This is a genomic window from Geitlerinema calcuttense NRMC-F 0142, assembly GCF_030285425.1.
Map to the genome: position 1 here is coordinate 1 of NZ_JASVEJ010000039.1, position 49,442 is coordinate 49,442.

39 protein-coding genes, 2 tRNA genes and 5 pseudogenes are annotated in these 49,442 nt (G+C 53.9%); 25 read left to right on the top strand and 21 right to left on the bottom strand.

Annotated elements, in window-relative coordinates; translation table 11 throughout:
• The 3 genes and pseudogenes from QQ055_RS10205 to QQ055_RS10220 form a co-directional block, all read right to left on the bottom strand.
• Nucleotides 1-526: pseudogene (locus QQ055_RS10205) on the bottom strand (class II aldolase/adducin family protein); the annotation flags it as partial.
• 29 nt (nucleotides 527-555) lie between these two features.
• Nucleotides 556-2,073 carry an L-arabinose isomerase gene (gene araA, locus QQ055_RS10210; RefSeq protein ID WP_285965270.1) on the bottom strand — a complete coding sequence of 506 codons (1,518 nt, stop codon included), beginning with the start codon at nucleotides 2,071-2,073 and terminating at the stop codon, nucleotides 556-558.
• 80 nt (nucleotides 2,074-2,153) lie between these two features.
• A pseudogene (locus tag QQ055_RS10220) lies at nucleotides 2,154-3,837 on the bottom strand (ribulokinase).
• A 180-nt stretch (nucleotides 3,838-4,017) separates the two neighbouring features.
• Here QQ055_RS10220 and QQ055_RS10225 point away from each other — a divergent pair.
• From QQ055_RS10225 to QQ055_RS10245, 5 genes are all read left to right on the top strand, one after another.
• Nucleotides 4,018-4,410, top strand: coding sequence for a hypothetical protein (locus QQ055_RS10225; protein ID WP_285965267.1), 393 nt, complete (start codon nucleotides 4,018-4,020; stop codon nucleotides 4,408-4,410).
• Between the two features lie 135 nt (nucleotides 4,411-4,545).
• The gene (locus tag QQ055_RS10230; RefSeq protein WP_285965266.1) at nucleotides 4,546-6,453 is read left to right on the top strand and encodes a lipase maturation factor family protein; all 1,908 of its coding nucleotides are present in this window, start codon (nucleotides 4,546-4,548) and stop codon (nucleotides 6,451-6,453) included.
• Between the two features lie 141 nt (nucleotides 6,454-6,594).
• On the top strand, nucleotides 6,595-7,200 hold the full coding sequence (locus QQ055_RS10235; protein WP_285965265.1) for a type IV pilus modification PilV family protein: 606 nt from the start codon (nucleotides 6,595-6,597) through the stop codon (nucleotides 7,198-7,200).
• A gap of 10 nt (nucleotides 7,201-7,210) precedes the next feature.
• Complete coding sequence (locus tag QQ055_RS10240; RefSeq protein ID WP_285965264.1) at nucleotides 7,211-7,846, top strand: PilW family protein; 636 nt, start codon at nucleotides 7,211-7,213, stop codon at nucleotides 7,844-7,846.
• Between the two features lie 18 nt (nucleotides 7,847-7,864).
• Nucleotides 7,865-9,331: a DUF7305 domain-containing protein gene (locus QQ055_RS10245; protein ID WP_285965263.1), complete on the top strand. Its 1,467-nt coding sequence runs from the start codon at nucleotides 7,865-7,867 to the stop codon at nucleotides 9,329-9,331.
• On the opposite strand, the gene QQ055_RS10250 is transcribed toward QQ055_RS10245, so the two are convergent.
• Both QQ055_RS10250 and QQ055_RS10255 read right to left on the bottom strand, forming a co-directional pair.
• Nucleotides 9,332-9,988, bottom strand: a complete 657-nt coding sequence (locus QQ055_RS10250) for a response regulator (RefSeq protein ID WP_285965262.1) — start codon at nucleotides 9,986-9,988, stop codon at nucleotides 9,332-9,334.
• Nucleotides 9,989-10,006: 18 nt separating this feature from the next.
• The gene (locus QQ055_RS10255) at nucleotides 10,007-11,266 is read right to left on the bottom strand and encodes a PAS domain-containing sensor histidine kinase (RefSeq protein ID WP_286004662.1); all 1,260 of its coding nucleotides are present in this window, start codon (nucleotides 11,264-11,266) and stop codon (nucleotides 10,007-10,009) included.
• Between the two features lie 178 nt (nucleotides 11,267-11,444).
• Between QQ055_RS10255 and QQ055_RS10260 the strand changes: the two genes are divergently transcribed.
• The 3 genes from QQ055_RS10260 to QQ055_RS10270 are packed head-to-tail and all read left to right on the top strand — an operon-like array spanning nucleotide 11,445 to nucleotide 14,667.
• Nucleotides 11,445-11,936 carry a type IV pilus modification PilV family protein gene (locus QQ055_RS10260; RefSeq protein WP_284478356.1) on the top strand — a complete coding sequence of 164 codons (492 nt, stop codon included), beginning with the start codon at nucleotides 11,445-11,447 and terminating at the stop codon, nucleotides 11,934-11,936.
• On the top strand, nucleotides 11,933-12,799 hold the full coding sequence (locus QQ055_RS10265) for a type II secretion system protein (protein WP_284478355.1): 867 nt from the start codon (nucleotides 11,933-11,935) through the stop codon (nucleotides 12,797-12,799). The genes QQ055_RS10260 and QQ055_RS10265 overlap by 4 nt, the downstream gene beginning before the upstream one ends.
• Nucleotides 12,796-14,667 carry a hypothetical protein gene (locus QQ055_RS10270; RefSeq protein WP_284478354.1) on the top strand — a complete coding sequence of 624 codons (1,872 nt, stop codon included), beginning with the start codon at nucleotides 12,796-12,798 and terminating at the stop codon, nucleotides 14,665-14,667. Before QQ055_RS10265 ends, QQ055_RS10270 begins: the two co-directional genes overlap by 4 nt.
• Before the next feature lie 276 nt (nucleotides 14,668-14,943).
• Here the strand turns inward: QQ055_RS10270 and moeB are convergent, their stop codons facing one another.
• Nucleotides 14,944-16,140 carry a molybdopterin-synthase adenylyltransferase MoeB gene (moeB, locus tag QQ055_RS10275; protein ID WP_284478353.1) on the bottom strand — a complete coding sequence of 399 codons (1,197 nt, stop codon included), beginning with the start codon at nucleotides 16,138-16,140 and terminating at the stop codon, nucleotides 14,944-14,946.
• 121 nt (nucleotides 16,141-16,261) lie between these two features.
• On the opposite strand from moeB, the gene QQ055_RS10280 reads away from it, so the two are divergent.
• The 13 genes from QQ055_RS10280 to QQ055_RS10340 all read left to right on the top strand — a co-directional run bounded on the left by QQ055_RS10280 (nucleotide 16,262) and on the right by QQ055_RS10340 (nucleotide 28,516).
• Nucleotides 16,262-16,335, top strand: a tRNA-Gly gene (locus QQ055_RS10280).
• Between the two features lie 111 nt (nucleotides 16,336-16,446).
• Nucleotides 16,447-17,217: a site-specific integrase gene (locus QQ055_RS10285; protein ID WP_285965260.1), complete on the top strand. Its 771-nt coding sequence runs from the start codon at nucleotides 16,447-16,449 to the stop codon at nucleotides 17,215-17,217.
• A gap of 19 nt (nucleotides 17,218-17,236) precedes the next feature.
• On the top strand, nucleotides 17,237-23,038 hold the full coding sequence (locus QQ055_RS10290) for a MuF-C-terminal domain-containing protein (protein ID WP_286004663.1): 5,802 nt from the start codon (nucleotides 17,237-17,239) through the stop codon (nucleotides 23,036-23,038).
• 183 nt (nucleotides 23,039-23,221) lie between these two features.
• Nucleotides 23,222-23,677: a lysozyme inhibitor LprI family protein gene (locus tag QQ055_RS10295; protein ID WP_284478349.1), complete on the top strand. Its 456-nt coding sequence runs from the start codon at nucleotides 23,222-23,224 to the stop codon at nucleotides 23,675-23,677.
• Nucleotides 23,674-24,360, top strand: coding sequence for a 16S rRNA (cytidine(1402)-2'-O)-methyltransferase (gene rsmI / locus QQ055_RS10300; RefSeq protein ID WP_284478348.1), 687 nt, complete (start codon nucleotides 23,674-23,676; stop codon nucleotides 24,358-24,360). Before QQ055_RS10295 ends, rsmI begins: the two co-directional genes overlap by 4 nt.
• A 58-nt stretch (nucleotides 24,361-24,418) precedes the next feature.
• Nucleotides 24,419-24,688: a hypothetical protein gene (locus QQ055_RS10305; RefSeq protein ID WP_284478347.1), complete on the top strand. Its 270-nt coding sequence runs from the start codon at nucleotides 24,419-24,421 to the stop codon at nucleotides 24,686-24,688.
• A complete protein-coding gene (locus QQ055_RS10310; protein ID WP_284478346.1) occupies nucleotides 24,685-25,131 on the top strand; it encodes a type II toxin-antitoxin system VapC family toxin in 447 nt (148 codons plus the stop codon). Before QQ055_RS10305 ends, QQ055_RS10310 begins: the two co-directional genes overlap by 4 nt.
• 148 nt (nucleotides 25,132-25,279) lie before the next feature.
• A complete protein-coding gene (locus QQ055_RS10315) occupies nucleotides 25,280-26,050 on the top strand; it encodes an AMP-binding protein (RefSeq protein ID WP_349775345.1) in 771 nt (256 codons plus the stop codon).
• Nucleotides 26,026-26,781 carry an AMP-binding protein gene (locus QQ055_RS10850; protein WP_349775346.1) on the top strand — a complete coding sequence of 252 codons (756 nt, stop codon included), beginning with the start codon at nucleotides 26,026-26,028 and terminating at the stop codon, nucleotides 26,779-26,781. Before QQ055_RS10315 ends, QQ055_RS10850 begins: the two co-directional genes overlap by 25 nt.
• Before the next feature lie 18 nt (nucleotides 26,782-26,799).
• Nucleotides 26,800-27,108, top strand: a complete 309-nt coding sequence (locus tag QQ055_RS10325) for a Rieske (2Fe-2S) protein (protein WP_284478343.1) — start codon at nucleotides 26,800-26,802, stop codon at nucleotides 27,106-27,108.
• A 39-nt stretch (nucleotides 27,109-27,147) separates the two neighbouring features.
• A complete protein-coding gene (locus QQ055_RS10330; RefSeq protein WP_284478342.1) occupies nucleotides 27,148-27,429 on the top strand; it encodes a hypothetical protein in 282 nt (93 codons plus the stop codon).
• 140 nt (nucleotides 27,430-27,569) lie between these two features.
• Nucleotides 27,570-28,043, top strand: coding sequence for a ferritin-like domain-containing protein (locus QQ055_RS10335; RefSeq protein ID WP_285965257.1), 474 nt, complete (start codon nucleotides 27,570-27,572; stop codon nucleotides 28,041-28,043).
• Nucleotides 28,044-28,255: 212 nt separating this feature from the next.
• Nucleotides 28,256-28,516, top strand: coding sequence for a hypothetical protein (locus QQ055_RS10340; protein ID WP_284478340.1), 261 nt, complete (start codon nucleotides 28,256-28,258; stop codon nucleotides 28,514-28,516).
• Between the two features lie 43 nt (nucleotides 28,517-28,559).
• Here the strand turns inward: QQ055_RS10340 and QQ055_RS10915 are convergent, their stop codons facing one another.
• Nucleotides 28,560-31,226: a tetratricopeptide repeat protein gene (locus tag QQ055_RS10915; RefSeq protein ID WP_432806012.1), complete on the bottom strand. Its 2,667-nt coding sequence runs from the start codon at nucleotides 31,224-31,226 to the stop codon at nucleotides 28,560-28,562.
• 2,306 nt (nucleotides 31,227-33,532) lie between these two features.
• Between QQ055_RS10915 and ilvB the strand changes: the two are divergent.
• Nucleotides 33,533-35,340, top strand: a pseudogene (ilvB, locus tag QQ055_RS10855) (biosynthetic-type acetolactate synthase large subunit).
• Nucleotides 35,341-35,428: 88 nt separating this feature from the next.
• Here the strand turns inward: ilvB and QQ055_RS10360 are convergent.
• Nucleotides 35,429-36,049 carry a helix-hairpin-helix domain-containing protein gene (locus QQ055_RS10360; protein WP_285965253.1) on the bottom strand — a complete coding sequence of 207 codons (621 nt, stop codon included), beginning with the start codon at nucleotides 36,047-36,049 and terminating at the stop codon, nucleotides 35,429-35,431.
• A 183-nt stretch (nucleotides 36,050-36,232) separates the two neighbouring features.
• On the opposite strand from QQ055_RS10360, the gene mazG reads away from it, so the two are divergent.
• Nucleotides 36,233-36,970, top strand: a complete 738-nt coding sequence (gene mazG, locus QQ055_RS10365; protein WP_286004667.1) for a nucleoside triphosphate pyrophosphohydrolase — start codon at nucleotides 36,233-36,235, stop codon at nucleotides 36,968-36,970.
• 23 nt (nucleotides 36,971-36,993) lie between these two features.
• The gene (locus QQ055_RS10370; RefSeq protein WP_284478333.1) at nucleotides 36,994-39,753 is read left to right on the top strand and encodes an alpha-mannosidase; all 2,760 of its coding nucleotides are present in this window, start codon (nucleotides 36,994-36,996) and stop codon (nucleotides 39,751-39,753) included.
• Between the two features lie 16 nt (nucleotides 39,754-39,769).
• Here the strand turns inward: QQ055_RS10370 and QQ055_RS10375 are convergent, their stop codons facing one another.
• The 10 genes and pseudogenes from QQ055_RS10375 to QQ055_RS10415 all read right to left on the bottom strand — a co-directional run bounded on the left by QQ055_RS10375 (nucleotide 39,770) and on the right by QQ055_RS10415 (nucleotide 46,756).
• Nucleotides 39,770-40,261, bottom strand: a complete 492-nt coding sequence (locus QQ055_RS10375; protein WP_286004668.1) for an aspartate-alanine antiporter-like transporter — start codon at nucleotides 40,259-40,261, stop codon at nucleotides 39,770-39,772.
• A gap of 138 nt (nucleotides 40,262-40,399) precedes the next feature.
• Nucleotides 40,400-40,609 (bottom strand): annotated as a pseudogene (locus tag QQ055_RS10920) (hypothetical protein); the annotation flags it as partial.
• 20 nt (nucleotides 40,610-40,629) lie between these two features.
• Nucleotides 40,630-41,430, bottom strand: a pseudogene (locus QQ055_RS10380) (aspartate-alanine antiporter-like transporter); the annotation flags it as partial.
• A gap of 183 nt (nucleotides 41,431-41,613) precedes the next feature.
• Nucleotides 41,614-42,825: a class I SAM-dependent rRNA methyltransferase gene (locus tag QQ055_RS10385; RefSeq protein WP_285965250.1), complete on the bottom strand. Its 1,212-nt coding sequence runs from the start codon at nucleotides 42,823-42,825 to the stop codon at nucleotides 41,614-41,616.
• Between the two features lie 51 nt (nucleotides 42,826-42,876).
• Nucleotides 42,877-44,247, bottom strand: a complete 1,371-nt coding sequence (gene glmM, locus QQ055_RS10390; RefSeq protein ID WP_284478329.1) for a phosphoglucosamine mutase — start codon at nucleotides 44,245-44,247, stop codon at nucleotides 42,877-42,879.
• A gap of 52 nt (nucleotides 44,248-44,299) precedes the next feature.
• Complete coding sequence (gene folP, locus QQ055_RS10395; RefSeq protein WP_284478328.1) at nucleotides 44,300-45,139, bottom strand: dihydropteroate synthase; 840 nt, start codon at nucleotides 45,137-45,139, stop codon at nucleotides 44,300-44,302.
• Nucleotides 45,140-45,183: 44 nt separating this feature from the next.
• Nucleotides 45,184-45,267: transfer RNA gene (locus QQ055_RS10400), tRNA-Leu, on the bottom strand.
• Between the two features lie 60 nt (nucleotides 45,268-45,327).
• Nucleotides 45,328-45,627 (bottom strand): hypothetical protein, encoded by a 300-nt coding sequence (locus QQ055_RS10405; RefSeq protein WP_284478327.1) that lies wholly within the window; start codon nucleotides 45,625-45,627, stop codon nucleotides 45,328-45,330.
• Complete coding sequence (locus QQ055_RS10410; RefSeq protein WP_286004670.1) at nucleotides 45,624-46,589, bottom strand: response regulator; 966 nt, start codon at nucleotides 46,587-46,589, stop codon at nucleotides 45,624-45,626. The genes QQ055_RS10405 and QQ055_RS10410 overlap by 4 nt, the downstream gene beginning before the upstream one ends.
• On the bottom strand, nucleotides 46,574-46,756 hold the full coding sequence (locus QQ055_RS10415) for a hypothetical protein (protein WP_286004671.1): 183 nt from the start codon (nucleotides 46,754-46,756) through the stop codon (nucleotides 46,574-46,576). Before QQ055_RS10415 ends, QQ055_RS10410 begins: the two co-directional genes overlap by 16 nt.
• 187 nt (nucleotides 46,757-46,943) lie before the next feature.
• Here QQ055_RS10415 and QQ055_RS10420 point away from each other — a divergent pair, with 187 nt between their 5' ends.
• Nucleotides 46,944-47,225 carry an HU family DNA-binding protein gene (locus QQ055_RS10420; protein WP_284478325.1) on the top strand — a complete coding sequence of 94 codons (282 nt, stop codon included), beginning with the start codon at nucleotides 46,944-46,946 and terminating at the stop codon, nucleotides 47,223-47,225.
• Nucleotides 47,226-47,296: 71 nt separating this feature from the next.
• On the opposite strand, the gene QQ055_RS10425 is transcribed toward QQ055_RS10420, so the two are convergent.
• From QQ055_RS10425 to QQ055_RS10435, 3 genes are all read right to left on the bottom strand, one after another.
• Complete coding sequence (locus QQ055_RS10425) at nucleotides 47,297-48,535, bottom strand: glycosyltransferase family 4 protein (protein ID WP_284478324.1); 1,239 nt, start codon at nucleotides 48,533-48,535, stop codon at nucleotides 47,297-47,299.
• A 66-nt stretch (nucleotides 48,536-48,601) separates the two neighbouring features.
• Nucleotides 48,602-49,156: an NUDIX hydrolase gene (locus tag QQ055_RS10430; protein ID WP_284478323.1), complete on the bottom strand. Its 555-nt coding sequence runs from the start codon at nucleotides 49,154-49,156 to the stop codon at nucleotides 48,602-48,604.
• A 23-nt stretch (nucleotides 49,157-49,179) separates the two neighbouring features.
• On the bottom strand, nucleotides 49,180-49,442 hold a 263-nt coding region (locus tag QQ055_RS10435; protein WP_286004672.1), incomplete at its 5' end, for a peptidylprolyl isomerase.

The following is a 49,442-nucleotide window of genomic DNA, read 5'->3' on the forward strand; positions in this document are numbered from 1 at the left end:
CCAGACAAAGGGGGCGTGGTGGCGAACCAATACCGCGACCATGTCCTCGTGGTTCAGGTCGGAGAAACGTTCGATAATGACATTGCCGGTTTCCAGCTCATAGCCCCGCGCGATTTCCTCCGCGGTGAGCGCACGGGTCACCGGCACATCCCCGTAAAAATAATCCGCGTGGGTGGTGCCAAAACAGGGAATTGCCCCGGCCCGCCTGCGCGAATGAGGTCGCATTCCGCGAGTGGGTGTGCACCACCGCGCCAATGCCTTTGAATGCCTGATAGAGGCGCAGGTGTGTCGGGGTGTCCGAGGAGGGGCGCAAATTGCCCTCGACGGTTTTCCCCTCGTAATCGAGCACCACCATGTCGCCGGGCATCATCTGCCGGTAATCCACGCCGCTGGGTTTGATTGCAAAAACGCCTTTGGCCGGGTCAGCCACGCTGACATTGCCGAATGTCAGGTCGATCAATTTAAACTCCGGCAGGAGCAAATTGCTCTCGAAACATTCTTCCTTGAGTGAATCGTATTGGCTCATGGTGAGGGGGGAATCCTTAATGGTTGAGGTTAAGCCCGGAATCCTTTGGACAGGGCGAAATAAACCTCGTTGTGGCGGAGGGTGGTTTCAAATTCCCGGAGGCGGGTGTCCGCGTCGATGACGACGAGTTCCACTCCCGCCATTTTCGCAAAATCCTCCATGTGCTCGGTGGTCACCGAATAACTGAATCCCGTGTGGTGCGCGCCCCCGGCGTAAATCCACGCGGCGCACGCGGTTTTGAAGTCCGGCAGGCAATTCCACAGCGCCCGCGCCACGGGAAGTTTGGGCAATTGCTTCGGCGGTTTGACGACCTTGACCTCATTGACCAAAAGGCGGAAGCGATTTCCCAGATCAATGACCGAGGCATTGATCGCGCGTCCCGCCGGTGCGTCAAAGACGAGGCGAACCGGGTCTTCCTTGCCGCCGATGCCCAGCGGATGAATCTCCAGTGAGGGTTTGCCCGCCGCGATGGACTCACAAATCTCGAGCATGTGCGCCCCCAGCACGAGGTGCCCTTTCGGGTCGAGGTGATAGGTGTAATCCTCCATGAAAGAGGTTCCCCCCTTGAGATCGGCGGCGATGACTTTCATCGCGCGCAGGAGCGCGCAGGTTTTCCAGTCGCCTTCCGCGCCGAACCCGTAACCATCCGCCATCAGGCGCTGAACCGCCAACCCCGGCAATTGCTTCAGCCCGTGCAAATCCTCGAATGTCGTGGTGAACCCATTGAATCCGCCCTCCTCCAAAAAGGAGCGCAAGCCCAGTTCAATCCGCGCCCCGTCCCGCAGGGAGCCGTGGCGTGCCCCTCCTTTTTTGAGGGGTTTGGCCACTGAGTAAAGACTCTCGTATTCCTTGCAGAGATTTGTGATGGCAGAGTCGCTGACCGCATTGACATGTTTGACCAGATCGCCAATGCCATAGCCATTGACCGAATACCCGAAAGTCGCCTCCGCCGCGACTTTGTCGCCCTCAGTGACCGCCACTTGGCGCATGTTGTCGCCGAACCGGGCGAATTTCCCCCCCTGCGCGTCGTCCCAAGCGCGGGCCACGCGCATCCAGGAGCCGAGACGATCCTGCGTTTCACTGTCGCCCCAATGTCCGACGACGACCTTGCGGTTCAAGCGCAGGCGCGTGTGAATGAATCCCGCCTCGCGGTCGCCGTGCGCGGACTGGTTGAGATTCATGAAATCCATGTCAATCGTGCCCCAAGGCAGGTCGCGGTTGAACTGTGTGTGCAGGTGGACGAAAGGTTTTTTCAGCGCTGTCAGCCCCGCGATCCACATTTTCGACGGTGAGAACGTGTGCATCCAGAGGATCAGTCCCGCGCAATTTGCGCTGTGGTTGGCGTCCTGACAGAGGGCGCGGATTTCCTCCGGGGTCTTGAGCACGGGCTTGAAAACAATTTGCTCCGGGATGCGGTTGGATTGGTTCAGCGCCGCCACGATTTTTTGGGAATTCAACGCCACTTGCTTCAGGGTTTCCGGGCCGTAGAGGTGTTGACTGCCGGTGACAAACCAGAATTCGATTTTTTTCAGGGAGGATTTTTTCATGATTTTTTCAGGGGTGAGTGTGATGATTTGTTTGGGTGGGAATTTTTTTCGTGTGATGAATCGCGAGAAAAAGCGCGTTTTTAGTCCTTCGACTGGCGTTGTTTGATATTGATGAGGTTTTTCATCAACAGAGAGAAGTCAGCGGATTTGTCCACGCCGCCGAAGCTGTCGTGGAGCCTCAGATACAGATGATAGAGATCATCATAAACCCGCTGATTTTCCGGGATGGGTTTGAAGCTGACATCCTTGAGACCCGTCATGGCCGCCATCGCCGAGGGAAAATCCGCGTGACCGCCCCGGTCTTTGCCCGCCGCCACCGCCGCCGCCACCGCGCTGCCCAGCGCGCAAGTCTGAGGGGAGCGCGACACTTTCATCTCGCATCCCGTCACATCGGCGTATATCTGCATCAGCACCGCATTTTTCTCCGCGATCCCGCCGCAACAAACCACGTCCGTGACCGGAACCCCATATTCCTTGAACCGCTCCAGAATCACACGGGCACCAAAGGCCGTGGCCTCGACCAGAGCGCGGTAAATCTCCGCCTGTGAGGTGTGCAAAGTCTGACCGACCAGCAGACCCGTGAGCCGTTGATCGACCAGAACCGTGCGGTTGCCGTTATTCCAATCCAGCGCGAGCAACCCGTTCTGCCCCGGTTTGAGCGCGGCCATTTGCGCCGTGAGCTGCCCATGCAATGCGTCGTCGCCTTTGCAGACCACCTCGACGAACCATTTGAAAATGTCGCCCACCGCCCGATTGCCCCGCCTCCAGGCCGTAGAAACCCGGAAGGATCGAACCATCGACAATGCCGCAGATGCCCGGAATGTCGGCGAGTTTTTTCGAGTTGCTGACAATGCCACAGTCGCATGTGGAGGTTCCCATCGCCTTGACGACGACCCCCTCACGAATGCCCACACCGACACAACCCAGATGCACGTCGAATGCGCCAATGGCGATGACGATGCCGCTGGGAAGCCCCAGTTTTCCCGCCCATTCCGCGCAGAGGGTTCCCGCGGTGGCATTCAAATCATAAGCCTTGTCATACAACCGGCCGCGCAATTTGCCCAGACGCGGGTCGAGCATGGAGAGAAATTCCTCATCCGGCAAACCGCCCCACTCCCCGCAATACATCGCCTTGTGCCCCGCCGCGCAGACGCCGCGTTTGATGTCACGGGGATTTTTGACTCCGGCCAGAACCGCCGGGATGTAGTCGGAGAGTTCCACCCAGCTGTCCGCCGCGTCAAAGACGCCCGCGTCCACATTCAGGCAATGCCAGATTTTCGCCCAGAACCATTCGGACGAATAAATATTCCCGCATTTTGCAACATACTGGGGGCGGTGGGCGAGGGCGGTTTCAGTGATTTTCTGCGCCTCATCGACACTGGTGTGATCCTTCCACAGCCAGCAGAGGGCATTTGGATTGTCCTTGAAAGCCGGGAGCAGCGCCAGCGGTGTGCCATTTGCGTCCACCGGAATCGGGCTCGAACCCGTCGTGTCCACGCCGATGCCGATGACTTTCTCCGGGGCAAATTGCGCGTCATTTTGTGCGGCCTGTTTCAGCGCCTCGCGAATGCTCGTCTCCAGACCCGCGAGATAATCCGCCGGATGTTGCCGGGCCAGATGAGGGTCTTTGGGATCAATGATGACACCCTGATGACCGCTGGGATAACCAAAGACGTGGGTGCCGATTTCTTTGCCATTGGCGCAGTCCACCACCAGCGCGCGGACTGAGTTCGTTCCGTAATCAACTCCGATTGTGTAAGCCATGAATTTTCTTTTTTGCTCCGTGGTCGATTGAGTTTGTTTAGCCTTAAATTCTTCCGAGGATTAAAGTTGTTTCCGCCCTTTCACTCAAGAGAAAGTCGATGAGCAGGCAAATTGATCTTGGACCGACAGAGTCTCGAATTTTTCGGCCCATATTGAGTTAATCATTTAACTCATCGGAATATGGGAGATTCGGGTAAAAAAGAAAACCCCCGCCTGATTGAGGCGGGGGTTTGGAAGAAATCGAAAAATTTTCAACGCAGGTCAATTCAACCAAGGTTCGATCGCCTTGAGCGCTTTGCGAACGTAGGTGGAGTGTTTCAATCCGGCCACCGTCTGGGATTGTTTCCGACGGGCGGCCTCAGCCTCTTTTTGGCCTTGCGCGGTTTTGCACGCGGCGCAAACTCCGTCAAAAGGGGCCAAGTGGTTGAGTTCCGTCAGTCTCACGCCGCAAGATGTGCAAAAAACAAATTTCGGTTTTTGCAAAACATCGACCGCTGTGCTGGCAATGCTTGGAACAAGGATTTTGGAAGGGGAGGTGGATTTAGCCGACAGTTTTTTAACGCGATTTTTTGATTTCATAGATTTAAAAAAACGGACTGAGATTGAAATCCCATTATATCAGTGTTATATGAAATTTCAATGGTTTTAATGGTGGACATAATATTTTTCATATAAATTACTCGTCAGGAATAGATTGCATTCGATTTTATGCCGGAAAATGAGTCAAATTGTCATTCTGACACCCCAAAAACGGGAGAGCAACTGACCGGGAAAAACTTGCTCATCATTGATGGGGACTGCGGTTTTTGCCGTCGTTGGGCCATGTATTTCAGGCAAATTGCGCGGGACGGCTTCGAAATCGTGACCAGTCAGGAAGCCGGCGAATCTTTTCCACAAATTGCATCGAAGCAATTTGCGCAGTCAGTCGCATATATCGATAAAGACGGACAAATCTCCTTTGCCGCCGAGGCGTGTTTCCGGGCTTTGTCGTTGAACCCCCTTCTCGCATTTTTGCCGAAGCTGTATGTGGCATTGAGGCCATTTGCTGTGCTGACAGAGTGGGTTTATGGCTTCGTCGCATCAAACCGTTATTTTTTCTCGAAAGTGACCGCGCTCCTCTGGGGGAAGAAAATCGAAATTCCCCGTTACCAGTTGCTTCAATTCCTCTTCCTGCGGGGGCTCGGCCTGATTTATCTCGTGGCATTTTTGTCATTGGTCACGCAAATGACCGGGCTTTTCGGCAGTCAGGGAGTCATGCCGATTCAGGGTTACATGCAGATGGTCGGGCAAATTCTCGGTCAACGCGGGGACAGCCTGCTCGCGGTCTGGTATGTGCCATCGGTTTTTTGGCTCGGGCAATCGGACTTTTTCCTGATGGCCGTGGTGTGGGCGGGAGTGATCGCGTCGCTGTTTTTGATTGTGAATATCGCTCCCGCACTTGCCGCCGCGGCGTGCTTTGTTCTTTACCTGTCGATCTGTGCGGTGGGTGAACCCTTCATGAGTTTCCAATGGGACGCGCTCCTTCTCGAAGTCGGATTCCTCGCCATCTTCTTTGCACCTTGGAAATGGTGGCCGTGGGCGGGTTCCCCTGCCGCATCCCGCGTGATGGTGTGGCTCTGCCGCTGGCTGCTTTTCCGGTTCATGTTCTCATCCGGAGTCGTGAAACTCTCCAGCCAAGACCCGACCTGGGCGGATTGGACCGCGTTGAATTATCATTACTACACCCAGCCGATTCCCAACCCGCTGTCGTGGTTTGCGCATCAACTGCCCGAATGGTTCGACAAAATGTCCGTGGGCGGAATGTTTTTGATCCAGTTGATCGTGCCGTTTTTTATTTTTGCGCCGAGACGATTGAGGTTTGTCGCCGGGTTGCTTTTGGCATTCCTGCAAATCACCATCATTCTCACGGGCAACTACACGTTTTTCAATGCCCTGACGTTGCTACTGATCCTGATGTGCTGGGATGACCAGGCGTTGGAAGGGGGCATGCGTCGAATCTCCCGAAGGAATCAGGAGTGGAATCCTCCGGTGGCAGTGATTTCTGAAAACTTTTTCAAAAGACGGGTGATCGTGCCACTGGTGGCGGTTTTGGTTGTCTGGATGAGTGTCACCCCCTTCATGGGCGCCTTTCGCCGGCCCGCTCCTGAATGGGTAAGCTTTTGGAACCGTCACCTCGGGCAATTCCGGCTCGTCAATGGATACGGACTCTTTGCGGGAATGACCACGCAGCGCCGCGAGATCGTCATCGAGGGCAGTGACAACGGGGTGGATTGGCTCGCCTATGAATTCAAATACAAACCCGGCGATGTCACCCGCCTGCCAGCGCAAATTGCTCCGTTCCAGCCCCGGCTGGACTGGCAGATGTGGTTCGCCGCGCTGGGAAATTATCAGGGCAACCCCTGGCTTTTGAATCTGCAGGGCAGAATTCTCCAAGGGTCCGAACCCGTGCGCAAATTGCTCGGGACAGATCCTTTCGACGGACGCCCGCCGCGTTACATCCGGGCCGTGGTCTATGACTATCGGTTCACAAGCATCGATGAATGGCGCGAAACCGGCCACTGGTGGTCGCGCAAATTGCTCGGGCTCTACAACCCGGTGCTGGAGCGCAGGGATTAGCACGACAGGAATATCAGGGGAATCCCTGATGGATAGAGGGGGAATCAGGTTTTGCCTGAGAGACGTTAAGGCTTGGGGCTGAGTGGTTTTCAGAACCCCACCGATTTCAAAAAATGGCTCCTTGGGTTAGCTTTTGGATGTATGAAAGAAGCAATCCGCACACTCAAAAACGACAAAAGTGGCTTCTCATTGGTCGAAGTCGTCATTGCATTGGTGATTTTCATGTTTGTTTTTTCGGGCATCTACATGGTTTCCAGCCGGGCCATGCTGATGCTGGACAGTTCCCGCCAGTCCGCGCGTGCCACGGACATCACGCTGGCCAATATCGAGTATCTCCGGACACGGGCATGGGATCAGCTCGTTTATTTCACCAATACCGCTCCCGGACAGGCCATATCGGTTTCGTCGAACATGATTGTTTCCCAACTCACGCCCTACATGGTGTGCTCCTATCTCGAGCTCCATCCCGATGATCCGCTGAATATTTTCCTGACCGCACAGACCGGGCAACGCCCCTCGCGGCAGATTATCATGGAATATTTCCCCAGTGGCATTCCGGTGACTCCAGGCGGTTCGGCGACCAATCATGTCATTAAAGCCACAGTGGTGACCGCATGGCAGAATATGTCTGGAACGATGATGACCAACACGATGACGACCCTGATTTCCAAAGGGGGACTCTCAGCAAATTATCTCGGACTCAACGAGGCTGATGTTGATTTTCTGAACCAATTAACCGCGCAATGAGGACAACAATATGAAAACTCAAAACGTGACTTCCAAAAATCAGCAACGGGGATTCTCCCTGGTGGAAATGGTCGTTTCTGTGGCGATCTCAGGGATGTTCCTCTCCATGGCTTCGCTGGCCTATGTGAATTTCTACAAGGTTTTCTACATGCAGCAAGGTTACCGTGACATTCATGATGACGCGCGCAAAGCGGTGGCGATTATTGACCGCGATGTGCGCAAGGCCAACACTCTGGCCAGCATGGGTGGGTATAACATTCCCGCAAATGTTTCCGCGAATTTCAGCACAAATTTTATCGGGCTTCATATTCCCGCCTCATTGGATGGGACGCGCCCTGAGGAATACGTCCTTTACCGGCTCGTCGATGAGAAGGTTCGCGGCTTTGATGCCCCCGTGGGGCTCCTCTATCGGTTTGTTTACACCAATCTCGCCGCAGAGCCGATTGTGCAGCAAGTCACCCGTTATCCGGTGAATATTGATTTTTCATTTTACAAAGACCCCGGTCAGCGGGCCACGACAGCGTTGGCAGCGGAAACCGCCGAGGTGAGAACCTATCTGATCATTTCCAACCAAGTGACCAAAACCATCTCGACGGATCGCATCCAAGTCCGCAGCAAAATCAGGAATAAAAACATTTTCAATTAAATGAAAGGACCATCGGCCATGAAAACACACCCCATCCCCACGCACGGTTCGACAGTCATTGTCGTGCTGACCATGTCCGTCGCCTTGACGATTCTGGCGACGAGCATCCTCCAGATCATGTCCGCCACGCTCATGTCTGGTTATCGATATGTGCCATTCACTCAAGCTCTTTTCACAGCTGAGGCGGGTGCGGACTTTGCCTGGAGCGAGGTCAATAAGGCGACCAAACTCATACCGGGGGCGGGTGAACCTTTCTCTGGAACGAATTGGACAAAAACAGTCACTGGAACAGGCACTGTCTGGACATTGACGAGCAATGCCTTGACCTCTCTTTTTGCGGGGAATGAGGGGGCTTCACTTTACAATGTCACTGTTTACACCCCCAATACAGCGGCTCCGTATGATGGTGATTATGTGATTGAGGCGACCGGAATCGTCAATGCCGCCCCCAAAATGGGACAGAGCGAGGTTCGCCGCACGGTGAAACTCTATTTGGAACCGGAAGTGACTCCTGTGGTCAATCTCATCGGACTATTTGGGAAGATTGGAGTCATCAATAACGGAAATGCAGGAACAATTATGTCTTATAATTCGCAAAATGGACTGGTTCTTCCTGGGCAGACGGATGACTATCGGCACTGGGGTGATGTGGGGAGCTTGGCGAGTTTTACCAATGCCGTGAGCGCGGGAAATATGAATATCTATGGTTCGATCTCCACAGGGCCGGGGGGTACGGTGGGGACAAACAACAATTTTAACATGTATAGTGGCAGTGATCGGACTAACGGAATCTCAGATAATTTAACCGCCACAATTCCCGATGTGCATCTGCCTGATGATTATTCCGGCTCTCCGATTCTGCTGAACAACAGCGGAACCGCTGGTGCCAATGGAGGAACTGTGGACTACAAGATGGCTTCCGGCCAGAGCATTTCCACGTTGACCGTGACGGGTTCGGGGGTCGTCAGAATCTGGGCTCCCAGCGGCATCAAGATGGCGGGAGGCAGCAAAATCACAATCAGTCCCTCCACTTACATCGTGACCAACTCGACGAGCACGGTCATTACGACGAATTCCTTCAAATCCAAAGGAAAAACATACACAGAGATCAGCACCAACAATGTGGTGAGTGGAACCACAAACTACAATGATCTCCGGGTGGAATTCTATGTCGAGGACGAGATTAAGATTGCTGGAAATGGTTTGGCCAATGCCAATGGACGCCCGCAAAATGCCTACTTTTATGGATTGACAAACTGCACGAGTGTCGATCTTGGTGGAACACCAAAAATTGTGGGTGTGTTTTATGCGCCCCAAGCTGATCTGAAAATTCGTGGAACCGCTGATTTTTACGGTTCGGCAGTTGCCAATCAGATTACCATACAGGGAAACTATTTTGTTGGAATTGACGAATCACTTTTCGGCGATGATTCCGGACAAGAAATCCCCGGACGCTATGTTCTCACGAAGTGGGAGGAGAATTGATTAGGCGTTTTTGGCTTGGTGATCGATCTTCCAGTGAATGGCAAATTGCAGCAATTCATTGGAGGTTCCGATCCCGAGCTTGTGCATGATGTGGGAGCGGTGGGTTTCGACGGTTTTATGACTGAGGCCGAGGGCAAAGGCGATTTCCTTCACACTTTTGCCATCGCTGATCATCTGGAGCACTTCGAGTTCCCGGTCGGTCAGTGAGTCAATGGGGCTCAGTGACAGGTCCTTTTTCTGACCGTAGGTTTTTGAGAAAAGGCGATTCATCATTCTCTGGCTCAGATAAATTTGGTCTTTGGCAATGGCGCGCAGGGCATTGATGATGTCCTCCGAGGCTTGTTCTTTCATGACATAACCTTTTGCCCCCGCCTTGAGGGCGCGTTCCGCATAGAAATCCTCTGAGTGCATGGACAGAACCAAGATTTTTGCATCGGAGTGACGATCCCGGATGGTTTTGACCAGATCAAGCCCGGAGGAGTCTTTGAGCGTCACATCGACGACACAGATGTCGGGCTTGAGGGATTCGTAAAGACCAAAGGCCTCCGAGGTGTTGTCAGTCTCCGCCACCACCTCAAAATCAGGGTCGCTGGTAATCAGAGTTTTCAGTCCGTTTCGGAAAACGGGATGGTCATCGACGAGCATGATTTTGTGCATGATGGGTGTGTCCTCTTTTCAGGTGTTCTGGAAATGGCAGATGACGGTGAGCCCTTGGTCTTTGCCTGAGACGATCTCAACACGCCCCCCGAGGCGCGAGGCCCGGTATTGGAGGCTTTTCATGCCGAGACCTTTGGGGGAACCGTCTTCGGTCGCCGGATCAAGGCCTTTCCCGTTATCCGAGATGCGCAGGATGGTAGCAGGGGAATCCGATCTTTCAAAGGAAATCGTGATCAGGGATGTGCCGGAGTGTTTGATGGCGTTATTCACAGCCTCCTGAATGATGCGGAAAAGATGGGTGGCCGTCGTGGGATTGTCGATGGCGATTTCCTCCGGCCAGTCCAGATCGCAGGTGACTCCGGTCTGAGCCTCCAGCCCCGTCAGGAGCTTGTCCAAGGCGGCGCGCAGACCATATTTCTCGATGCTCACCGGGGCGAGACCGTGGGCGATGGCTCGGGTGGTCGAGATGGAGTTGTTGATCTGGGTGATCAGGGACTTGAGTTCCTCAGCCTCCGGCAGGGACTTGCGGCGGAGTTTATTCTCCAGAGCCTTCGCCATGAGCGAGGCGGCGGAGAGTTCCTGTCCGAGTCCGTCATGCAGATCGTGTCCGATGCGGTGGCGTTCCTCATTGCTGATATTCAGCACCGCCTCCTCGAGCTGGCGGCGTTGGCGAATGTCCTTGACGATCAGACAGAGGTAATCCTTGTCACCCGCGACAAAACGGCCCGTGGAGATTTCCACCGGGATCTCCTCGCCGGATTTTGTCAGATGGAGTGTTTCGCCGCTCAGATCATCCATATTCTCGCCGCCTTTTCCGAACGAAGGGGGAACCGCAAAAAACTCGGAGAGTTTTTTCTTTTGGATTTCCTCCCGTCCATACCCATAGAGGGAAAGACCGGATTCATTGATTTCGACGACCTTGAGGGTTTGCCGGTCAAAAAGCATGATGGCGTCACTCTCTGTGGAAAAAAGGAGCCGGTATTTCTCCTCGCTTTCCCGGACTTTTGTGGCGGCTTTGAATTTTTCCCAGTCAGCGGCAATCGTGCGAAAGACCATGACCCCGCACAGGGTTCCCAACACAGCGCCCACAGCCAGAAAGACATAGGACAGGCTGATTAATTTTTGGAGAACCGCAAAAGTGTCGGGTTCAGCGAGCCATTCATGGAAAAACCCGAGCATTCCCTGATCGAAGAGGAAGTAGAGCCAGACCGGGCAGGACATCAGAAAAATGCCCGTGACAAACCCCGCCAAGAGCAAATTGCGCGAGGGTTTTTTCAAGGTGGGCGCCATAAGGTAACTAGACTAGCCGGTTTTGGGGAATTGGCATCAAAAAAAGTATTCAGGTTTTTTCTGACACAGGAGGCGATGATAATTGAAAAAAGGCTTTTTTAAGAGAGGAAAGGAGCTACATTAATGACGAGGATAAACTGGATTTGGATTCCGAAAAATCACTGTTGTGACAACAAACTGGCACCTGAACAGATCAGTGGCGGGCATCACTCTTGTCGAGGTGGTGTTGGCCGTTTCTTTGGTCACCGTTTTCTGCGCAAGCGCGCTTTCGGCTTTTTTGATGAATCAGGCCTATTCATCCCTGTCGATTTACAACGCCCAAGCCAATCGTTTGAATCAAACCATTGCGGAAACCGTGCTGGCGACGAATTACTCCGGCCTGACAAATTTTGCCGTGACGAATTACGATTTTGTCATCAGCCGCCGGGATCCCGGCCCGGAGTTTGAGAATCCGATGCCTGTTCGCGGGGGCAAGGAATTCCGCACGCGACCCGGACAGGGGTGGGTGACCAATCTCACGGCCACCGTCGCATTTGAAACGGAAGTCGCCGTTGACGAGAAGGGGACATACCGCGAGGCGGCCATTCGCACATATTGGTTTTTTAACGGAAAATTCATGACCAACAGTCTCACCTTGGCGAGGGCCGATGATCGATGAATGCCGCTGTCCATAGGCGCTTGCGATTGATCCAAAAGGGATTCACCCTCTCGGAGGTGGCGATCTCTGTGGCGATCACCGCTGTGGCTTCCGCATTGGTTTTGACTGTCGGCATGACCGTGATTCGTGGAGCGTTGCAGAATCAAAAGGAGACAGAGGCGCATTACCAGCTTCAAGCCTCTCTCCAAAAAATCGAGATGATGTTGCAGTCGTCCAAGGCTCCTCCGACTTTTGAAAATGGTTCGGCTTTCACAGTTTTTGAGGAGGACTACATCGCACGAGCGGCCAATTCGGCAAATGCGGGCACAAAAATGATTCAAGTCGGCAATTTTAAGAAAAAGGGAATCAAACCGGGGCAGAAAACCATCAATGTCGCCGAGATTAAAAAGCCGGTGCAAAATGCCGCTGATTTGAATGCGACATCGACGACATCAAACATTCAGGTGCAGCCCGGTGATGTGGTTCATTTTGACACGAGCCCGGCTTTTTCGCGTGTGGTCAAAAGTGTGAATAACCCCAATGCCGCCGTGCGCACGATGGTTTTTGAGGAGGCTTTTCCGGTTCGGGTTCCGGCGGGAACAAGGATTCGTGTCGGGAAAATCTCACGCGTGGCGATGATCAATGGGGAATTGCGTTTGTATCATGACCCCGAGAAAAATGAGTATGAGGTGCTCAGCCGGAGGCTTGACTCCGGGGAGTCAAATGTGTCATCTGACGGGCGGAACATGATTGTGACTCTCCAGACAACCATTCCCACATTCAGGGGGCAGAAAATTCTCCGTGCGGAAAAGAAAATTTCCTTTTCGCCCACGCCGCTTTTTTATTCGGAGTTTAACACATCAAGCGGAGGGGGACTGCCATGACTGTGATTCGCCCCATACGCAGCGAGAATGGCGGAGTGCTCCTGATGGTGGTGCTCTTGATTACGATCCTTTCCGGCATTCTGGCGGTCAGTCTCGTGTCCACAAATCACTACCGCAGACTCTCGCAGGTCAATGCGGAGAGTATGCGGCTGTATTATGCGGCGCACTCGGCTTTGGAGAAAAACTATGCCGATTTGCGGGGGTTGATTCATTCCGGCACGGATATTGAAAAAGATCTGCCGATTTCGGTTCTCACCGAGTCCATCACATCAGAGACCCTACCGGATTTTCTCAAGGGTGTTCGCAGAAATTACATTTTTAATGTCAACACCGTGGTGCCTTCCGATGAGGATGGAAGCCCCGCAGATCGGCCTGTGGACTCAAATCCTGATCCCTTTGTCCGAGATTATTATTTTCTCTCAGCGTCCTACGCCCAGACCGAGGGCTTCTGGCGCCCGCTGGATACCCGTCTGGAGCAGCCGCTGAAATATTCGATCCGACCGCTGTTTTATTTTGGTGTTTTCCACGATGGAGATTTGGAGATTCATCCCGTCGCGGACATGGAGCTGTCCGGGCGCATCCATGCCAATGGCTCCATCTATTACGGGTCGAGTGGCTCTGGCTCCTTGCGTTTCACGGGGCATCTCTCCGCGGTCAATGGGGTGATGAACACTTTCCATCCGGATCGGAATCTTTCGGGGGAACCCTCGACCAATCACCACACTTTTGCGAATCAACCATTCCTCACATCGGGAGAACATCTTTTCCCTCCGCAGGCTTTTGACCCTGCTGGCAATAACCCGAATCACCAGAGCGCCCGCGAAATGATTGAGATGCCGGTGACTGTTCAGAACAATGAATATTTCAATGATGATTTCGCGGAAAATCGCCTGTTTAACAAGGCGGGATTAAAAGTCGTCGTCTCCGATGATCGCAAGACGGTGAGTTTTTTCACCAAAGACGGCACGCCGATTACTCCTGACAGTGGGGCTCTTTACACGTTCCTGATTGCCACATTCAAGCCTGACACCGCTCTGCCGGACAATCGCTTGAATGCATCTGTCGCAACAGTGAGGGTGGACATGTCTCATTTCACTGACAGCAAGGGCGCTCCGGTGATCCCTTCGACTCTTCCGGCAAATTCCAAATTTCCAAACACAGCTCAAACCCGTTCCATGGGGATTCATAACAAAACCATGGTGACGGACACAAACCTCACGGGAAAAGAAATCTGGAATGGAATCATTTATGTCGCCACAAAAGGGGTTTCGAACGATAAACCCGCCGGTGTGCTCTTAGTGAATGGTCAGATTCTCCCTGACGGAGGATTGACGGTGGTCAGTCCGAATAATCTTTACGTCGCGGGTGATTACAATAGCGGGGGATCGGGCACAGCCATTCCTTCCAATGTCGCTCCTGCCCAAACCGGGCAATCACCTGTGACCACTGTGAAAAATTACTCCAAGCCACCGGCGGCCTTGATTGCTGACAGTATCACTGTTCTTTCCTCAAAATGGTTGGGGCAGAATCAATCCCTGAATAACCCATCACAACGGATGGCGACTCCGACCACAATCAATGCCTCCATGATTGCCGGGTATTCCCTCCCTCAAGAGGGAGTAGCCCCTGAAGGATTTGAGCATTTTGTCAAGTTGTTGGAGAATTGGTCGGGAACCACCCTGACCATCTCCGGTTCTTTTGTCAGTCTCTATGAGTCATTGGAAGGCCGCTCCGCGCCGGGTTATGTCCATGCCGGAGAACCCCTGCGGCAATGGATTTACGATCCCGACCTGCAAAAAGGCAAATTGCCCCCGGGCACACCCTACATCAGCACGCTGAAAAAGGGCCCGGTTCAACGCGTGTTTTAATTGTTTTTTCTTTTAGTCCGCGTCGTTTTTTCAGATGCGGAACCGGACTCGCTTCAGGGTCATGAGGGATTGAGCTCCAAACCCCTGAAAAAATACGAATCAGAAAAATGATGCCGCAAAAAGGCGCAGCATTCAGAAAAAAAGGAATGAATCCCAGATGGGCACAGATAATTGAAGAGTCCGCTTTGCCCTCATCCCAAGTTCGCGCCTGCTCATCAGCGCTCTTGAATCCACCTTTTGCTCAATTTCCTAAGGAGGCTTGCCCTCCCCAAAATCTCAATACACTGGCATGGTCGGGTCGATTTTTGAGGCCCAGGCCCAGATGCCGTTGTAGATATTCCATGACTTTTTAAATCCGGCATCCTGGAGCATTTTCACGGCTTGCGCGCTGCGCGGGCCGTTTTTGCAGTAGGCGTAGATTTCATCGGTGCTGTCGAGCTCATGCATCCGCTTGGGCAGGTCGCCCAGAGGAATCCGGACGGAGTTCGGAATCGAGCAAATCTCGTATTCATGCGGTTCGCGCACATCGAGAATGACGACTTTTTCACCACGGTCGATTTTGCCTTTCAGGTCGGTGACCATGATCTCCGGAACATCATAAACGCCGTGGTCATCCTCACTGTATTCCTGCATGCCGCAGAATTGTTTGTAATCAATGAGTTCCTTGATCGTGGGATTCTCTCCACAAACCGGGCAGGCCGGGTCTTTGCGAACTTTTACCTCACGGAATTTCATCGACAGCGCGTTGAAAAGCAGCAACCGCCCGATGAGCGGGTCACCTTCACCGATGATCAGCTTAATCGTTTCGGTGGCTTGCAAACAACCGATCACACCGGGCAGAACCCCCAGCACACCGCCCTCAGCGCAACTCGGGACAGAACCCGGCGGTGGTGGCTCTGGAAACATACAACGGTAGCAGGGGCCGTGTTTGCCCCAGAAAACGCTGACCATTCCGTCGAAACGAAAGATGCTGCCATAGACATTGGGTTTGCCCAGCAGGACACAGGCGTCATTGGTCAGGTAACGCGTGGGAAAATTGTCCGTGCCGTCGATGATGACATCGTAGTTTTTCATCACGTCGAGGGCATTTTCGCTCGTCAGGGCGAGTTCGTAAGTGTCCACCTGCACATAGGGATTGACCTCATGAATGCGTTCCTTGGCGGACTGCACCTTCGACTTGCCGATCTTGCTGGTGTCATGAATGATCTGGCGTTGGAGATTGGAAAAATCCACCACGTCATAGTCCACAATGCCCAACCGTCCCACACCCGCCGCCGCCAGATACAGGAGCAGGGGGGAACCCAGCCCGCCTGTGCCGATGGCCAGCACGCTTGCGTTCTTGAGTTTTTTTTGCCCTTCCATGGTGACCTCGGGCATGATGAGATGCCGGGAATAACGTTTGATCTCGTCATTCGACAGTTTCGTCGATGCGATTTGTGCGGCGTCCCATTCCAGAAAATGCTTTCCACTCATAAGGCTGGACACCGTAAAGGAGTTGCGGCCCCGGTGCAAAAACTTTTTCTGACATAAAAACGCAGCATTTCTTGCTTCACAACTCTGCGGGAATGCCCTAGATATCAAAATTCATCTCCTCGCGGGTGTAGTTCAATGGTAGAACGGCAGCCTTCCAAGCTGCATACGAGGGTTCGATTCCCTTCACCCGCTCCACTCCTTAAAATCAGGGTTTTGCGCATGAAACACCAATGGATAAAGGGGGTTTTTGTGCCTGTTGGTTTTGACGATTGCGGATGATCGCGGATGATTGCGGATGATTAAAGCTTGAAATGGACAACAAAAAAAGGCATTTTGGACAACAGAATGGAGGCCCAAAATGACCATCGGTGGCTGAGGTATTACCCGGCGCGGCAGTGCTGGAAGGTGGAGATTCCTGCCCGGCGGACGGGGACGGGGCGGAAGCTCCGGCGATTTTTCACGACGAAGCTGGAAGCGGAGCGAGCGATTGCCAAGCTCGAAAAGCAACTGATGGTGGCGGGACTGATTCCAGAATCACCCAAGGCCGGGCCACGAACCTCACGCCGCACCCGGAGCCGGGGAGAGACGGTCGGGGATCGGGCACTGGAATATGCCGACTACAAGCGGCCCAAGGTCGGGCCGGGACAAAACAAGAACATCGCGTGTTACCTCGGCAAATTCACTGAGGAATTCGGCTCAGAGGACATTCGGGACATTAAAGGCCGGGACATTCAAAAGTGGGTGGACAGGCTCCCCTACCAGAGCCAAAACACACGGGCGGGGATATTCGCCGTGGTCAGATCGTTTTTCAACTGGGCCGAACGGTGGGACTACATCGAGACAAACCCGGTTCGCAAAGTGGAACCTGTCCGGTGGAACCTCGGCGGACTCGAAATATTCACCCCCGAGCAACTGGCCCGGATGCTCGACTACGCCCACAATGAGCCGGATCGGGTGAGGGCAAGGAAGCACGTTCCCAAGACAGGCAAGGCCGGGCAGATGATTTTTCTGCCATTCCTGACCCTGTCATGCTTCGCCGGAATTAATCACAAAAGCCCGGGACAAGCATGGGCTTAAAACATATCAACTACTGAAATTGCCCGAAGCGTTGAAAGACCCTGTTTTTGTTTTTGAGTCAGACACCCAAAAAGATTCCTTTGTCGTTATGACTGAAATTGAAGTCGCTGATGAGAGCGTCATGGCCGCGATTCATTTCAACAGGGATAAAAAAGGGAATGTCGTGGCGAGTGACCTTGCAAGCGTTTACTCAAAGCCAGACAGTGTCTATGGAAAATTCATCGAAAATAGAAAGACCCTGTATTGGAATAAAGAAAAAGCGAACCGTTGGATGTCGCAGTCGCACCCGGTTCAATTCCGGCAGCTATGGCTTCAACGTATTCGCTCTAGCCCCAATATCATATCGAATTACGATATCAGTCAAGACGGAAATGTGAGATTTTCAAGAGGCGAGAACGCCGCCGGCATCAGCAAGCAACGCGCCTTTGCCGTGATCGACGCGATTCTGCCCCGCATGACGCGCCGACCCGTGGTCAGAGTCATGACCAAAGAGGAATTTGCACGCGAGACAGGCAAGACCATCACCAATCAGGAGGGAGCAATTCAGGGCAACACCGTGTATTTATTCCACGAAAACCTCCCCACAGAAGCCGATGCCGCCCGTGTTTTGATCCATGAGATCGTCGGGCATTATGGGGTTCAAGGGGCATTCGGCGACCGATTCAACGAAACCCTCGACCTCGTCGCAAATCTTTACCGCAACCTGAAAAGCGGACGGGACATCGCCGCCCGTTACTCTAACCAAGCCGCCAAGCCCGGAGGACATCGGATCGTCGCCGAAGAGATCATTGCCCACCTCGCCGATGGCCGGATCAGAAACCCCGGCGCATGGCGCAGAGTCGTCGCCGGATTCAAACAAATGCTCCGCAAAGCCGGGATCAAGGTGCAACTCCGCGAGACAGACATTCAGGCGATTCTGTCCAAGGACATGAGGAAGATCGTAAGCCTCGGCGCGGAGTATGTGGAGGGAAGAACCACAGAGACACAGGGAACACAGAGAGGGGATGATGTGCGATGGAGTCGGACAGACATCAAGCCGGATGAAGAGACTCTCAATATTCGCGTAGCCACCGAATGGCTCAAGATAGCCCGTGATCCAGACACACAAGTCATGACTGACATTCCCACAACCATGAAGTCAATGCGGGAGATTTTCGCAAGGCTGGTGTCGCCGGAGGCTTTGAAGGGTATTCAGATTCACGAGAACCGCCAAGGCGGAGGCCACCCTGAATTCATCTTTACAGATCCACAGGGCAAAAGAATGTTTTTCTATGCAAACCATTCAAAGCCCTATGTGGACAGCACAGAGTCTCCGCAATTTGCCACGGCCATGTATCAGGCTATCTATGCCTACGCGCACAACAATGGACTGGTGGTGCATGGTGATCCTGCCGGACTTTCGGAAATCGCCCAACTCCGCCGCACCAGCCAGATGCTTAATTCCGCGATCCGGTTTAACACCACCCGGCACATGATGCCGCGATTCAACCAATGGCTCAGGGGATGGAATCCTGAGAATACGCCCAAGGCTACATTGAACAACATCGGGATCATGGCGAGAAGAGAGGCAGAAATCGTCTTTAACCGCTTGCCTGAACTCGAAGAACGGTTTATGTTTGATCCAGAAACGGGAGGCTTTTATGACACAATCAACGGCGGAAAATACCGAATCCCTGATAACCCTCAAGGACGGAACCAGTATCTCATGGAAGGGATTGCTGGACTTGATCCTGAGTTTGCCACAGGATCAGGCCCTCGAACTCTTGCGAGAGCATTGGTCACTGTATCTCTCGAAGCCAAATCCATCGGTGGCGGAACTCAACATGCTCCGCCCACACCACGTGAAGCGTTAAAAAATATCCGCTACAGCAAACCGGATGAATCGCCCAAAAAAATCAAATCCAAGGCGGATGAGCGCAAGGCCATTGCCGCGCTCCGGGAGGAAACCAAGCGGCGCAAGGCGGAATCCCAGCCACAGGAAGTCGGAGTAATCCGAGAGGAAGCTCCGAATGATTACTCCGCTCTCAGCAATGCCGACCTCGTCGGGGAGTATCAGAACGCCCAGCGCGACCGGGAAGAACAGGTGATGATCCGGCGCGATTTCGAGAGAATATTCTCAGAGGACAGCGAGGCCAAATACGCCGCGCTGGGAAGCAAGAAAACCGCCGCCGCCGCCGTGAGCAACCATTTCAAGGCTCTGGTTAAAAACACCAAGCTCCTCGCCGTCTGGCGCGGTCGCACCAAAGCCGAGATTCAAAAGATCGATGCCAGAATGCGCCTCATGGAATCCGAGCTTGAAAAGCGCGGAGTCAAGATCAACCGGGAAACCGTCATCGAGGACGGGAGCCTCGAAAAAGAGTTTGCCGATCCGTATGAGGATGACCTGACCGACATCAGCTATAAGCCAAAAACAAAGCCCATCAGTCAGGCCGAGATCAACCGACTCATCTACGGCGACCCGAACAAAAGCTACGTTCGTGTCCAGATCGCCGTCAATGGGCCGCAAAGCGCATACCAAGTATTGACCCAGCAAGTCGCCGACCTCGACCAAGAGGCCACCCTTCTCAATGCCGAGGTCAGGAGCATTCAGCAACGCAAAGCCAAGGCTGAGAAAAAGACAATTCGCCTCGACCAGCAGGGCATCCCGGAGAATTCAGGAATCGACGAGTGGTCTGCCCTCATGGAGGAATACAGTGTCAAGACATGGCGGCTGGAAAAAATCGCCGAGAAAAAAGCCGAGATACTCAAGGAACTCGCCGAGCTTGCGCCCACCATCGAAAAAGCCGTGCCCGTCGAAATTCCCGAGGAGATTACCCCGGAGCTACAGGACAAAATCAAGAAGATCGAGACCGCCACAATCGGAACCGGACGCATGGCTCAATTCCGGGAAAAGGTTCTCGGCGGCATCGTGGACTTTTTCAAAGGGTTTACTTCTGCCATTCCCGAGGCGACCAGCTTCTCTGGCTTCTTCACCAACCGCCGACTTTACAATGATACCGCCAAAGCCAGAGCGCGGTTATTTGAGGGACTCAGCCAGATCAAAAACGCCGCCGAGTATGCCCGGCACACCGCCGTCGCCGCCGTAACCGACGTGACCAAGCCCCTCGAAAATCTGCCGCCCGGCCAAAAGGAAGCCGCGTATGAGTTATTCAGGCAGGGCATCTACTGGCGCGATTTATTCTGGCGGAGCCACATGCAGATCGAGGGATACAACGAGGACGGAACACCGCGCAATGTCACCCTCCCTGAGAACCTGACGCAAGGGGAAGTTCTCGCCCGTCTCAAACAAATTCAGGCCGCGCTCGAAACCAGCCCTCACAAGGAAGCCATCGAGAACGCATGGCGGAACCACTATGATCTCGTCCGCAACATGGGAGCCGCGCTCGCCGACCGGGGATACCACATTCCCGACGCGCTGAAAAACCCTCTCTACTTCCCACACAAGGTGATCGAAAACTGGACAGGCGACCTACAGGGAGTCAAAATCTCCACAGAGAGCGATTTCAGGGGATACTTGCTCGACCCCTACGGGACGACAAAGACACACGAGAGCGACTATTTCAAAGCCATGTACACCCATGTCGCCGAAGTATTCGCGCACAACCTCCGGGAGGATGTGATCCAGAAATACTGGAAACCATTTGATCAGTCTGAAACCATCGCCAAAGCTTACAGCGAATACCGGAAGGGACTCCAAGCCAGCCGGAGCCGGGACATACCGCAAACCTTCATGCAATTTGTCGAGGATCGATTCCCCGGATATGTCCGCTACAAAGTGGACAAAGGAATGAGACTCCAGACCGGATTCGGAATCGACCGGGCCGTGATCGAAGCCCGGATCGAGGAAGCCCTCGACCCCATCAAATGGCGGGAGCAACTCAATGAAAAGGGGATCGCCATCACCACCGAGGACGTGCAGAAGATGCTCGTCGCCGCCGAGAAAGAGACATGGCTCGTCCCGCAGGAGATCGCCGACGCGCTCCGGGGCATGGAGCGCAGGGCGAAAGACCCGAACGGCCGCGCCGCCGCGATTTATCGCAGTGCAACCATTACACCGTGGAAACGATTCATCCTGAACTTCCCAACAAAGATGTTTCGGTATCAATTCAACAACCTCGTGACCGATCTGGAAAAAGTGTGGACAGCCGACCCCGGCATGGTTCGACAAATGGCCACCGCCAACAAGCAGATCAAACAATGGCTCAAAACCGGGCAATTTGTTTCAGACGAGCAGAGGGAGGCATTTAAGCGCGGGGTGCTCACGACAGTCACCGCCTCCGAGGTTCAGGCCGTATTCCAAGACCCGCGCATGAAACAATGGGATGATGCGGGATTCTGGACACGCGCATGGCGCAACCCCGGCAACATTTTGACCATGAGCCAAAGATTCTCCCGGTATCGCGAGGGAGTCTTCCGTTATGCCAAATACCTCGCCGACCTCGACCGGCTCAACCAAGGGGTTTCCCCGGTTTATGCCGGGAGCCGCTGGGCAGAAGTGGAGGGACTGTCCGACAAATACGACAAAGCCGCAAAAATCGCACGCGAGACATTTGTCGATTATGCCATGATCAGTCCCAACGGCGAATGGCTGAGAAAAAACCTCATTCCATTCTACTCATGGACGGAAGGGAATCTCCGGTATCACATCAACCTGTTTAATAACTTTTATGACCTGTGGGGCGACCCAAAAGCCAAGGCCATGATGCGTCGCTATGCCGCCACGGTTCCGGCCACCGTCGCCGCCAAGACAATCAACAGCCTCCTCATGCCCAACGGCCCGGCAGGGTTCGCGCTCCGCCTCGCCGCCGTGGTGGCGATCATTCACGCTTGGAACAACCGCGATGAAGAGGCCCAAGAACTCGAAAAGCAACTCTCCGAAGAGGATCGCCGCCGCCTTCACATTACCCTCGGCAAGGATGCTGATGGGAATATCATGGTCATCTATACACCCACCGCATTCTCGGACGTGCTGAAATTTGTCGGAGGATTCAAAGCCGCCGAGATGTTTAGTGAGATGACTTCTGGTCGTATCACATTTCGACAAGCGGCCGTTGAATGGAGTCAAGAGGTTGTCGCCAACCAGATCAACAGCATTAGTCCTTTCATTATTGCTCCGATTGAATATATGACCGAAAGGAAATTTTTCCCGGACGTATTCAGTCCGCGCCCGATTGACAAGCATGATCTTTACTGGCATATCGCCTCAAAATTCATCGGCCCAGAAGCGGACTTGATCCGATCCGTCGTCGATAAAGAGTATTATTCTCCAAAGGAATTCTCCCATTGGGCACAGCAAGTCATTTTGCAAATTCGCCGCCGGAACCCCGAGCAATGGGCATCAATTCAGCTGGCCGGCCAACAAAAAATTTTCATGGCCGACAAAGACGATTTGAAAGACCGACAGAAAATGTTAATCCAAAGCTTTAGCTCGGCAATGGGAGCAGGGGATTTCGAGGCCAGTATGAACATTTACAACATGCTTATTGATGAGGGCTATACATCAGAGCAAATCGCGGGAAGACTTCGATTGTTAGACCCGATTGCGCGCGTACCCAAGAAATACCGCGAGGAATATATTGCGTGGCTTTCCCCTCAATACCGGGACATGATCGACCTCGCCTACAACAAGGCGGCTGAGGTTGACCATGACAGCATCAAAGAATTATTCCCATCTAAAAAAGATGAGCTTTCCTCCGCCGAGCGTGAGCAATGGAAACGGGAAGGCATGGAAAAAATTGAGCGTATGCTTGCCAATAAAAAGAACATTGAAGCCATCCGGGAACGTGGTCAAATGATGAAGCGAAACGCCCTCGAAAAATAGCCCCCGGCAGTCTAAAATTGGACAACAATTTTTACGGGACAACAAACAAAATTCAATGCTTTTAAAATCAATGACTTGTGACATTTCGTAAATCCTTCCAAGCTGCATACGAGGGTTCGATTCCCTTCACCCGCTCCATTTTGGATCGACTTCCGTGATGTGTTTTTCGTAAGATCTCAGATTATGAGACTCTTCCTGCTGACGGTTTTTCTGTGCGGTCTGACGTGCCCCGTTTTTTCCCCGCTCCGCGCCCAGTCCCAGATGGAGTTGAATCAAACCGCTGCGGATTCTCTCGCCGCCGCTGAGAAGGAGATGGGTGACACATTGCAAAAAATCGTCACGATTTACAGTGATGAAAAACTTTTCCTCGAAAAGCTCGTCGGCTCCCAGAAGGCTTGGGAAACATACTGCAAAAGCCAGATGGATGCCCTTTTCCCGCTGGAGAAAGGCCGTGATCCATCGCAGGAATACGGTTCATCCTACCCCATGGCCCATGATCTGGAGAAAGAAAAACTGGTTCGTGAACGCATCGCCCGCTTGAAAGTCTGGCTCGACGGGGTCGAGGAAGGGGACATCGGCGCGGGTTCGGTTTATTCAAAGGACATGATTCGTGAACTCCAAAGCGGCGGCGCAAAATGAGCGAACCCGTGTCAGGCAAACTCTCCATCGTCGCCACACCCATCGGGAATCTGGAGGATATCACACTCCGGGCTCTGCGCATTTTGCGCGAGGCGGATGTGGTCGCCTGCGAGGACACCCGGCATTCGGGCCATTTGCTCCGGCACTTTGAAATTTCGAAGCCCTTGGTCAGCTACCACGATTTTAACGAGGCGCGCCGCACCCAGGAACTCACCGCGCAAATTGCTCAGGGTCGGAAAGTCGCTCTCATCTCGGATGCCGGAACCCCCGGCATTTCCGATCCGGGAGCGCGAATCATTCGTGCCGTCATTGCCGCAGGTCTGCCGCTGGAGGTGATTCCGGGCCCGAGTGCGGTGATTGCCGCGCTGGTGGGCAGCGGCTTGTCCACGGATGAATTTTATTTTGGTGGATTCCTGCCGTCGAAATCCGCGCAGAGACGCAATCTTTTCAGCAAATTGCTCGGGCGCACGGAAACCCTGTGTTTTTACGAGTCCCCCCACCGGATTGCCTCCTGCCTGGACGATTTGGAAACGGTTTTTCCGGCGCGACAAATTGTTCTGGCCCGCGAACTGACCAAGCTCCACGAGCAATTTGCGCGGGGCACCCCCGCCGAAGTCCGCGCGCAATTTGCCGGGCGTTCCCTGAAAGGCGAGATGGTGGTCTTGATCTCGGGCGCTGAATAATCCATTTCTCAGAAAAATAATCTTTGACGCGCATCCATAAAAGCATGAATATGGATTTATGAGAACCACGCTGGATATTCCTGACACCCTCTATAAACAGGCCAAAATCAGGGCTGTTGAAATGGGCACCACTCTCAAGGACATTTTGCTCCGTGGTCTGGAGAGGGAATTGTCCGGAAACGGGGCATCAGTGGCGGAAACCCCGCATCAACCCTACTGGGCCAACCGCAGACTGTTGCCCGAATACGAGGCGGCTTTGAAAGAAGGGGCGTTTTCAGGGGGGGAAGATTCCACGCAGATCATTTCCAACGAGAGGGATCAACGGTGAGAACCCTTTACTTCGACTCGACTTATATTTTCAAAATTCAATGCAATGAATTCGGCACGCCCGAAGTTCGTGCCTGTGCGGCCCATGCAAATTGCGTGGCCAGCGCACTGCATGGCCGGGCGGAATTCATCTCCGCGTGCCACCGGAAAATTCGTGAAAGCAGCGGAACCCATGGGCAACTCCGGGCGATGCTGGCGCAAATGCAAATGGAAACGGATCAAGGGGCGCTGAAATGGTTGCCAATCACCGCCGAGATGATTGCGCATGTGGAGTCGGTTGTTCAGGATGCCCCGGCCTCATGTTATTTGCGGGCGTCAGACGCGATTCATCTGGCCTGTGCCGCCCAAAATGGTTTTCAAGAGATTTACTCGAATGACCGACATCTTTTGGCCGCCGCGCCTCTTTTCGGGTTGCGCGGTGTGAATGTGATTCCTCAAAAATGAGAAAGCCATTTTTGCGCGCACGGGGGTTGAATTGAGAGAGGGAAAGCGGATTTGATCAGCGGAGCGAGTGCGAAAGCCTTGCCCGTGTCGGCGGTTTCGGCTTAGATTTTATTCCGACAAAGCCATCAGAATTCATGGGCGTTAATTTATGGAATCCCAAGTCACCCTCATCAGTTTATTCGAGCAAAGCCAGCGTGAACAGCCGGGCAAGGTGGCCGTCGTCTATGACGGGCAGAAAATCACCTATCGCGATATTGATGCGAAAGTGCGCAAGCTGGCCTTGTCCCTGACCGCCATGGGCGTGCGCAAGGGGGACCGTGTGGGCATTTTGCTCAGGAATTCGCCCGACTACATTTTCGCCTTTTACGGGGCATTGTTCTGCGGGGCGGCCGTCGTGCCTGTCAATCACATGCTCAAGGCCGGGGAAATCGAATACATTCTCAATGATTGTCAGGTGAAAGTGCTCGTTTCCTCCGGTGACTTTCGGGACGTGCATCAGGCGTTGCGGGGCAAATTGCCCGGGCTGACCGGGATTTACTTTGTCGAACATGAATTCTCCGAGGCCGGGCGCGCGGCGGCCAATGGTTTCCCCCGCATTTATTCCGAGGATATCGCCGTCATCATTTACACCTCGGGAACCACCGGGAAACCCAAGGGGGCGATGCTGCCCCACCGGGCGATTGTGGCCAATGTCAAAAGCTGTGAGAAAATTCTCGGCGCCTATAAAGGGGATCGGTTTGCCCTGCTGCTGCCGATGTTCCACAGCTTTATGATGACGGTGTGCATGGCGCTGCCCCTGTCCATCGGGGCGAGCATATTGCTGATCAAATCCCTGTCGCCCGCAAAAATATTTTCAGGGAAATCATCAAATATCGGGCGACGATTCTCCCGGCGATTCCCCAGCTTTTTCAGGCCATGACACAGGCCAAGCTGCCATTTTATTTTCACTGGGTTTTCCCCATACGCATGGCCATCTCCGGGGCCGCTCCCTTGCCCGCTGAAACTCTCGCGCAATTTGCGCGGAAATTCCGGTTCCCCCTGCTGGAGGGGTACGGTTTGTCTGAGGCGGCGCCGGTGGTCAGCTTTAATCCGGTCGAGAAAGACCGTCAGAAAGCGGGCACGGTCGGTGTGGCCATCGCCGATGTTGAAGTCGTTGTCAAAGATGAGGCGGGCAACACGCTCGCCACAGGGCAGGTCGGCGAAATCTGCGTCCGAGGCGACAATGTCATGAGCGGTTACTGGAATCAACCCGCCGAAACGGCGGCCACGCTCAAAGACGGCTGGCTCCACACAGGCGACCTCGGCAAAATCGATGAGGAGGGTTTTATCACGATTGTGGATCGCAAAAAGGACATGCTGCTGGTGCGAGGGATGAATGTCTATCCACGCGAGATTGAGGAGGCGCTTTACCAATTTTCCGGAGTCAAAGAAGCCGCTGTGGTCGGCAAATCCGACGACAAAAAAGGGGAGGTGCCAGTGGCTTTTGTCGCGGCGCAGGACGGGGCGATCCTTGATTCGGCGGCCATCGGGCGTTATCTTCGCGAGGTGTTGGCGGATTACAAGCAGCCGCGTGAGATTCGCATCGTGGACAAATTGCCCCGGACGGCCACGGGAAAAATTCTCAAACAGGAATTGAAAAAGGAACTCTGATCAAAAGGCGAAAAAACTATGGGTGAATTCATCAAAATCGGCACGGTCAATGACATTCCTCCCGGCAAATGCAAGGGGATCAACCTTCAAGGGGAGGACATTGGCATTTACAATGTGGATGGCCAATTCTGTGCGATGGAGAATACCTGTCCTCACATGGGAGCCCCCTTGAGTCAGGGCCATGTCAAAGATGGTGTGGTCATGTGTCCTTTGCACATGTGGAAATTTGACGTGAAAACCGGCAAGTCATTGACCGCCCCCGGCGCTGATTTGCAAACCTTTGAAATCAAAGTCGAAGGCGGGGACATTTTTCTCAAGAAAGAATGATGTTTCCTGAGAGTCATCTTAAACCACAAGGACATCACGATGAAATCCGCTTATGAACTGGCCATGGAACGGCTGCAAAAATCCAAGCCCTCCGTCAAACTCAATGATGAACAGAAAAAGCAAATTGCCGAGGTGGACTCGCTTTACAAATCCAAGATTGCTGAGCGCGAGGTGTATTTGCAGGAGTTGATCGCCAAAGCCTCCATGAAAGGGGATTCCTTGGAGGTCGGTGAATTGAAGAAGCAACTTGCTGGGGAGAGAAAAAAATTTGAGGAGGAAGCCGAGGAAAAGAAGGAGAAAATTCGGCAAGGGCAGTCGTGAGTCAGTGGCAGATGGTCACGCCCGGTTGTTTGGGGCGCAGCCCCATATTCATCATGAGGGTGTGTGAGTGAATTTGCGCGGGATATCTGAAATTTTTTTCGCGGTTGACGATGAAGCGCTCCCGGTTTAAGCTCATGGGCATGGCTACAAAATCAAAAAAACCTTCCTCAAATGCTGACATCATCCGCGAACTTTGTGTCGCTTATGCGATGGAGCTTGAAACAGTTCAAAATTATATCGCCAACTCCATTGATCTTGATGGGGTGCGCTCGGATGTGATCAAAAAAGCTTTGGCCGCTGACATCACGACGGAAATCGCGCATGCTCAACTGCTGGGACAACGTATCAAAACCATCGGGGGCCGTGTGCCGGGTTCTCTCGCTCTCGTGCGCAGCCAGAGTTTCCTCCAACCTCCAAAGAAAAATACCGATATTGTTTATGTCATAAAAGGCGTGATCAAGGCTGAGGAAGCCGCCATCGCCCAATACAACAAAATTATCAAAATGTGTGATGGTCGTGATTACGTGACTCAGGATATTTGCATTGAGACCCTCGCCAGTGAGGAAGAACACCGCCGTGAATTCATGGGATTTTTATCGGAATACGTCTCTTAATTCCATAAAACTCAGTAAAATAACATTTTAGCAGATCAGAGGACTTCTTTTTCTAAGCTTCCGTGGTATTTCACGGAAGCTTTTCTTTTTTAATGACTTAGAAAATTTATTATGAGGCGTTTTAGATTTTGTCAATGACCGCTTATCGATAAAATTACCCCGTTTATCGAAAATATATTTTACTTTAAAGGCTAATATGTTTCGATAAGCAGATGAAAGCAATTAAAGGAATCGCAAATCTTTTTCAGGTGAATTGGTTTGCTTTGATTGTTTTGCTGGTGATTTTTCTTTTTGGGATGTCGGCCTATGCCCTTCAAGCAACCGACATGATTGCCAGTGGAGTCTCCGATTGGAGCGCCTTGGCAATATCGGGTGTCAATGATGAGGTGCGCTGCGTTTTTGTTTTTGCAGCAGGCGCGATTTGTTCTGTGTTCGGTTTGATGCTTTCAGTCAGGAAGAGGCGGCATTCTTGATGAAAAATAACCAGTCAGCTCGTCCGAATTGACTTTGTCCGGCCTAGAGTTCCTTTTCCAAAGAGGCGATTTTTTCCAGATGATTTTTTTCATCCCCTGCCAATGATTTGGCTTGGTTGAGATACTCGCGTGCCCGCGCTTTGTCGCCAGCGCGAATATGGAGTTCCGCCAAATGCAGGCAGGCGTCCGGAAGCGGTTTGAAAAACAGGCTGCGCTCCAAAGTCTCCTGGGCGCTTTTGAGGTCGCCTTTGAGGAATTGAATGCGGCCCAATGTGTCGAGAATGTAAGGGTCTTGAGGGGCGAGTTCTTTGGCCTTGAGGGCGTTGGCGAGCGCATCGTTGAGGTCTTTGGTTTGGCTTTGAAGATAAGCCAGATTATTCAAAAGCAGGGGGTTGGTGGGGTTCTGAAAAAGAGCTTTTTTGTAATATTCAATCGCCGCCGGCTTGTTCTTTTCAGATTCGATCTCCGCCTTGAATGTGAGCAGAACCGTGTCTGCGGGGAAAAGCCGCAGGGAGGAATTCAGGAAATCATTGAATTTGCGCTGATCCACTTCCCGCAAAATGGCGGCGAGATGTCTTCTCACAGTGATGTCCTGCGGGAATCGGCTCAGGAAAAACTCCGCTTCCCCGACGGCCTTCATTTTTTCGCCCTGCTCCATGCGGATGCGGCTGAGCATGATCGCCGCACGGCTGGAGGCGGGATCATTTTTGAGAATTGTCTCGGCGGCCTCGGCGGCTTCCTTGAGTTTTTTATTTTCAATCAAATAGGCGGCCTTGAGCAGCGGCAGATTCGGATCATCGGGATAAGCCCTCATGAGATGGTCCAACTGGAGATTTGTCTCATAGCCGATCCGGTCACGGGTGGCATCGTCTTTGGATTGGGCCATCTGCGCCAGAAGCAGTTCGATCAAAGCAAGACGCGCCTCGCGCGGTGCGGATTTTTCCGCCTCGGCAATGAGGTTTTTTGCGGAGGGCATATCCCCGGCGGCGGCGCGGTTGCGGGCGCGGGCGAAAAGCAGGATGGGATTGTCCGGAGCGGCGGAGGAATACTTTTGCAGCAACGTGTCACTGTCGGACAAGGGCAGGGCTTGGGTTGTCTGAAGCACCAGAGGAATGAGAATATTCAACCGGTCCTTGAGTGCGGAGAATGGATAATCGGAAAGAATTTGAGCCGCTTTGGGAATTTGTCCGCTCTGGAGGAGGAATTGAATATGCAGAATTTTCTGAGTCTCCGGGGGCAATTTGCTTTTGGTCGATGCCAGGATTTTTTCGGTGGCCTCCGCGCCGATTGCCTGGCGCGCATTCTCCAAAATCATGCGGGCGGTTCCCTCATGTTGGTTTTCCTCAAAGAGGCGTTGCAGAATCCCTGTGGCTGCGGACAGATCCCCGTCTTCAGCGAGCATCCTAGCTTGCAAGGAGAGCAACACGGGGGAGGAATCAACCAAAGGCTGGTGTTCTGCCATGATCTTGCGGGCGAGGGGGCGGTTTCCCGCCCTCAAATTGGCCTGCGCATAATTGGCCAGAGTGCCGGGAGTGGGTGAAAGGGTGAAGGCTCTTTCGGCATCCTTTACGGCGGGGGACAGCTCATCCACCGACAGATGGTGCAACATGCGTTGAGTGTGCAGATCAGCATCATTGGGAAAACGCCGGATCGCTTCGTCAAGCGCCTGCTGGGAGTGGCGGGACTGTCCGGTGGCCCGATAATAGTCATGCAGTCGCAGATAATAACCCCGATGGTCTGGATTTGACTGAATCGCGGCCCGCAACACCTCAATGGCCTGACTGGTCGCGCCTTTCTGAAAGTCGAGTTCGCTTTTGAGAATGACCGCCTCGGGAAAGCTGGGATTGGCCTGAATGGCGCGGTCAATATCCGGTTGGACCGCGTCAACAGGGTATCCCGCCGCGATTTTGAGCCGGGCCAGCTGCAAATGATTGCGGGCGTCGGAGGCGTGGAGCGTCACATGACGGGAGAGCACGGTGATGGCGGCCTCCAGGGATTTCAGTGCCTCGGGACGATTCCGGGAATTCAAGGCTTTGTTTTGATGGGCGAGGGATTCCTCGACGAGCAGAATGTCATCACGCCGGGCGCTTTTGCGTGTTGTGGCGATTCGTGTCAATGCCGCATCGAAGTCTCCATTCATGATCAGCAGAAAAGTGTGGCGCGCGGCAATGTCCGTTTTGTCTGGAGACTCCTTGGAGAGTGACTCATAGAGGCTCAGAGCCTCTTTTGTTTTGCCAGTGGCCGCAAGAACCTGGGCTTTGAAAGCGCGTTGTGAGAATGGGGATTTGTCCGTGATCGTGTCGATCCGTGCGGTCTGAAGGGCTTCCTCAATGCGTCCTTGGTCCAGAAACATCAAAGACAGCTCTTGGGTGTTTTGAGTGAAATCGGGGGCGGCTTCCGCGATTTTTTTGCGAATTTCCAAAACATTTTGCGCTGGCAGTTTGGCTTGTTGAATCGAGAGAAATTGCGCGAGATAGACCGCGTTCTGAGGGTCCTGAGTGAGCGCCCGTTTGATATAATTCAAAGCGGCCTCATCCTGTCCTTCGCGGAACTCCAGATCGGACAGCAGAGACAATGCCGGCGCAAAGGAGGGATCTGCGGAGATGGCCCGCTCCAAACGGTTTTTTGCCGCGGTGAAATCCTGCACCTCAATATCGAGCTTGGCCAGAAGCAGTTGGTTTCCATTGTGCGAGGGGACTTTGCGGGCGATGTCTGAGGACAGGGAACGCGCCTCCGCGGTTTGACCCTGAGAGGCCAGATAAATGGCTTGGAAATAGAGGCCATGAACGCCGTCGGCATTTTTGTCCCGGGCCGTTTCAAGAATTTTGGCAATGGCCTTTTCATCCTTCAAAGCCAGGGCCTGATCGAATTGAATCTCCAAGAGGGTTGAGTCGGCAGGGTAAAGCTTGTAGCCTTCGGCGAGGATCGCCATGGCTTTGTCAGACTCACCCAGAGCCAGATACGCTCTGGCCGTCTCATGATACATGCCGGGGCCGGGCCGGGAGGATTGGATTCCTGAGATGGCCATTTTTTCAAAGTTCCAATTTTTCCGTGTCAGCAAATGACCAAAGAGGTCGGTGAGAATGGGAGGGGCGCCCGCCTCCGCCGCGCGGGAGACAACCCTTTTTGCCGCCTCGGTTTGATTGGCTGTCAGGAGATACATTTTTACGGCATGGACATTGGCCGGGTCCTGAGTGAGCGCCTCATCGAGGGTTTTGACGGCGACATCGTTTTTTCCCGTGCGCATGGCGGCCATGGCCTTTTTCAAAAGCACAGAACTCTTGCCTTCCTCTGCGGTTTTTTTGAGCATCTGATCATACACGGCCAGAGCTTCCGCATTTTTTCCTCGGGCCATCAGGAAGTCTGCTTGGAGTTCCATCACAGCGGGATGGCTTTTCTCGTCCTTGGAAAATGAGCTGAGTTGATTTTCAAGAATATCATACTCCCCGGTCTGAAGCAGCAACTGGGAAAAACGCAGGCGCGCCGGAAAGCTGACTCCTTGGGAGATGATGATTTTCCGGTAGCGTTCTTTCGCCTCGCCAATGAGACCGAGACGAATGGCGGATTCCGCCGACAGAAAGAGTCTTTCGCTTTCCTCCGCGCCTTGGAGAGGGGGGATCTGGTCGGCGATCAACATGGACTGTTGGAAATTTCCCTGCACAAAGGCGGTTTTGGCCTGAAGCATGGCGATTTGCACGGGCGCCATGCTGTGGGCGGATTGTTCCAGGATTTTGGGAACTGAGGAAAGGAGTTCATCCCGCTTTTCAGGCGTGGCCGCTTTGGCCGCCTGATCAATCAGGTGATTGGCATAACGAAAGGCGGCCTCCGCGCGAATGACCCCGCGTTCCATCCAGTCCAGGGGAGGACGGGGGGAATTGTCCTTGAGGAGTTGATCGATCATTCCAAGGGCATTTTGATCTTCGCCGGCCTGTAAAAAATGAAAGGCCGCATCCGCTCTGAGCGCAGGATCATGGGGATACAGGGACAAGGCCTTCTGGTAATACTCGGTGACAGCGGCATTTTGCGCGGGGTTAATCAGCGCGGAGAGCCGCAGGAGAGAACCCAGCTTGACCAGTTCAGCCGGAGGAGTTTTCACGGCGTCGGTTTGAGAGGCAAGGACATTGATCCGCATGATGTATTCATCCGGAACAAGCTGGCGGGAACCAATCAGCGTGGTGATATGCGCAATTTGCGCGGGAAGAGAGTCGGGATATTCCTGGGCTTCCTGCGCGGCGGAGTCCAGTGCGCGTTTCCGGAAATTTGCGGAAAGGTCACGGTCTTTGCCTGCGTCTTCGGCCAGCGCCAGAAGCACGGACAAGCGGGCGGCGGCAATGTCGGACTGATGCTGGAATGGTGAGTCGGGAATGTCCAGATCGGCCAGATAACGGTTCAAGAGCAGAGATTTGTTCTGGGCTTTTTGCCATTGGTTCAGGTTGAATTCCGCCAGGGCGCGGAATTGTTTTGCAGGCGCATTGTCGGGGTGTTTGGCCAGGATCGAATCACAGAGGCTTTTGAGATTTTGCCATGCCGCCGGATTGGATGCTTTGCCTTGGCGCACAAGGATTTTTGTGACGCGTTCGAAAAGTTCATTGTCGGTCATGTTGCCGGAAATCGCGCTGGAGAGAATCCCGGCGACTTGTTGCATCACAGTGGATGCTTCGGCTTCCGTGGAGACATCACGCGAGAGCAGGACATCGACGATTTGAAGCGCGTCGGCTTTGGGAATATAGGCATTTTTCGAAGATTCCACCCAGAGAGTGGCGGCTTGGGCGGGGTTTCCAGCGGCGAGGGCGGAGCGAGCCTGTTCCTGCAGCTTGAGTGCATGGGCGGGGCTGCTTTTTCTTTTATGATAGATATAGAGTGCGCTGGCTCCTAATATAGCGGTAAAAAGAATCGTCAGCAGGACAAAGATGATTAATTTTTTGCTCATAAATGTGGGTGATAAATTTAGATACAAATCCCTTGTCTTAAAGCGATTGGACCTGTATTCTTCCATGTTCAACTTAAATATCGATTATGGCAACAAAATCCTCACATCAAAAAAATACCCCTGCCCGGAAAAATTCTCCGGGGCGTTTACAGAACCCCATGCGCGGCTGTGACATTGTCGTCGCGGCTTTGGAACGGGAGGATGTCGATGTGATTTTCGCCTATCCTGGCGGGGCCAGTATGGAACTTCACCAAGGTCTGACCCGCTCGAAAAAAATTCGCACGGTTCTCCCCCGCCATGAGCAGGGGGGAGTGTTTGCGGCCATCGGGTACGCGCGCGCCACGGGCAAGCCCGGTGTGTGCATGGCCACGAGCGGCCCGGGGGCCATGAATCTCCTCACAGGGATCGCGGACGCTTTTATGGACTCGGTTCCTCTGGTGGCCATCACTGGACAGGTGCCCCAACACATGATCGGACGCGGCGCTTTCCAAGAAACCGATGTTTTCGGGATGACCCTGCCGATTGTGAAGCACAGCTATCTGGTGACCGACATCAATGACATTCCCCGCATTGTCAAAGAAGCCTTTCACATCGCCTCCACGGGACGCCCGGGCCCTGTGCTGATTGATATTCCGAAAAATATCCAGCAGTCCTACACCCAGCCCGTTTGGCCCGGCAAGATTGAATTGCGCGGTTATCGTTTGCCGTCCCAACCGGATGAGCTTGCGCTCAATGAAGTGGTGGGCCTGATTGAGAATGCCAAAAAACCGATGATTTATTGCGGGGGCGGCGTGATTTCCGCCGAGGCCAGCAAGGAGCTGACGCAATTTGCCGAGAAAACCGGCATTCATGTGGCCACAACCATCATGGGCGTGGGAGCGATTCCGGAGGATCATCCGCTGTCTTTGAAATGGCTCGGGATGCACGGAACCGTTTATGCCAACAACGCCGTGAATGAGGCGGATTTGATTCTGGCCATCGGCGTGCGGTTCGATGACCGGGTGTGTGGCAAGTTCGAGGAATTCGCCAAAAAGCAGTCATCGTCCATATCGACATCGACGCTTCTGAAATCAATAAAAACAAATTCGCCCACCTCCCGATCAATGCCGATCTCAAGGCGGTCCTGAACAAATTGCTCAAGATGGTGCGTCCGGGAAAATACACCGAGTGGAATAAACAGGTTGCCGAGTGGAAAGCGAAATATCCCCTGAAATTCAAACTCACCGATGAGGTGAAGTCGAATCTCTACATCAAGGACTTTCTCGGCGGCGACACCGGCGAGGTCATCATGCAGCAGCATGTGATCTCCCTGCTCAGTGAAATGACCAAAGGCCAAGCCATTATCACCACGGGCGTGGGACAACACCAGATGTGGGCGGGACAATATTACACCTATAAAAATCCCCGCTCCTACATCACCTCGGCAGGAGCGGGCTCCATGGGGTATGGTTATCCCGCCGCACTGGGCGCCAAAGTGGGGCGGCCGGACAAACAGGTCATTGACATTGATGGGGACGGCAGTTTCGTGATGAATATTCAGGAGCTGGCCACGGCCCACATTGAGAAAATCGCGGCCAAGGCAATCATCCTGAACAACCAACATCTGGGCATGGTGGTGCAATGGGAGGATCATATCTATGATTCCAACCGCGGGCACACATTCCTCGGGGACCCGGACAATCCCCATGCGATCTATCCGGACTTTATCGCCATTGCCAAAGGCTTCGGTGTGAAAGCGGAACGCGTTTTTCACAAACGCGATTTGAAAGCCGCCTTGCAACGGATGTTGGACTCCAAGGAAGCTTACGTGCTGGACATTATCGTGCCTTATACTGAACACGTGATGCCATTCATTCCTGCGGGCAAAACCTACAAGGACATCATTGTCGAGTAGGAGGGGATTCCCAGGGGAATTCGATTTTTTCCAACAAAAAAAGCCGCGCAATTTGCGCGGCTTTTATTTTGCGGAAAACGGTTGAAAATCACTTCGCGACTGATGTCTGGGGGAGCTTGGAGAGAATCTCGCCGACAAGCTTGCAGACTTTTCCGGAAATCTGTCCGTGGTCATGGAGCACGACCAGATAAAGTTTTCCGTGATTGAAAACAGTGATCAAATGTCCCGCCAACTCAATGGACATGGATTGCACCGCTGAATAAGGGGTGTTCTTGAGGGATTCACGGGCCTGCTTCAGACAGGCGGACAGGGAGGCACCGATTTTGTCGGACGGCAGAAGAGGATTGAAATCACGGGCAATCGGCAAGCCGTCCTCCGAGCAGAGCATGGCGCCGGAGAGAGTCGGAATTTTGCTGATGAGTTTGACAACGTCCTTGAATGAAAATTCGTTGGCCTTGCCGAGCTTGACGATTTTTTTGATGTTGTAGCGGAGATAATAGTTGTCCGCCTTTTTGCCGGATATTCCGGTGAGCCGGATGAAGGAATTCCGATCAAGGCCGGGAGACTCGAGAATCTCGCTCATGTGGTAGAAGGCGCCTTTGGAATTGCGGTATTCCACCACATTCTTGGCAATGTCTTCGGATATGCCGGTGAATTTGCTCAATTCATCGGCTGTGCAGGAATTAATGTCCAAGGTCGTCTGGCTCATAAGCTTCCGGTAATAAAGCCAATATTTGACACATGGTAAAGTGTAAAAAATATTTTCTGCGTAAAAAAAGTTGAATCCTCTCCTCTTTGTCGCAGACTCCTGAACTGTGAAAGATGACCCAAAACCCTCCATTGACAGGCTTCTGGAGATTATGAACCGTTTGCGCGCGCCCGATGGGTGCCCTTGGGATCGGGAACAGACGCATCGCTCGATCAAAAAGGTTTGATTGAGGAATGTTATGAGCTGGCCGAGGCGATTGATGTCGGGGATGACGAAATGTTGCGGGAGGAGCTGGGAGATTTGTTGCTTCAGGTAGTCTTCCACGCGCAAATTGCGCGGGAGGAGGGGCGGTTCGGTTTTGACGATGTGGCCGCGGAAATCGCGGACAAATTAATCCGGCGGCATCCGCATGTTTTCGGTGACGCAAGGGTCGGAGATTCCGCCGGTGTGCTCCGTCAGTGGGATCAAATCAAGGCTCAGGAATATTCCGGCAAGGAAGGATTGGCCAAACGGGAGTCGGCTCTCGACGGGATTCCCCGGGAGTTGCCCACATTATTGAAAGCGGAGAAGCTGCTCAAAAAGGCCGGTAAGGTGGGATTCACATGGAAAACCGCCGATGAGGCGCTGGCGAAATTTGAGGAGGAGGCGAGGGAACTGGAGGAGGTGGTGAATTCCACCGACCCGGAGGCGCTTCAGGATGAATTGGGGGATGTGCTTTTCACATTGGTCAATTTGATCCGACTCAAAGGTTATTCCGCGGATGACCTGCTGGCCCGGACGCTCAAAAAATTCGACATCCGTTTCCGGCTTTTGGAGAACCACCTCCGGGAGCAAAGGAAAGATTGGGATGATTATTCGCTTGATGAACTCAATAAACTCTTCAAAAAACTGCGAACCACCCATTCGGCGAAAACAGATTAACCATCAGCCCAGCGAAAAAACTTATGAAACAAGTTGTTCACGTCATTTCCCACACGCATTGGGATCGGGAATGGTATTTGCCCTTTCAATCCTATCGCATGATGCTTGTCGACAATATCGACCGTGTGATGGGGATTCTGGAGACGGATTCCGCATTCAGGGCTTTTCATCTGGATGGACAAACGGTGGTGCTGGAGGATTACCTCGCGATTCGCCCTCAGAATCGTGAGCGTCTGCAAAAGCTGATTCAATCCGGGCGCATATTGATCGGGCCATTCTATCTGCTCAATGACCAGTGGCTCGTCAGTGGTGAGGCCATCATCCGCAATTTGCTTTTGGGCCGCGCCATTTGCCGGGATTTCGGTGTGGAACCCATGAAAGTGGGCTATGTCGCGGACAACTTCGGGCATAACTCCCAAGTCCCGCAGATTCTGGCGGGGTTCGGTCTGGACAACGCGATTCTGGGGCGCGGGATCACTCCCCACAGCGTGAATGGCAAGAGCGAATTCATCTGGGAGGGGGCCGACGGCACCCGTGTGCTGACCCACATCATGGCCGGATGGTATAACAGCGCCTACAATTTTCAGGATAATCCTGTTCAGGCGGTCGAATACGCGCGGAAAGTTCATGCCCTGCTGTCGGGCTTCGCCAGCGCTCCGGTGATGATGGGCATGGATGGATGCGACCATATTTTCGCCAAGTCATGGGTGCCACGCATGTTGGCCGAGGCAAATCGCGCTCTGGGGGAGGGGATCGAATTTCGCCACAGCACCATGAGGGAATTCATGGAGGCTTTGAAAGCGTCTGTGCCGTCTGATTTGACCGTTTACAAGGGCGAATTGCGCGAGGAATTCCATGCCACCATCGTTCAGGGAACTTTCAGCGCACGACCGGAGATCAAGGCGCGCAACAATCGCTCGCAAATCTGGCTGGAACGTTACGCCGAGCCGTTGAGCGTGATGAATTGGATCAATGGGGGCGCTTATGACGCGGATTTCCTCTGGCATGCCTGGCGCCATTTGCTTCAGAACCATCCGCATGATTCGATCTGCGGGTGTTCGGTCAATCAAATTTACAAGGACATGACCCAGCGTTTTGACGCGGTGGATGACATTGCCCGCAATCTCAGCGCGCGCGGGCTGCAGCAAATTGCGGTGAGCCTCAAACCCGTGGCGCATGAATCGGTTCAAAAAGGAATCTTGCTCTACAACCCCTGCGGCTCCAAACACGAAGGCGCCCTGCGGATCAAATTGCTTTATCCTCTCAATGAAATGACCGGGCATGCGGAGCCGGAGAATCTGGAGAAATTGACAAAGGAAAAGCCTCCGTTTGAGCCTTTTGAATTGATTGATTCCACCGGACGCAAAATCCGGTGTCAGATCATTTCCCGGCGTGAAGGGGGCAGAGTCCGGAGTCTGAGTCCTTACAATCTGCCCGATCAACGCAAGGCGGTGGAATTCGATCTCGCCTTGGAGGATGTGAGGATTCCCGCGCTGGGGCATGAGTTGCTTCAGTGGAAATACGTCGAGCCGGTCAAACAGGTGGCCATCGGCGCTCCGCCCTTCGAGGACCGTCCGTTGCGGGTTCCACACGTCTCCGACGAGGCGCATGTGATGGACAATGAATTCCTGCGCGTGGAAATCAACGGGGACGGAACACTGAATCTGACACACAAGGAGACGGGCCGTCGGTTGGAGCGCACGCATTATTATGAGAATGGCGGGGAGGCAGGGCAGAGCTATGATTATTTCAAACCCAAGCGCGATGAGATATTCACCACACTGGGCATCCCGGCGTCCATTCGCATGACCATCAATGGCCCGGTTCTGGCCGAGTATGTCCTGCGGCAGGATTTCCCGGTTCCCCGCCGCAAAGACGGCGATGGACGCAGTCAGGAACTCGCGGTGATCACACTCGAAACGACCCTGAGTCTGGCGCGGGGACAGCGTTATCTCGCGGTCAAGTCCAGGGTGATCAATCCTGATGCGATGGATTTCCGTTTGCGGGTGATGATCCCGACGGATTTACGCAACGCGGCCGATCATGATGCCGAGACGACTTTTGACATCCCTCGCCGGGCGATTAAAATTCCTGAGCAGGCCCGTTTGCACAGCGGATGCTGGCACATGAAATCTTTTGTGAGTGTTTCAGACGGCAAAGAGGGTGTGGCCATTTTGAACCGTTCCTTGGCGGAGTATCATGTTGAAAACACACAGCGAAAGGAAATCGGACTCACATTGCTCAGGGCCACCAGCACGGTTTTTGGCGCGATGTGGGGAACCGAAGGAGTGGACGTGGAGACATTTGGGCAGGGCGAATATGAGCATGAATACGCCATTTGCCTGCATCGGGGCGATTGGACGGGCGCGGGGCTGCTCCCGCTGGCAGATTCCTATCAGGCTCAAGTTTTCCACGGCCTTTTCCCGAAAGCCGTCATGCGGGGGGATTTGCCGCATGGTTACAGCCTCATTGACGCCGGGGACAAACGTCTGCGGTTAACCTCGCTCAAACGCACGGAAGAAGGGGACGGGGTGATTGTCCGAATCGCGAATTTCAGTCCGGAAACTGTGACTGCGGAAATTCGTCTCGGTCGGACACCCACGGCCCTGGCGACGGTTCGTCTCGATGAAACCGAACCATGGGAATTGTCCCCTGCAAAATCCGTCAAGCTGACATGGAACCCCAAACAAATCATCACCCTCCGCGCGCAATTTGCGGATGTTCCCCCTCATGGTGGCAAGCCCGGTAACACATATCCATTCACCCAGCAGTTTTTGGTTTGAAGCAACAAGCTGAAAGTCACAGGAATAAAATGACCAAAATCTGCGTGGACAGCACGCGGAGGATCATGGTCAGGGGATAAACAGATGCATAGGACAGGGAAGGGGTGTCTGAATGGGTCATTTTATTGGCGAATGCCAATGCGGGGGGATCGGTCATGCTTCCGGAGAGGATTCCGCAGATGGAGACAAAATTCATCTTGAGCAGGGCGCGGGCGACGTAGCCCGCAATCAGGAGGGGAACCAGCGTGATGATGGCGCCATAAATCACCCACACCCATCCGCCGGCCATGATGGTGGCGACGAAGTTATGCCCGCTTTTGAGACCGACACAGGCCAGAAAGAGGGTGATCCCGACCTCGCGCAGCATGAAATTTGCGCTGATGGGCATGTAGAAACTCATCGGCCCGATTCTCCCGAGGCGGCTCAGGATCAAAGCCACGATCAGGGGGCCTCCGGCGAGTCCGAGTTTCACAGGGGCCGGAATGCCCGGGATCGTGAAAGGAATCATGCCGACCAAAACCCCCAGACTGATCCCGAGGAAAAAGGGGATGAGTTGCGGATGGTTGAGCTGTTTGGGGGAATTGCCCACGGCCCGCGCAAATTGCTCAAGGTCTTTTTCCTCGCCGACGGCGAGAACCGTGTCGCCGAATTGCAGGCGGAGATTTGGGCTGGCGGTGAATTCCACCTCGGCGCGGCTGATGCGGGTGATGGTGACTTGGTAGTCGGGATGAATCGAAATTTCCCCGATGCTTTTGCCCGTGGCGGATTGTTGGGAGACGATGATCCGTTTCGAGGAGAGGCATCCGGGAATGGCTTTGAGGTCCTGCTCACTGACCCGGCCTGTGATGAGGAGCAATTCATCGAGTTTTCCTTCGGCCCAACAGCATGAATGATGTCGCCGGTTTTCAGCGTGGTCACCCCTGTCGGCGTGAGCAATTCGCCCCCGCGCATGAGGCGTGAGATGACGACCCCCAGTTGTTTGTAAGAGGGGATTTCGTCAATCGTGCGCCCGTCGAGATTGGCGTTCTCGATGACGATATTCATCGTGGTGATCTGGTTGCGGGTTTTGTCAAGTTCCCGGGTCACCAGGGCGGTTTCTTCGGCGACATTGACCCGAAAAAACCATTTCACCGCGAACATCGCCAGAATGATGCCAAGGATGCCCATCGGATAGGCCACGGCATAACCCATGGCGGGGAGCTGAATCATTTCGTTGGTCAGCTGAGGATTCAGACGGAGCGCTTGTTGGGCCGCGCCGAGAGAGGGGGTATTCGTCGTCGCCCCGGAGAGAATGCCCACAATCGCGCCGAGTTCGATGCCGCTGATTTTGAAAATCGCCAGCGCCGTAAGCCACCCGGTGACCACGATGCCGGCGGCGAGGAGATTCGCATGCAGTCCCTGTTTTTGAGTGAACAAAAAGCCCGGGCCGACTTGGAGGCCGATGGTGTAAACAAAGAGGATGAGCCCGAATTCCCGGGCAAAATCAGCGACCCTTTCATCCACGCCGATTCCCAGATGCCCGAAAAGCAGCCCAGCGAAAAGAACTCCGGCGATGCCCAGCGAGATGCCGCCAAATTTCAAATTCCCCAGATACAGCCCGATGGCGGTCAGCAGTGACAGGACAAAAACCGTGTGCGCGGCGCCTTCGCCGAAAAGCAGGGATTGAATCAATTCCATGATGCGTCTGGTGCGTCTTCCTTTCTGGTCTCCACAGTAACCCCTTCATCCCTTCCGTGCGAAATTTTTTTCGTCCCAGATTCGCCCAATAACGACAATAAAAGTCTTAAGTGCGATTTTTTCTTGTTGCGATGGGGCAAATTGCCCAGCGCGCGAAAAATCCAAATAAAAAACGGGAATCGCTCAGATGCTATTCGGGGGCTTCGGCGCATCTTTGGCAGCGACTTCGAAGAGGTAGCCGCGAAGATATTCGGTTTCGGGAACTTCGGGGAGAACCGGGTGGTCGGGGCTTTGAGAGTGATATTCGAGCAGTCGGAGGGAATAACCCGCATCCGCCGCCGCGTCGGTGACGAATTCCAGAAAGGTTTTCTGTTGGATATGGTGCGAACAGGTGTAGGTGGCGAGCAGTCCTCCCACAGGCAGCATTTTGAGTGCGCGCAAATGGATTTCCTTATAGCCCCGGTGCGCGTCGCCGATATTGAATTTATTTTTTGTGAAAGACGGTGGATCCAGCACGATCAGGTCGTATTGTTCCCCGTGTTGGGAATTTTTTTTCAGGAAATCAAAGGCATTCTCGCACTGAAAATCGATTTCCACGCCATTGAGAGTGGCATTGGCGCGGGCGCATTCGATGGCCTTTTCCGAACTGTCCACAGACGTGACCGAAGCGGCCCCGGTTTTTCCGGCGAAAAGCCCAAAGGCTCCATGGTAACAGAAACAATCCAGCACCCGCCGCCCGGCAAACCGCGGGGCAAGTTGCGCGTAGATGGATTGTTGATCCAGAAAAAGTCCGGTTTTTTGCCCTTCGAGCAGATTCAGACGGAAGCGAACCCCGCCGCTGGTGATTGTCAAGTCCTCGGGCAGTTTGCCATGCAGGATCGATGTGACGGGTTCCAACCCCTCGGCAATTCGTCCCGACGAGTCATTGCGTTCGATGACGCATTCCGGCGCAAATTGCTTTTTCAAAATGTCCACCACCATGTCCTTGCGCTGGTCGAAAGCCGCTGTGAGGGTCTGAATGACAAAGCAATTTGCGTAGCGGTCGATGATCAGGCCGGGGAGCCAATCGCTCTCGCTGAAAACCATTCGGTAAGCCTCGGGCATGCGCTCCTTGAAAGTTTTTTCCCGGTGTGTTTGGGCGGCCAGAATTCTTTTGGTGATGAGTTCCTCATTGAGCGCCTTCACACCCATCGCGTAACGGCGCACCGCAATTTGCGAGCGTGAATGATACATGCCCGTGCCGTAGATGCGTCCGCGTTTGTCCTTGAGCACCACAATCGTGCCGTCGTCAAGACCCTCCGGACGGCGGAGAATTTCATTTTGATACAGCCACGGATGGCGGTGCCAGAAGCGGGAACCGCGCACGGGATTGATAATGATGGAGGGAAAGCCCATAAGAAAATTTTGGTCGGGATGGCGATCACCCGGGCAATTTGCCCGTGCGTTTTAATCGGCCTTGGTTCCGATCGCGGCCTCGATTTTCGAGAGAATGCGGCGGGAATATTCTTTCAGCTTGGGTTCCTGATCGCCCTCGATTAAAAGACGGATTTTGGGTTCGGTGCCCGAGTAACGCAGGAAAACGCGGCCCTTGCCGGCGAGTTCCTTTTTGACCGCCTCGATTTCATCGCTGAGTCCCGGAATGGATTCCAGAGGCGGCTTGGACTTGACCTTGACACTTTTGATTTCCTGGGGGTAACGCCGCATGCAGGCGCGCAAGTCTGAGAGCCGTTTGCCCGACTCTTTCATGATTTGGAAAATTTGCAGGGCTGAAACCAGACCGTCTCCGGTCGTTGAATAATCGCGGAAAATGATGTGGCCGGACTGTTCCCCGCCGAGATTGTAATCGTTATTCATCATCTCCTCAATGACGTAACGGTCACCGACTTGGGTGCGGATGACCCGGCCCCCGGCATTTTGAATCGCCTCGTCGAGACCGGCATTGCTCATCTCAGTGGTGACGAGCGTTTTATGGGCGAGACGGCCATTGCGAATCATCTCCAGCGCGGCGATGGCCATGAGTTCATCCCCGTCGACCAGTGAACCTTTCTCATCGACCAAAAGCAGGCGGTCGGCGTCCCCGTCATGGGCGAGGCCGACATCCGCGCCGTGAAGCCGCACCAGTTTCTGAATTTCCTCCGGGTGCATGCTGCCGCACTCATGATTGATATTCGTCCCGTCAGGTTTGTTATGATAGACAAAAACCTCGGCGCCCAGCTCTTTGAGCACACAGGGCGAGGACTTGTAGGAGGCGCCATTGGCCACATCGACGACGATGCGCATGCCTTCGAGTGTGAGACGGCGGTTGAAGGAGCTTTTGGCAAATTCAATGTAACGGCCCAGCGCGTCGTCGATGCGGAAAGCTTTGCCGACTTCCTCGGCAGTCGGACGAATGCTGTCGATGCGCCCGGAGAAAACAAGATCCTCAATTTCAGCCTCCAGTGTGTCGTCGAGTTTGTAACCGTCATTGCGGAAGAATTTGACCCCGTTGTCCTCATAAGGGTTATGCGAGGCGGTCAAAACAATGCCCGCATCGGCGCGGAGGGAACGCGTGATGTAGGCGACCCCCGGTGTGGGCAATGGCCCGATGAGAAGGGCGTCGACCCCCATGGATGTGACCCCGGCGACGAGGGCATTCTCAAGCATGTAACCCGACAGCCGGGTGTCTTTGCCGATGACAATCTGGTGGCGGCGTTTGTCATTCTTAAAAAAATGCGCGGCGGCCCGCCCGATTTTGAGGGCTGTTTCCGCTGTCAGGGGTTCGATATTGGCCACACCACGAATGCCGTCGGTGCCGAAAAGTTTGCGTTGGTTTCCCATGGGTCAAAGAGTATGCCGGAATCGTTGCCCGTGCGCAAAGCAATTCATCACATCAGGCAAAACGGCGGATCGCCTCCCAAGTCGTCAGGGCCAGCCGGGTGGCTTTGACATCATGCACCCGCAGAAAACGCGCCCCTTGGGCATGGGCCCAGAGTATGGAGGCCAGTGAACCCGGCAACCGGTCGTCGGGAGTGTCCGAACCGCTGATTTTGCCCAAGAAACTTTTGCGCGATGTGCCGACCATGACCGGCAGACCCAGCTCCCGCGCAAATTGCGCGGTCTGCGCGAGGAGTTCGAGATTGTGATCGGGGGTTTTCCCGAACCCAATGCCGGGATCGATGGCGAGTTGTTCCAGCGGGATGCCCGTGCGCGAGGCGTGGAGGGTTTTCCCGTGCAGGAAGGTGAAAACGTCATGGGTGACATTTTCGTAAGCTGGAGCAATTTGCATGTCTTGAGGTGTGCCACGCATGTGCATGAGGATCCATCCGGCCCCGTGTTGGCGAATCACTCCGGCCATGCCGGGATCGCGTCCGGCGGAGATATCATTGACGATTTGTGCCCCTGCTTGCAGCGCCGCATCAGCGACAGCGGGTTTGTATGTGTCGATGGAGATGACACAGTCCGAGGCGGCGCGAATTCCCCGGATCACGGGCAGAACCCGATCCATTTCCTCCTGCTCGGACACCGGGGTCGCGCCCGGACGGCTGGATTCACCCCCGACATCGATGGCATCCGCGCCGTCGGCGAGCATTTGCAGCGCTGAAGAGACAGCCTCCGCAGGAGTAAACCATTTTCCCCCGTCGAAAAATGAGTCGGGAGTGACATTCAGGATGGCAAAAATTTTCGATTCCTCGGCAATTTGCCAAGAACCGTTTTTGAATTGGAATCTCATCAGAGGAAAAACACCGGGGATTGTCAGGTGAGGGGAGGAAAAAATGGTGCGCTCGAGAGGACTTGAACCTCCACGCCTTGCGGCACAAGCACCTCAAGCTTGCGTGTCTGCCATTTCACCACGAGCGCGCGAATCTTTATTAGTAAGATAATCCTTTTGTCCGTGCAAGCCCGAAAAAAGGACTTTTTTTAGACCCCGGCGATTTGTGAGGCAATGTCAGCATCCTCATCGGCAATCAAGGCTGTCCAATTCTCCCCGTCAGCGAAAGTCCATAACTGATGATGCTTGTAGGCGTAGTGCAATTTGCCCAGAGGCCCGCTGTTTTTGGCGTGCATGAAGGCCAGAGAGGCCAGAAGCGTGCTGATTTCCTTGAGTTTCTCATCGGTGTAATCACTGATGGTTTTGGACAGGATATTGCCCCTCCGGTCATATGACCAGACGACTTGAACACCGTCGATGGCGGCGAGGGAATTTTGCAGTGTGCTCATGATTGGGACGGGGAAATGGCCTGTTTGAAACTGTCTCTCGACATCCACATGGACGATTCCAAGGGGGAGTGAACGGCGACCAATGTCTGGGCACGGGGAAAAATAAACCGTTTTTCCGAGTCGGACTCGACATAGACCTCACGGGTGATGTCCTCCCCGAGGATGCGCCCGAGGCACTGGCCTTGCTGCATCAGGAATGAGGCCAACGCGGCGGCTTGATTGGGGTGTTCAGTCAGACTGGCGGAGATGAGAGTGCCTGAGCGTGAGGCCAGCACCGCACCCTTGATGCCTGCGACCGAGGCGAGGTTGATGATGGCGTTTTCATGGGGGGGCTGACTGGTTTCATCAGTCTCCCCCGCAGGTGGCTCTGTGGCAGGGGAAGCGCCGGGAATGGTCAGCGAGTCAAAGTCCTGGTCGCTGTCCACACTGAACTCATCCTTTTTCTGCGCGGCCTCCAAGAGCAACCCCTCCCAGTTGCGCGTGATATTCTTTTTTGGATTTTCAAGGTAGGGATGCTCCTCGAAATGCCCCCGGTTCCAGCTAAACATCCGGTAAAAAGCCTCATCACCCTCGATGGCTCCGATTTGGGCATGAATAAATGCGCCCTTGTCAAAATAGAGAATTCCTTCATGAGCGCCATTTTTAAGAATGATTTTGACACGGGCGAGCGTGGAGCATTTGAGCTGAACCAAATCAGCCAAAGAGAGCTGGTAAATGATGCCGGAAAATCCCGTGTGCTTGATCGATCGGATATTCATGAGCAACTGGTCGAGTGTGTCCAGTTCGAAAGGTTTCGCGATGAATTCCACCGCGCCCAGCGCCAGAGCCTTCAGACGTGTTTCCTCCGAGGGACGGGCTGTCATGAGAATGACCTTGATCAACGGATGGCGGCGATTGATCTCCGTCATCAGAAAAAGTCCCGTGGCATCAGGCAGCTGTTGGTCGGTTAAAACCACGTCCACGGGTTCGGTGCCAAAATGCGCAGGGCATCCTCCACGGTCTCAGAAAAAATCGTGCGATAGGGAATCTCCTTGTGTTGCCAATGGAGTTCCAGCGATTCCAGAATCGCGCGGTCATCGTCGATAACCAGAAGGACGCTCTTGTGGTTTTTCTGATTCCGTTGAGTCACGAAACTAAGCCTAAATTGGTTTTGGATGACTGGCGAGGGAAAATTTTTCCGCCGGGGCGGAGGGAATTATTCCGCGCGCCACCGTAAAAACAAAATGAAGAAAAAATCACGAAAGCCTTGATTTTATTGGCCGATTTCACATACTGCGCAACGTTAAACAACCAACCACACAAAAGGAAAAAACAAAATGGGAAAAGCCCTCACTAAATCCGCGATCGCCGACACACTCGCCAAGAAACTCGACATCAGCAAAAAACTCGCTGTGTCCTTTTTGGACGAATTGGCTGTTCTGGCCTACAAAGAAGCGAAAAACACCTTCACATTGCCCGGTCTCGGCAAGCTCGTTTTGGTGCACCGCAAAGCCCGCATGGGACGCAACCCTGCGACTGGCGCGACCATCAAGATTCCTGCCAAGAAGGTCGTGAAATTCCGCGTGGCCAAAGCCGCCAAAGACGCGATCCTGAAGTAGTTTTTTCCAATACTGGTGCGGTTCATCCCGCACCCCCTGAAAGCGGTTGTGGCTCTGCCACAACCGCTTTTTTATTGGTTGGACGATTCTTGAATGCGGGCAATTTGCTCCACGGCTTTTATCCATTGTGCGAGCGCTTTTTCTGTCGCCCCGCATTCCTCCTGCCACCGGGTCACGGCCATGGCGCATTGACCCGTGAAAGAGGGATCATGAATGAATCGCTCCAGCGCCCGCGCAAATTGCGCGGGTTCACCCGCCGCCGAGACAGAGCCGAGGCCGTGGTCAAGAATCGTCCGGGAAACGGTATTCCGGTCGGAGCCGATGAAATGAACGGGGCGGCCCACTGAGGCGATGCCGTGGAATTTCGACGGCACGACAAGACCGTCGAAGTCCGGACTCTGACTGACGATGTGAAGGTCCGCCGCACCCAGCGCCGCGCCAAGATTTTGCCGGGGTTGATGCGGGAGAAAATGAATCGGGAGATTTTGCCGGGATGAATGCCATTTCCTCAAACGCTCCATACCGTAACCCTGACCGATTAAAACAAGGGCCAGTCGGGGGCAATTTGCCGCAGCAAGGGAAAATCCCTCCGCAATTGTCTCCCAGTCATGGGCCCGCCCGAGATTGCCGCTGTACATCACAACGAATTTTTCTGTGAGATGATTCGCACGCCGGAATTCCCCCGATGACCCTGCGGCCTCAGAACCCGTCGGAATCACCGACCAATTTGGGATGACGGAGACATTGATTTTGCCGCCATATTTCCTCTGACGAAGTGTCTGCTCCATGCACGCGCCCGGAACCACATGCAGATCGGTGCGGGCATCGACCCAATCGGCCACCGCTGAGAGAATCCGGCAAATCAGTCGTTTTCTTTTGGCGGGGGTTGTCGCGATGATCTCCGGGTAGAGGTCTTGAACCCAGTAGATCAGGCGGGAACCCCGGAAAATTTTGGTGATGACTCCGGCAATGACGATCAGGGGAGGGGATGTCATGGCGATGACGACATCCGGGCGGGGGCCAAAAAGCAGACGCCTGAGCGCTTGCAGGAAAAATGTCGCATAATCACACAGGCGTCCCGGAATGCTTCTCGTGCCGTAGTCCGTGCAGGCCATTCGTTCAATCGTGACATCGTTCCAACGTGTGATGTCGGATTTCTGCCTGTCTTTGAGCGCGTAACGGGTTACGCCACAGAGTCCGGCGACTTGGAATTTTCCTGTCTGCGCCAGCGCCCGCGCCAGATCACCATTGAGCTGAGCGGTGGCGGCTTCGTCGGGATGGAAAAAGTGATTGAGAATGACGACTCTCACGGTGATTCAATCCTTAGCAGACACCGGGGTGAGGGGAAAGCCCATCCTTTGAAGGGGGGGATGGGATTAACGCCCCCTCCAGTGGAGGTAATGATAGAGCGCGGCGATATTGAGCGCGTGTGTGATTTTGCCTGAGTGAATCATCTGCGGGATGTCAGCAAGAGGATAGAGCGCGGTGCTGATGTCCTCGGTCTCATCAAAGGCCGTGGCGCCGGAGGGGACACAATCTTCCACGAGCACGCAATAAACGGCATTTTGCTGAACAGCGGGATTCGGATGAAACTTCCCGATTTCCCGGGCCATTCCGCCGATGTAACCGGTTTCCTCGCGCAATTCGCGCACAGCGGCCTCGACGGGAGTCTCGTCCGCGTGGTCATGCACTCCGCCGGGGAGTTCGAGGGTCACCTCCTTGATGCCGTGGCGGTATTGCCTTACCAAAACAATTTGCTTGTCGGGGGTCAGGGCGATGGCGTTCACCCATGAGGCGCACTCGATGACAAAAAAATTGTGTTTCTGGCGTGTGACAGGAGAGGAGCATTCCTCCTCATGAACCTCAAAAATCCGGTAGTCCCCGGCTTTTTTGCGGGAGTGCAGCGGCCAATGCGGGGGTTCGGGACTCATGGTTGGATGCAAGATTTGCCCCCCTAGCGGGCTGTCGCGCTCCCAGCACCAGCGGCGGTGAGTTTGCGTTTATAATCATCGAGTTGCGAGCGTGGCATGATGGTCACTGTCATCGGAATGTCATTGAGAGGAATGTCCGCCTTGTCCTTGGCTTGGCCTGAGATCGCGTCGGCGACATCCATGCCCTCGACGATTTGACCGAAAACCGTATAGGCATTGTCAAGCGATGGGGCGTCCTGAATGACGATGTAGAATTGTGAGCCATTGGACTCGCGCCCCGGATTGA

Bases quoted from the DNA above. Each gene is read 5' to 3' on its own strand.
- QQ055_RS10385 (WP_285965250.1), bottom strand. From the start codon at position 42,825: ATGGGCTTTCCCTCCATCATTATCAATCCCGTGCGCGGTTCCCGCTTC.
- QQ055_RS10375 (WP_286004668.1), bottom strand. From the start codon at position 40,261: ATGATTCCTTTCACGATCCCGGGCATTCCGGCCCCTGTGAAACTCGGA.
- QQ055_RS10325 (WP_284478343.1), top strand. From the start codon at position 26,800: ATGGGTGAATTCATCAAAATCGGCACGGTCAATGACATTCCTCCCGGC.
- QQ055_RS10265 (WP_284478355.1), top strand. From the start codon at position 11,933: ATGAATGCCGCTGTCCATAGGCGCTTGCGATTGATCCAAAAGGGATTC.
- araA (WP_285965270.1), bottom strand. From the start codon at position 2,073: ATGAAAAAATCCTCCCTGAAAAAAATCGAATTCTGGTTTGTCACCGGC.
- QQ055_RS10315 (WP_349775345.1), top strand. From the start codon at position 25,280: ATGGAATCCCAAGTCACCCTCATCAGTTTATTCGAGCAAAGCCAGCGT.
- QQ055_RS10245 (WP_285965263.1), top strand. From the start codon at position 7,865: ATGAAAACACACCCCATCCCCACGCACGGTTCGACAGTCATTGTCGTG.
- rsmI (WP_284478348.1), top strand. From the start codon at position 23,674: ATGAGCGAACCCGTGTCAGGCAAACTCTCCATCGTCGCCACACCCATC.
- moeB (WP_284478353.1), bottom strand. From the start codon at position 16,140: ATGAGTGGAAAGCATTTTCTGGAATGGGACGCCGCACAAATCGCATCG.
- QQ055_RS10305 (WP_284478347.1), top strand. From the start codon at position 24,419: ATGAGAACCACGCTGGATATTCCTGACACCCTCTATAAACAGGCCAAA.
- glmM (WP_284478329.1), bottom strand. From the start codon at position 44,247: ATGGGAAACCAACGCAAACTTTTCGGCACCGACGGCATTCGTGGTGTG.
- QQ055_RS10360 (WP_285965253.1), bottom strand. From the start codon at position 36,049: ATGAGCCAGACGACCTTGGACATTAATTCCTGCACAGCCGATGAATTG.
- QQ055_RS10250 (WP_285965262.1), bottom strand. From the start codon at position 9,988: ATGCACAAAATCATGCTCGTCGATGACCATCCCGTTTTCCGAAACGGA.
- QQ055_RS10270 (WP_284478354.1), top strand. From the start codon at position 12,796: ATGACTGTGATTCGCCCCATACGCAGCGAGAATGGCGGAGTGCTCCTG.
- QQ055_RS10230 (WP_285965266.1), top strand. From the start codon at position 4,546: ATGCCGGAAAATGAGTCAAATTGTCATTCTGACACCCCAAAAACGGGA.
- folP (WP_284478328.1), bottom strand. From the start codon at position 45,139: ATGAGATTCCAATTCAAAAACGGTTCTTGGCAAATTGCCGAGGAATCG.
- QQ055_RS10420 (WP_284478325.1), top strand. From the start codon at position 46,944: ATGGGAAAAGCCCTCACTAAATCCGCGATCGCCGACACACTCGCCAAG.
- QQ055_RS10340 (WP_284478340.1), top strand. From the start codon at position 28,256: ATGAAAGCAATTAAAGGAATCGCAAATCTTTTTCAGGTGAATTGGTTT.
- QQ055_RS10295 (WP_284478349.1), top strand. From the start codon at position 23,222: ATGAGACTCTTCCTGCTGACGGTTTTTCTGTGCGGTCTGACGTGCCCC.
- QQ055_RS10370 (WP_284478333.1), top strand. From the start codon at position 36,994: ATGAAACAAGTTGTTCACGTCATTTCCCACACGCATTGGGATCGGGAA.
- QQ055_RS10335 (WP_285965257.1), top strand. From the start codon at position 27,570: ATGGCTACAAAATCAAAAAAACCTTCCTCAAATGCTGACATCATCCGC.
- QQ055_RS10330 (WP_284478342.1), top strand. From the start codon at position 27,148: ATGAAATCCGCTTATGAACTGGCCATGGAACGGCTGCAAAAATCCAAG.
- QQ055_RS10235 (WP_285965265.1), top strand. From the start codon at position 6,595: ATGAAAGAAGCAATCCGCACACTCAAAAACGACAAAAGTGGCTTCTCA.
- QQ055_RS10225 (WP_285965267.1), top strand. From the start codon at position 4,018: ATGGGAGATTCGGGTAAAAAAGAAAACCCCCGCCTGATTGAGGCGGGG.
- QQ055_RS10405 (WP_284478327.1), bottom strand. From the start codon at position 45,627: ATGAGCACACTGCAAAATTCCCTCGCCGCCATCGACGGTGTTCAAGTC.
- QQ055_RS10240 (WP_285965264.1), top strand. From the start codon at position 7,211: ATGAAAACTCAAAACGTGACTTCCAAAAATCAGCAACGGGGATTCTCC.
- QQ055_RS10430 (WP_284478323.1), bottom strand. From the start codon at position 49,156: ATGAGTCCCGAACCCCCGCATTGGCCGCTGCACTCCCGCAAAAAAGCC.